The organism is Mangrovibrevibacter kandeliae (assembly GCF_024519155.1).
Lineage (GTDB): Bacteria > Pseudomonadota > Alphaproteobacteria > Rhizobiales > Rhizobiaceae > Mangrovibrevibacter > Mangrovibrevibacter kandeliae.
On record NZ_JANIFJ010000007.1, the window covers coordinates 1 to 55740 of the forward strand.

55 protein-coding genes and 1 tRNA gene (1 of these 56 only partly in view) are annotated in these 55740 nt (G+C 68.4%); 39 read left to right on the plus strand and 17 right to left on the minus strand.

Annotation, left to right across the window (positions count from 1 at the left end):
• The coding region (locus tag NPA30_RS16435; RefSeq protein ID WP_256803863.1) for a methyl-accepting chemotaxis protein at positions 1–1024 on the minus strand (1024 nt) is incomplete at its 3' end.
• A gap of 332 nt (positions 1025–1356) precedes the next feature.
• On the opposite strand from NPA30_RS16435, the gene NPA30_RS16440 reads away from it, so the two are divergent.
• The 8 genes from NPA30_RS16440 to NPA30_RS16475 all read left to right on the plus strand — a co-directional run bounded on the left by NPA30_RS16440 (position 1357) and on the right by NPA30_RS16475 (position 15297).
• Positions 1357–2205 carry a fumarylacetoacetate hydrolase family protein gene (locus tag NPA30_RS16440; protein ID WP_256803864.1) on the plus strand — a complete coding sequence of 283 codons (849 nt, stop codon included), beginning with the start codon at positions 1357–1359 and terminating at the stop codon, positions 2203–2205.
• 255 nt (positions 2206–2460) lie between these two features.
• A complete protein-coding gene (locus NPA30_RS16445) occupies positions 2461–4512 on the plus strand; it encodes an alpha-1,4-glucan--maltose-1-phosphate maltosyltransferase (protein ID WP_256803865.1) in 2052 nt (683 codons plus the stop codon).
• A gap of 1 nt (position 4513) precedes the next feature.
• On the plus strand, positions 4514–7843 hold the full coding sequence (gene treS, locus NPA30_RS16450) for a maltose alpha-D-glucosyltransferase (RefSeq protein WP_256803866.1): 3330 nt from the start codon (positions 4514–4516) through the stop codon (positions 7841–7843).
• Positions 7840–10062, plus strand: a complete 2223-nt coding sequence (gene glgB, locus NPA30_RS16455; RefSeq protein ID WP_256803867.1) for a 1,4-alpha-glucan branching protein GlgB — start codon at positions 7840–7842, stop codon at positions 10060–10062. Before treS ends, glgB begins: the two co-directional genes overlap by 4 nt.
• A gap of 144 nt (positions 10063–10206) precedes the next feature.
• On the plus strand, positions 10207–11220 hold the full coding sequence (locus NPA30_RS16460) for an ABC transporter substrate-binding protein (RefSeq protein ID WP_256803868.1): 1014 nt from the start codon (positions 10207–10209) through the stop codon (positions 11218–11220).
• 169 nt (positions 11221–11389) lie between these two features.
• Positions 11390–12457 carry a tetratricopeptide repeat protein gene (locus NPA30_RS16465; RefSeq protein ID WP_256803869.1) on the plus strand — a complete coding sequence of 356 codons (1068 nt, stop codon included), beginning with the start codon at positions 11390–11392 and terminating at the stop codon, positions 12455–12457.
• 102 nt (positions 12458–12559) lie between these two features.
• Positions 12560–14002, plus strand: coding sequence for a ribosome biogenesis GTPase Der (gene der / locus NPA30_RS16470; RefSeq protein ID WP_256803870.1), 1443 nt, complete (start codon positions 12560–12562; stop codon positions 14000–14002).
• A 92-nt stretch (positions 14003–14094) separates the two neighbouring features.
• Positions 14095–15297, plus strand: a complete 1203-nt coding sequence (locus tag NPA30_RS16475) for a cell wall hydrolase (RefSeq protein WP_256803871.1) — start codon at positions 14095–14097, stop codon at positions 15295–15297.
• A gap of 135 nt (positions 15298–15432) precedes the next feature.
• Here NPA30_RS16475 and NPA30_RS16480 read toward each other — a convergent pair whose 3' ends face one another.
• Positions 15433–15957, minus strand: coding sequence for an ankyrin repeat domain-containing protein (locus NPA30_RS16480; RefSeq protein WP_256803872.1), 525 nt, complete (start codon positions 15955–15957; stop codon positions 15433–15435).
• Positions 15958–16104: 147 nt separating this feature from the next.
• On the opposite strand from NPA30_RS16480, the gene NPA30_RS16485 reads away from it, so the two are divergent.
• The 6 genes from NPA30_RS16485 to NPA30_RS16510 all read left to right on the plus strand — a co-directional run bounded on the left by NPA30_RS16485 (position 16105) and on the right by NPA30_RS16510 (position 19823).
• Positions 16105–17025, plus strand: a complete 921-nt coding sequence (locus NPA30_RS16485; protein ID WP_256803873.1) for a DMT family transporter — start codon at positions 16105–16107, stop codon at positions 17023–17025.
• 80 nt (positions 17026–17105) lie between these two features.
• Complete coding sequence (locus tag NPA30_RS16490; RefSeq protein WP_256803874.1) at positions 17106–17471, plus strand: AtpZ/AtpI family protein; 366 nt, start codon at positions 17106–17108, stop codon at positions 17469–17471.
• Positions 17472–17586: 115 nt separating this feature from the next.
• Positions 17587–18336 (plus strand): F0F1 ATP synthase subunit A, encoded by a 750-nt coding sequence (locus NPA30_RS16495; RefSeq protein WP_256803875.1) that lies wholly within the window; start codon positions 17587–17589, stop codon positions 18334–18336.
• 68 nt (positions 18337–18404) lie between these two features.
• On the plus strand, positions 18405–18632 hold the full coding sequence (locus NPA30_RS16500; protein ID WP_256803877.1) for a F0F1 ATP synthase subunit C: 228 nt from the start codon (positions 18405–18407) through the stop codon (positions 18630–18632).
• Positions 18633–18718: 86 nt separating this feature from the next.
• Positions 18719–19330: a F0F1 ATP synthase subunit B gene (locus NPA30_RS16505; protein ID WP_256803878.1), complete on the plus strand. Its 612-nt coding sequence runs from the start codon at positions 18719–18721 to the stop codon at positions 19328–19330.
• A 13-nt stretch (positions 19331–19343) separates the two neighbouring features.
• Entirely contained in the window at positions 19344–19823 is a 480-nt protein-coding gene (locus NPA30_RS16510) for a F0F1 ATP synthase subunit B (RefSeq protein WP_256803879.1), read from the plus strand.
• 386 nt (positions 19824–20209) lie between these two features.
• Here the strand turns inward: NPA30_RS16510 and NPA30_RS16515 are convergent, their stop codons facing one another.
• Positions 20210–20860, minus strand: a complete 651-nt coding sequence (locus NPA30_RS16515; RefSeq protein ID WP_256803880.1) for a ribonuclease HII — start codon at positions 20858–20860, stop codon at positions 20210–20212.
• Between the two features lie 268 nt (positions 20861–21128).
• Positions 21129–22286 carry a PA0069 family radical SAM protein gene (locus NPA30_RS16520; protein WP_256803881.1) on the minus strand — a complete coding sequence of 386 codons (1158 nt, stop codon included), beginning with the start codon at positions 22284–22286 and terminating at the stop codon, positions 21129–21131.
• 87 nt (positions 22287–22373) lie between these two features.
• On the opposite strand from NPA30_RS16520, the gene NPA30_RS16525 reads away from it, so the two are divergent.
• A complete protein-coding gene (locus tag NPA30_RS16525; protein ID WP_256803882.1) occupies positions 22374–22928 on the plus strand; it encodes a glycosyl transferase family 2 in 555 nt (184 codons plus the stop codon).
• Positions 22929–23042: 114 nt separating this feature from the next.
• On the opposite strand, the gene moaB is transcribed toward NPA30_RS16525, so the two are convergent.
• The 4 genes from moaB to NPA30_RS16545 form a co-directional block, all read right to left on the minus strand.
• On the minus strand, positions 23043–23585 hold the full coding sequence (moaB, locus tag NPA30_RS16530; protein WP_256803883.1) for a molybdenum cofactor biosynthesis protein B: 543 nt from the start codon (positions 23583–23585) through the stop codon (positions 23043–23045).
• Positions 23582–24493: a 4-(cytidine 5'-diphospho)-2-C-methyl-D-erythritol kinase gene (locus NPA30_RS16535; RefSeq protein WP_256803884.1), complete on the minus strand. Its 912-nt coding sequence runs from the start codon at positions 24491–24493 to the stop codon at positions 23582–23584. Before NPA30_RS16535 ends, moaB begins: the two co-directional genes overlap by 4 nt.
• Positions 24494–24498: 5 nt before the next feature.
• A complete protein-coding gene (locus NPA30_RS16540) occupies positions 24499–26349 on the minus strand; it encodes a tetratricopeptide repeat protein (RefSeq protein WP_256803885.1) in 1851 nt (616 codons plus the stop codon).
• 156 nt (positions 26350–26505) lie between these two features.
• Positions 26506–27519, minus strand: a complete 1014-nt coding sequence (locus NPA30_RS16545) for a polyprenyl synthetase family protein (protein WP_256803886.1) — start codon at positions 27517–27519, stop codon at positions 26506–26508.
• A 191-nt stretch (positions 27520–27710) separates the two neighbouring features.
• Between NPA30_RS16545 and NPA30_RS16550 the strand changes: the two genes are divergently transcribed.
• The 7 genes from NPA30_RS16550 (at position 27711) to NPA30_RS16580 (ending at position 33100) form a co-directional block, all read left to right on the plus strand.
• A complete protein-coding gene (locus tag NPA30_RS16550) occupies positions 27711–27929 on the plus strand; it encodes a putative signal transducing protein (protein ID WP_256803887.1) in 219 nt (72 codons plus the stop codon).
• Positions 27916–28764 (plus strand): methyltransferase, encoded by an 849-nt coding sequence (locus NPA30_RS16555; RefSeq protein ID WP_256803888.1) that lies wholly within the window; start codon positions 27916–27918, stop codon positions 28762–28764. The genes NPA30_RS16550 and NPA30_RS16555 overlap by 14 nt, the downstream gene beginning before the upstream one ends.
• A gap of 308 nt (positions 28765–29072) precedes the next feature.
• Complete coding sequence (locus NPA30_RS16560) at positions 29073–29990, plus strand: S49 family peptidase (protein WP_372338844.1); 918 nt, start codon at positions 29073–29075, stop codon at positions 29988–29990.
• A gap of 133 nt (positions 29991–30123) precedes the next feature.
• Complete coding sequence (locus NPA30_RS16565; protein WP_256803890.1) at positions 30124–30330, plus strand: hypothetical protein; 207 nt, start codon at positions 30124–30126, stop codon at positions 30328–30330.
• 186 nt (positions 30331–30516) lie between these two features.
• Positions 30517–31686 carry a zinc-dependent alcohol dehydrogenase gene (locus NPA30_RS16570; protein ID WP_256803891.1) on the plus strand — a complete coding sequence of 390 codons (1170 nt, stop codon included), beginning with the start codon at positions 30517–30519 and terminating at the stop codon, positions 31684–31686.
• 93 nt (positions 31687–31779) lie between these two features.
• The gene (locus NPA30_RS16575; RefSeq protein ID WP_256803892.1) at positions 31780–32304 is read left to right on the plus strand and encodes a DUF2867 domain-containing protein; all 525 of its coding nucleotides are present in this window, start codon (positions 31780–31782) and stop codon (positions 32302–32304) included.
• Positions 32305–32413: 109 nt separating this feature from the next.
• Positions 32414–33100, plus strand: a complete 687-nt coding sequence (locus NPA30_RS16580; protein ID WP_256803893.1) for a DUF998 domain-containing protein — start codon at positions 32414–32416, stop codon at positions 33098–33100.
• A gap of 100 nt (positions 33101–33200) precedes the next feature.
• Here the strand turns inward: NPA30_RS16580 and NPA30_RS16585 are convergent, their stop codons facing one another.
• Positions 33201–33977 carry an alpha/beta fold hydrolase gene (locus tag NPA30_RS16585; RefSeq protein ID WP_256803894.1) on the minus strand — a complete coding sequence of 259 codons (777 nt, stop codon included), beginning with the start codon at positions 33975–33977 and terminating at the stop codon, positions 33201–33203.
• A 393-nt stretch (positions 33978–34370) separates the two neighbouring features.
• On the opposite strand from NPA30_RS16585, the gene NPA30_RS16590 reads away from it, so the two are divergent.
• The gene (locus tag NPA30_RS16590; protein WP_256803895.1) at positions 34371–35360 is read left to right on the plus strand and encodes a glycine--tRNA ligase subunit alpha; all 990 of its coding nucleotides are present in this window, start codon (positions 34371–34373) and stop codon (positions 35358–35360) included.
• Between the two features lie 190 nt (positions 35361–35550).
• Positions 35551–36060 carry a hypothetical protein gene (locus NPA30_RS16595; RefSeq protein WP_256803896.1) on the plus strand — a complete coding sequence of 170 codons (510 nt, stop codon included), beginning with the start codon at positions 35551–35553 and terminating at the stop codon, positions 36058–36060.
• A 139-nt stretch (positions 36061–36199) separates the two neighbouring features.
• Here NPA30_RS16595 and NPA30_RS16600 read toward each other — a convergent pair whose 3' ends face one another.
• Together NPA30_RS16600 and NPA30_RS16605 are read right to left on the minus strand one after the other, a co-directional pair.
• The gene (locus NPA30_RS16600) at positions 36200–37783 is read right to left on the minus strand and encodes a DHA2 family efflux MFS transporter permease subunit (RefSeq protein WP_256803897.1); all 1584 of its coding nucleotides are present in this window, start codon (positions 37781–37783) and stop codon (positions 36200–36202) included.
• A gap of 2 nt (positions 37784–37785) precedes the next feature.
• Complete coding sequence (locus NPA30_RS16605; protein WP_256803898.1) at positions 37786–39018, minus strand: HlyD family secretion protein; 1233 nt, start codon at positions 39016–39018, stop codon at positions 37786–37788.
• 214 nt (positions 39019–39232) lie between these two features.
• Here NPA30_RS16605 and trhA point away from each other — a divergent pair, with 214 nt between their 5' ends.
• From trhA to NPA30_RS16620, 3 genes are all read left to right on the plus strand, one after another.
• Complete coding sequence (trhA, locus tag NPA30_RS16610) at positions 39233–39856, plus strand: PAQR family membrane homeostasis protein TrhA (protein ID WP_256803899.1); 624 nt, start codon at positions 39233–39235, stop codon at positions 39854–39856.
• 91 nt (positions 39857–39947) lie between these two features.
• A complete protein-coding gene (locus tag NPA30_RS16615) occupies positions 39948–40457 on the plus strand; it encodes a hypothetical protein (RefSeq protein WP_256803900.1) in 510 nt (169 codons plus the stop codon).
• Positions 40458–40644: 187 nt separating this feature from the next.
• Positions 40645–42795 (plus strand): putative bifunctional diguanylate cyclase/phosphodiesterase, encoded by a 2151-nt coding sequence (locus NPA30_RS16620; protein ID WP_256803901.1) that lies wholly within the window; start codon positions 40645–40647, stop codon positions 42793–42795.
• Between the two features lie 30 nt (positions 42796–42825).
• On the opposite strand, the gene NPA30_RS16625 is transcribed toward NPA30_RS16620, so the two are convergent.
• Positions 42826–43005, minus strand: a complete 180-nt coding sequence (locus NPA30_RS16625) for a hypothetical protein (protein ID WP_256803902.1) — start codon at positions 43003–43005, stop codon at positions 42826–42828.
• Between the two features lie 192 nt (positions 43006–43197).
• On the opposite strand from NPA30_RS16625, the gene NPA30_RS16630 reads away from it, so the two are divergent.
• The 4 genes from NPA30_RS16630 (at position 43198) to NPA30_RS16645 (ending at position 46903) form a co-directional block, all read left to right on the plus strand.
• Positions 43198–43743: a DUF1003 domain-containing protein gene (locus NPA30_RS16630; protein WP_372338849.1), complete on the plus strand. Its 546-nt coding sequence runs from the start codon at positions 43198–43200 to the stop codon at positions 43741–43743.
• Positions 43744–43819: 76 nt separating this feature from the next.
• Positions 43820–44311, plus strand: coding sequence for a CreA family protein (locus NPA30_RS16635; RefSeq protein ID WP_256803903.1), 492 nt, complete (start codon positions 43820–43822; stop codon positions 44309–44311).
• Between the two features lie 128 nt (positions 44312–44439).
• Positions 44440–45735, plus strand: coding sequence for a D-alanyl-D-alanine carboxypeptidase family protein (locus tag NPA30_RS16640; RefSeq protein WP_256803904.1), 1296 nt, complete (start codon positions 44440–44442; stop codon positions 45733–45735).
• 4 nt (positions 45736–45739) lie between these two features.
• Positions 45740–46903, plus strand: a complete 1164-nt coding sequence (locus tag NPA30_RS16645; protein ID WP_372338845.1) for a CobW family GTP-binding protein — start codon at positions 45740–45742, stop codon at positions 46901–46903.
• Here NPA30_RS16645 and NPA30_RS16650 read toward each other — a convergent pair.
• Positions 46892–47134 carry a sulfurtransferase TusA family protein gene (locus NPA30_RS16650; RefSeq protein ID WP_256803905.1) on the minus strand — a complete coding sequence of 81 codons (243 nt, stop codon included), beginning with the start codon at positions 47132–47134 and terminating at the stop codon, positions 46892–46894. The genes NPA30_RS16645 and NPA30_RS16650 overlap by 12 nt on opposite strands.
• Positions 47135–47233: 99 nt before the next feature.
• On the opposite strand from NPA30_RS16650, the gene NPA30_RS16655 reads away from it, so the two are divergent.
• Both NPA30_RS16655 and NPA30_RS16660 read left to right on the plus strand, forming a co-directional pair.
• Positions 47234–47782, plus strand: a complete 549-nt coding sequence (locus NPA30_RS16655) for a DUF924 family protein (RefSeq protein WP_256803906.1) — start codon at positions 47234–47236, stop codon at positions 47780–47782.
• Between the two features lie 133 nt (positions 47783–47915).
• Positions 47916–49196, plus strand: coding sequence for a GNAT family N-acetyltransferase (locus tag NPA30_RS16660; protein WP_256803907.1), 1281 nt, complete (start codon positions 47916–47918; stop codon positions 49194–49196).
• A gap of 75 nt (positions 49197–49271) precedes the next feature.
• On the opposite strand, the gene NPA30_RS16665 is transcribed toward NPA30_RS16660, so the two are convergent.
• Positions 49272–49356 (minus strand) — tRNA-Leu (locus NPA30_RS16665).
• A gap of 225 nt (positions 49357–49581) precedes the next feature.
• Between NPA30_RS16665 and NPA30_RS16670 the strand changes: the two genes are divergently transcribed.
• Positions 49582–50109, plus strand: a complete 528-nt coding sequence (locus tag NPA30_RS16670) for a disulfide bond formation protein B (protein WP_256803908.1) — start codon at positions 49582–49584, stop codon at positions 50107–50109.
• A gap of 105 nt (positions 50110–50214) precedes the next feature.
• Here the strand turns inward: NPA30_RS16670 and NPA30_RS16675 are convergent, their stop codons facing one another.
• Positions 50215–50775, minus strand: a complete 561-nt coding sequence (locus NPA30_RS16675; protein WP_256803909.1) for an HNH endonuclease — start codon at positions 50773–50775, stop codon at positions 50215–50217.
• A 153-nt stretch (positions 50776–50928) separates the two neighbouring features.
• Positions 50929–51627: a DNA-3-methyladenine glycosylase family protein gene (locus NPA30_RS16680; protein WP_256803910.1), complete on the minus strand. Its 699-nt coding sequence runs from the start codon at positions 51625–51627 to the stop codon at positions 50929–50931.
• 48 nt (positions 51628–51675) lie between these two features.
• Between NPA30_RS16680 and gluQRS the strand changes: the two genes are divergently transcribed.
• Positions 51676–52575, plus strand: a complete 900-nt coding sequence (gene gluQRS / locus NPA30_RS16685; protein WP_256803911.1) for a tRNA glutamyl-Q(34) synthetase GluQRS — start codon at positions 51676–51678, stop codon at positions 52573–52575.
• 6 nt (positions 52576–52581) lie between these two features.
• On the opposite strand, the gene NPA30_RS16690 is transcribed toward gluQRS, so the two are convergent.
• Complete coding sequence (locus NPA30_RS16690; RefSeq protein WP_256803912.1) at positions 52582–53538, minus strand: AEC family transporter; 957 nt, start codon at positions 53536–53538, stop codon at positions 52582–52584.
• A 191-nt stretch (positions 53539–53729) separates the two neighbouring features.
• Between NPA30_RS16690 and NPA30_RS16695 the strand changes: the two genes are divergently transcribed.
• From NPA30_RS16695 to NPA30_RS16710, 4 genes are all read left to right on the plus strand, one after another.
• Positions 53730–54623 (plus strand): DMT family transporter, encoded by an 894-nt coding sequence (locus tag NPA30_RS16695; protein ID WP_256803913.1) that lies wholly within the window; start codon positions 53730–53732, stop codon positions 54621–54623.
• Between the two features lie 73 nt (positions 54624–54696).
• Positions 54697–54885 carry a twin transmembrane helix small protein gene (locus tag NPA30_RS16700; RefSeq protein WP_256803914.1) on the plus strand — a complete coding sequence of 63 codons (189 nt, stop codon included), beginning with the start codon at positions 54697–54699 and terminating at the stop codon, positions 54883–54885.
• 7 nt (positions 54886–54892) lie between these two features.
• Positions 54893–55465, plus strand: a complete 573-nt coding sequence (locus tag NPA30_RS16705) for a cob(I)yrinic acid a,c-diamide adenosyltransferase (RefSeq protein ID WP_256803915.1) — start codon at positions 54893–54895, stop codon at positions 55463–55465.
• Positions 55466–55578: 113 nt separating this feature from the next.
• On the plus strand, positions 55579–55740 hold the beginning of the coding sequence (locus NPA30_RS16710) for an electron transfer flavoprotein subunit beta/FixA family protein (RefSeq protein ID WP_256803916.1). The gene runs 588 nt beyond the window's last position; the window shows 162 of its 750 coding nt (coding positions 1–162); the start codon lies at positions 55579–55581; its stop codon lies beyond the right edge, outside the window.

Here is a 55740-nt window from a genome sequence, read left to right on the forward strand (position 1 = left end):
ACTCTTCGGCCACCGGCCGCTCCATGCGCACCGTCAGGTCACCCTCCGCCAGCCGCTCGAAGCCGGCCTCGATGTCGTGTACGAACCCCTTCAGCTCCTCGGCCTTGGCCTGCTCGGCCGCCATCTGGCGCTCTCGCTCGGCGACCTGCGCCTCGCGCGCCGCCTTGGCTTCGGCCTCGATACGCGTCTTCTCCGCACCGGCGCGCTTGAAGGAGGCGAAGGCACGGGCGAGGTCGCCCATCTCGTCCTTGCGGTCGATGCCCGCCAGGTCCGGCACGTCCTCGCCGTCCGCCAGACGGTCGAGCGAATCGATGGCATGTCCGAGCGGCGTGAGCAGGCTGCGGCGGATGAACAGCGCGATGCCGACGCCGAGGAGCATCGTGACGCCGGCTATCACCATGGCGATCGTCTTGGCGGTTGCGTTGCTGCCATTGAGCGCGCTCTCCCCGGCCTGGGCCTCGGCGTCGATCCGCGTCAGAAGATCGCTCATGCTGGACTTGGTGGCCTCGACCGCCGCGCCCAGCGCCTCGGCCTGGCCGTCGAACTCGCCCATGATCCTGTTGCCGCCTTCGGGGCCATCCGCGACATAGGCGCGGGCCATCTTCTGTCCGACGTCGTAAAAGCCGGGAAAGGCGGCCGTCAGACCATCGAGCGTGCCGATAATCTGGTCGGCCTTGAGGTCGCTGGCGAGCCCGCGGGCGGCGGCGACATTGCGGGCGAAGGCCGCGGCATTCTCCTTGGCGAGGTCGAAGCCGTCGTTCAGACCGTCGAGTCCACGCGTCGCCGAGACGTCGGTCAGGAATTGCTGCACCTGAACCAGGTTCAGCTCGATCTCCTTGGTAAGCTGTGCGAGATCGAGGGCCTTCCGGCTGGTCGCGAGCCAAAGCTTGGACTGGTCCGCCAGCTCGTCGCTGCCGCCGACCAGCATGCGGTCGACCACGATCTGGCCACCGACGACGAACGCGATGAGGACGACGAGCGCGGTCATGACGGCGCGCTTCAGCCGGTTCGAACGGATCTTCATGACGGAAACTCCGGGCGCGGGACGTGCAGGGACGGCCGTGGCAGCTGCGGGATCGAGATCCCGTTTTCAGGGCGATCCTTACCCAGGCAATCATTAAGTCGCACCTAAGGCTCAGAGGGCATCTCTCAGGGTCGATGAGGGGGAAGCGAAGGTGGTGCTCCTCGCGGGCGGATGCTAGCTTTTGCCGACCCTCTCCACCGCCAGCCGCACCGGCCTCCTCGGCGGCCGTTGCGAAGGACGACGACGTCACGCCGACGGGACTTGCGGCATTGTCTCGCTATGTATCGGCCGATGCGCCGGGTGAGGTGCGGGCAGGTTCGAAGGAGAAGGCGATGCGGCTGGTACGGTACGGCGAGGCAGGCAAGGAGAAGCCGGGGCTGATCGACGAGGAGTTCCACCTTCGCGACCTCTCGGGCGAGATCGACGACATCGCCGGCGAGACCCTGTCGCGGGCCGGGCTCGACAAGCTGCGCCAGCTCAATCCGAAGAGCCTGCCCAAGGCCGATCCCTCCCACCGGATCGGCCCCTGCATCGGCGGCGTCGGCACCTTCGTTGCCGTCGGGCTGAACTATGCCGACCACGCGAAGGAGTCGGGCATGGACATCCCCACGGAGCCGATCCTGTTCTCCAAGGCGGTCTCCTCGATTTCCGGCCCGCTCGACGACATCCTGTTGCCGCGCGGCTCGCAGAAGCTCGATTGGGAGGTGGAGTTCGCGATCGTCATCGGCGAGGAGGCGCTGTACGTTTCGGAGGAGGCGGCGCTGGATCACGTCGCAGGCTTCTGCCTCTGCAACGACGTATCGGAGCGCGCCTTCCAGGCCGAGCGCGGCGGCCAGTGGATCAAGGGCAAGAGCTTCCCCGGCTTCGGCCCGCTTGGGCCTTGGCTGGTGACGCCGGAGGAGTTCGAGGACGTGCAGGCGGTCGACCTCTGGCTCGACGTCAACGGCGAGCGGATGCAGACCGGCTCGACGTCCACGATGATCTTCGGGGTGAAGACCCTCGTCTCCTACATCTCGCAGTTCATGCGGCTGATGCCGGGTGACGTGATCACGACCGGTACCCCGCCTGGTGTCGGCATGGGCATGACGCCGCAGCGCTTCCTCAAGGCCGGCGACATCGTCACCCTCGGCGGCACCCATCTCGGCGAGCAGCGGCAGGTGGTCCAGGCCGTGGAGGGCTGAGGCGCCGCGACCTCTTCGAGACGTCCGTTGCGGGCGGCGCCAACGGCGCTGCGGGAGACTTTGGCGCGTGTCCGCTGGGCTGCGCCACGCGTGCGGCGCCAAAAAACTCGGTGCCTGCGGCTGGACGTCCCGCGGGCCGCCCCTATCCCTTAGACGGCGGCCGGGCATCCCGCACTTTCCGGTGAACAAGCCCGAGACGCCGCGCGTTCGTGTGCGAGAAGACGGTTTATCCCAGACGTTACGGAAGGTCCCTCGATGTCCAGCGCTGCCGAAGCGATCTCCAAGCCCAAGCGCGCCGCACGCAGGCGGCCTGACGAGGATGCGGAGTCGCTGCTGCGCGAACTCGCCGAGAGCCGCCTTGCCATCGAAGGCGTGACGCCCGAGATCGACGGCGGCCGCTTCGCGGTGAAGCGGGTCGAAAACGAGCCGCTGGAGATCGAGGCGGACGTCTTCGCCGACGGTCACGACAAGATCGCCGCGGCGGTGATCTATGGCCCGGCGGACGGGGAGTGGGCGGAGGTGCCGCTGCGCTTCGTCGCCAACGATCGCTGGCGCGTTACCATCAGCTTCCCGCAGCCCGGGCCCTACCGCTTCTCGATCCTCGCCTGGCGCGACCTCTATGCGACGTGGCGGGACGAGGCGAAGAAGAAGCGGGACGCCGGCATCGACATCACGCTCGAACTGGCCGAGGCGCGCGAGCTCGTGACCAAGGCGATGGAGTCGGGGCGCGGCTCGAAGCCGGCCCAGCGCCAGCTGAAGGCGCTGCTGGCGCAGCTCGAGAAGTTCGAGGCGAGCGGCGACCGCGACAGTCAGTACGAGCTGATGCAGCTCGACGAGACGGTCACGCTGCTCGAAGAGGCGGGCCAGCGCACCAATCTCACGCGCTATGCGATCGACGTGCCCGTCTGGGTCGACCGCACCGCGGCGGCGTTCAGCGCCTGGTACGAACTGATGCCGCGCTCGCAGTCGGGCGACCCGAACCGTCACGGCACCTTCGACGACGTCATCGGCCGCCTGCCCGACATCAAGGAGATGGGCTTCGACGTCCTCTACTTCCCGCCGATCCATCCGATCGGCCGGACCAATCGCAAGGGCAAGAACAATTCGCTGCGGGCCGAACCGGGTGACGTCGGCAGCCCCTATGCGATCGGCGCCGCGGAAGGCGGGCACCTGGCCATCCACCCCGAGCTCGGCAGCTTCGACGACTTCGCCCGCCTGGTTGAGGCGGCGCGCGCACACGGCCTCGAGATCGCGCTCGACATCGCGCTCAACGCCTCGCCCGACCACCCCTGGATCCGCGAGCATCCGGAGTGGTTCGACTGGCGGCCGGACGGCACGATCAAGTACGCCGAGAACCCGCCGAAGAAGTACGAGGACATCGTCAACTTCCACTTCTACCGCAAGGCGATCCCGTCGATCTGGTACGCGATGCGCGACATGTTCCTGCACTGGGTGCAGCACGGCGTGCGCATGTTCCGGATCGACAACCCGCACACCAAGCCGTTTCCGTTCTGGGAGTGGGTGATCGGGGAGGTGCGCAGGGTGGAACCCGGCGCGATCTTCCTTGCCGAGGCCTTCACTCGTCCGAAGGTGATGAAGCGCCTCGCCAAGATCGGCTACAGCCAGTCCTATTCCTACTTCACCTGGCGCAACGAGAAGTGGGAGCTGGAGGAGTACCTGACGGAGCTGACGCAGGACGCGTGCGCCGAGTACATGCGGCCGAACTTCTTCGTCAACACGCCGGACATCAACCCGGTCTTCCTGCAGACCTCCGGCCGTCCAGGGTTCCGACTGCGCCTTGCGCTCGCCGCGACGCTCGGCGGCAACTACGGCGTCTATTCCGGCTTCGAGCTGTGCGAGTACGAGCCGGTGAAGCCGGGCAAGGAGGAGTACCTCAACTCCGAGAAGTACGAGATCCGCGCCTTCGACTGGAAGCGGCCGGGCAACATCCGCGACGACATCGCCTTCTTCAACCGGCTGCGCCGCACCGAGCCGGCGCTGCAGGAGTTCCGCAATCTCCAGTTCTACAACTTCTGGAACGAGAACGTCCTGTTCTACGGCAAGCGCACCGCCGACCTCTCGTCCTTCCTGCTCTTCATCGTCTCGCTCGATCCGCACAACCCGCAGAGCGGCAGCTTCGAGGTGCCGTTGTGGGAGTTCGGTCTGCCGGACAGCGGTCTCGTGGATGTCGAGGACATGATGACCGGCGCCCGCTTCGAGTGGCGCGGCAAGATCCAGCACTGGTACCTCAATCCGAGCGAATGCCCCTTCGCCGTCCTGCGCATCTCCCGTTCAAGCCGAGTGTAACATGACCGAGCATGTCCTTCTGACGCCGACCGATGTGACAGCCGGTCCCGATCCCGACGCGACCGACTGGTACAAGGACGCGATCATCTACCAGCTGCACGTGAAGACGTTTGCCGATTCCAACGCGGACGGCATCGGCGACTTCGGCGGACTGCTCGAGAAGCTCGACTACATCCAGGGGCTCGGCGTCACCGCCATCTGGCTCTTGCCCTTCTATCCCTCGCCGCTGCGCGACGATGGCTACGACATCGCCGACTACCGCGCGATCAATCCCTCCTACGGCACGATGGAGGACTTCGACCGGCTCGTGGAGGAGGCGCACAAGCGCGGGATGCGGGTCATCACCGAGCTCGTCATCAACCACACCTCCGACCAGCATCCGTGGTTTCAGGCAGCGCGCAACGCGCCGGCCGGTTCGCCCGAGCGCGACTTCTACGTCTGGTCGGACACGGACGAGCGCTACGACGAGACGCGCATCATCTTCCTCGACACGGAGGTGTCGAACTGGACCTGGGACCCGGTCGCCAAGCAATATTTCTGGCACCGCTTCTACTCGCACCAGCCGGACCTCAACTTCGACAATCCAAAGGTGATGGAGGAGGTGCTCTCGGTGATGCACTTCTGGCTCGACAAGGGTGTCGACGGGCTGCGGCTCGACGCGATTCCCTATCTCGTCGAGCGCGACGGCACCAACAACGAGAACCTGCCGGAGACCCACGACGTCCTGAAGGCGATCCGCGCCGACCTCGACAAGCACTATCCCGACCGGATGCTGCTGGCCGAGGCGAACCAGTGGCCGGAGGACACGCGTCCGTATTTCGGCGACGGCGACGAATGCCACATGGCGTTCCACTTTCCGCTGATGCCGCGCATGTACATGGCGCTGGCCCAGGAGGACCGGCACCCGATCACCGACATCATGCGGCAGACGCCGGAGATCCCGGACAACTGCCAGTGGGCGATCTTTCTGCGCAACCACGACGAGCTGACGCTCGAGATGGTGACGGAGGAGGAGCGCGACTATCTCTGGTCGACCTACGCCTCCGAGACCCGCGCCCGCATCAATCTCGGCATCCGCCGCCGCCTGTCGCCGCTGATGGGCAACGACCGGCGCAAGGTCGAGCTTCTCAACGCGCTCCTGATGTCGATGCCGGGCACGCCCGTCGTCTACTACGGCGACGAGATCGGCATGGGCGACAACATCTATCTCGGCGACCGCGACGGCGTGCGCACGCCGATGCAGTGGTCGGCCGACCGCAACGGCGGCTTTTCCCGCGCCGATCCGCAGCGGCTCTATCTGCCGGTGATCCAGGATGCGCTCTACGGCTACCAGGCACTGAATGTCGAGGCGCAGTCGAACAACCCGGCCTCGCCGCTGAACTGGACGCGCCGCCTGATCCAGGTGCGGCGCACCCGCGAGGCCTTCGGCCGCGGCGCCATCAAGTTCCTTTACCCGTCGAACCGGAAAATCCTGGCCTATCTGCGCGAGCACAAGAGCGAACGCATCCTGTGCGTCGCCAACCTGTCGAGCTCGGCCCAGGCCGTCGAGATCGACCTCTCCGAGTTCCAGGGCTGCATGCCCGTGGAGATGCTCGGCCAGTCGGCGTTCCCGCCGATCGGCGCGGGGCCCTACATCCTGTCGTTGCCGGCTTTCGGCTTCTTCTGGTTCGAGCTGACGTCTGCCGGGTCGGTCGGCCTCACCAGCGTGCCGCAGCCACTGCCTGACTTCCGTACTCTCGTCACCAACGGTGACCTGCGCGAGGCTCTGACCGGCCGCAACCGCTTCGATCTTCGGGATTCGCTGCCCGAGTTCGTGAGCCGCCAGCGCTGGTTCGCGGCCAAGAGCGAGAAGCCGAAGAGCGTCGACTTCACCGTCTACGGGGCGCCCCCGGCATCGCGCCACCACCTGATCGCCGAGGTCACTGTCGATCTGCCGGCCGGTGCGCAGCGCTACTTCCTGCCGCTCGGCGTGAAGTGGGGCGAGAAGCACCTCAGCCGCGACGCGCCGGCGCTTCCCTACACGCTCGCCAAGATCCGCAAGGGCCCGCGACTTGGTGCGGTGCTGGACGGCGGCCGCGATCCGGACTTCGCCAAGGCGATGGTCGAGATGGTCGCGGCGGGCGAGGCCGTCGAGGTGCCCGGCGGCCGGCTGGAGGTCGAGCGCTCCGCCGCCGAGGCCGAAGCGGTCGACGCGGCAGCCGTGGTGGCGGTCGACGACATCGCGCCGCTCGGCGGCGAGCAGTCGAACACCTCGATTGCGATCGGCACGGTCGGCATCCTGAAGTTCTACCGGCAGCTGCGCGACGGCATCCAGCCGGAGCTCGAGGTCACGCGCTTCCTCACCGAGAAGACCGACTTTACTGCGGCGCCGGCGCTGCTCGGCAGCGTCGAGCTCGCCCGCGAGGACGGCACGCGGACGGCAATCGCCGCGCTCTTCCAGCGGGTCGAGAACCAGGGCGATGCCTGGGGCGTCATCACCGATGCACTGGTGCGCTATCTACGCGACCACGCCTATACGACACAGCCCTTTGCCGACGTCGATGGCGAGGTCGGCGCACTGTCCGAGCCGAAGATCCAGATCCAGATCGAGGCCGGTCGCACCATTGGTACGCGCACCGGCGAGATGCATGCGGCGCTCGCCACCGTCACCGGAGACGCCGATTTCGATCCGGAGCCGATCGACGCCGGGGCCCTCGGCGGCTTCATCGCCGAGGCGAAGAAGGAGGCCGAAGACGCGCTGTCCGTCTTGAGGCAGCTGCGATCGGGCAGCGGCGGCGATGCGAACGTGGAGGAGATCGACCGTCTCCTCGCCAACCAAAGCGCGCTCCTGACCTGGTTCGACGGCTTTGCGCAGATCGCGGTCGGCAGCCGGCGCACCCGCATCCACGGCGACTACCATCTCGGCCAGGTGCTGGTGGCCAAGAATGACGTGGTCATCCTCGACTTCGAGGGCGAGCCGGGACGGCCGCTGGAGGAACGCCGCAGGAAGTCCTCGCCGCTGCGCGACGTGGCCGGCATGCTGCGCTCCTACGACTATGCCGCCTTCGCGGCGCGCGACAAGGCGGGTCCCGCCGACGACGCGACCAAGGAGCGGCAGCGCGAGATGGCCGAGACGTGGCGGGACGAGACCGTCGCGGAATTCCTGGGGGCGTGGAGCGAGGCGTCCGGCATCGATCTCTCCGAGCCGGGAACGAACCAACTGCTCGACCTCTTCCTTCTGCAAAAGGCCTTTTACGAGCTCCGCTACGAGGCGGCGTTCCGCCCCGCCTGGCTATCAATCCCCCTGCGCGGGATCATCTCCCTCCTCGAGAAGCGACAGGTTCTGAAATGAACATCGACACCCGACCGACCGCCGGTCCCGCGATCGATCATCGCCCGCATCCCGAGGCCGCCGAATCCATCGGCCGCGGCACGCATGGCAACCCCTTCGACATTCTCGGGCCGCATCCCGTCTCCGGCGGCACGATCGTGCGCGTCTTCCGACCCGGCGCCCAGAAGGCGGCCGTCGTCGATCCCTCGGGGACGGTGCTCGGCGAACTCGAGCCCTTCGGCCCGGAGGGCTTTCATTCCGGCTTCGTGCCCGGGCTGGCGGCGGATGCGCCATACCGGCTTCGCTACACGCATTTCGCCGACAGCTGGGAGGAAGAGGACACCTACCGCTTCCCGCCGTTGATGACCGACCTCGACGCCTTCTATTTCTACGAGGGCACGCATTACCGGCTCTACGAGAAGCTCGGCGCGCATCCGACCGAGATCCTGGGCGTCAAGGGCGTTGCCTTTGCCGTCTGGGCACCGTCGGCCCAGCGCGTCTCGGTGGTCGGCAACTTCAACTCGTGGGACGGACGGCGCCACGTGATGCGCCGCCGCTACGAGTTCGGCGGCTGGGACATCTTCATCCCGGGCATCGGCAAGGGCGAGATCTACAAGTTCGAACTCACCGGACCGAATGGTGAACTCCTGCCCCTGAAGCAGGACCCGGTGGGCTTCATGCAGGAGATGGCTCCGTCGACGGCCTCCATCGTCACCGGTCTCGTCGAGCACGACTGGAACGATCACGACTTCCGCGCGCAGCCGGAGGACTGGCAAAGCCGGGACAAGCCGATCTCGATCTACGAGGTCCATCTCGGTTCCTGGCGGCGCGGCGACGGCAACACCTTCCTCGACTACGACCAGATCGCCGGGCAACTGGTGCCCTACGTGAAGGAGATGGGTTTCACCCATGTCGAGTTCATGCCGGTGTCGGAGCATCCGTTCTACGGCTCCTGGGGTTACCAGCCGATCGGACTCTACGCGCCGACCTCCCGCTTCGGCTCGCCCGAGGGCTTCGCGCGGCTCGTCGACCAGCTGCATCAGGCCGGCATCGGCGTGCTTCTCGACTGGGTGCCGGGCCATTTCCCGACCGACATCCACGGGCTTGGCCGCTTCGACGGCACGGCGCTCTACGAGCACCTCGACCCGCGCAAGGGCTTCCACAAGGACTGGAACACCCTGATCTTCAACTACGGGCGAACCGAGGTGAAGAATTACCTCGTCGCCAACGGCCTCTACTGGCTCGACCGCTTCCACATCGACGGGCTGCGCGTCGATGCCGTCGCCTCGATGCTGTACCTCGACTACTCGCGCAATGCCGGCGAGTGGGAGCCGAACATCTATGGCGGGCGCGAGAACCTTGAGGCGATGGCCTTCCTGAAGGAGACCAACGAGCGCGTCGGCGAGTATTATCCCTTGGCCACCACGCATGCCGAGGAGTCGACCGCCTTCCCGGACGTTTCCCGCCCGACCTATGCCGGCGGCCTCGGCTTCCACTTCAAGTGGAACATGGGCTGGATGCACGACACCCTGCACTACATGCAGGAAGACCCGATCAACCGGCGCTACCACCAGCATCACATGACCTTCGGGATGGTCTACGCCTATTCCGAAAACTTCGTGCTGCCGCTCAGCCACGACGAGGTCGTGTACGGCAAGGGCTCGCTGCTCGGGAAGATGCCGGGCGACCGCTGGCAGAAATTCGCCAACCTCAGAGCCTATTTCGGCTTCATGTGGACCCACCCGGGCAAGAAGCTCCTGTTCATGGGCGGCGAGTTCGCGCAGGAGCGTGAATGGGCGCACGACTTTTCGCTCGACTGGCACCTCCTCGATGATCCGTCGCACGAGGGGATGCGCCGGATGGTGCGCGACCTCAACGCGCTCTATCGCTCGACGCCCTCGCTTTACGAGCTCGACTGCGACCCCGCCGGGTTTGAATGGATCGACGCCTCCGACACCGCGCAGAGCGTCCTGTCCTACATCCGCAAGGATAAGGCCGGCCGGCCGGTGCTCGTCGTCTGCAACTTCACGCCGGTGCCGCGCCACGACTACCGGGTCGGCGTGCCGGAAGGCGGGCGCTGGCGCGAGGTCTTCAACACGGATGCCGAGAGCTATGGCGGCTCGGGCGTCGGCAACATGGGCGGCAAGGACGCCGAGCATTGGCCGGTGCATGGCCGCTCGCACTCCATCGGCCTGACCCTGCCGCCGCTCGCGACGATCGTGCTGACGCCGGAAGGTTGAGCGCGGCCGCGGCGACCCGATCCCAGTGATCAACAATACGTGCCCGGCTACCAGCCGGGCTCGCCATGTCCGGCAGAGGCCGCTAGGTCTCAACCGGGAGCGGGTTCGCCCGCGACATCGTCATGACCATATCCGGGGGAGATCATGAACCGCCTTATCACGACGACTGCCGTAGCGGTCGCCCTCTTCGGCCTCACAGCCGCCGCACAGGCGCAGGACGCCGGATCGCAGGAGTGCGGTCGCATCCGCATCGCCAGCATGAACTGGGCCTCGGCTGAGGTGATGGCTGCGATCGACCAGTTCATTTTGAAGAACGGCTATGGTTGCGATGCCGAGATCGTCAGCGGCGACACGATGCCGACCTTCACCTCGATGACCGAGAAGGGCGAACCCGACGTCGCGCCCGAGGTCTTCGTCAACCAGTTCCGCGAGCAGGTCGACCAGGCGGTCGCCGACAAGCGCATCGAGTATGGCGCCAAGGTGCTGCGCGACGGCAGCGAGGAAGGGTTCTGGATCCCACAATACATCGCCGACGGACACCCCGACATCGTCAAGCTGTCGGATGCGTTCGAGCATCCCGAGCTGTTCCCGGCGCCGGAGGATCCGTCGAAGGGCGCGGTCTACAACTGCCCGTCGGGCTGGGGCTGCCAGATCATGGTCGGCAACTTCTTCAAGGCCTATGACGGCGAGGACCAGGGCTTCACGCTGGTCGACACCGGGTCGGCCGCTGGCCTCGACGGGTCGATCGCCAAGGCCTACGAGAGCAAGACCGGCTGGCTCGGCTACTACTGGTCGCCGACGGCGATCATCGGGCGCTACCCGATGAAGAAGCTGCAGTTCGACGTCGCGTTCGACGCGGCCGAGTGGAAGAGCTGCACCACGCAGCCGGACTGCGCGGACCCCAAGCGCAACGCGTGGACCCCTGCCGAGGTCTACACGCTGATCACCCCGCGGCTCGAGAAGGAGTCCGGCCCGGCGGTCGAGTACCTGAAGACCCGCTCCTGGGGCAACGACGTCGTCAACAAGGTGCTGGCCTGGAAGGACGAGAACCAGGCGACGGGCGAGGACACCGCGCTCCACTTCCTGGAGACGCGCGACGACGTCTGGACCGACTGGGTGCCGGCCGAGGTTGCCGACAAGGTGAAGGCAGCGCTCTGACGCGCGCCCGCGTCTCTGCTTGTGTGAGGGCCGTCCGTTTCGGGCGGCCCTCTTCGTTTGTGCGCGCGGCGAATCGCGCCGCCGCCCTTCCACCGCCGCCAAAAATCGGTAGAAAGCCGCTTTCGATGACACGTTGCTCGTTCGGTGGGCGGCGCTGACGAGGAACGGCATGAGCGACGACAGCTTCTTCCGCGAGGTCCACGAGGATCTCCGGCGCGACAAGGTGCAGGCCGTCTGGCGGCGCTACGGGGGGCTGTTGATCGGCGGCGCGGTCCTGGTGGTGCTGATCGCCGCCGGTCTGGTGTGGTGGGAAGCGCACCGCACCAGTCAGCTGAACACCGCCGGCGACGCCTATCTCTCTGCGCTTGACCTCGCCGACCAGGGCAAGACCGACGAAGCCGTCACCGCGCTCCAGGCGATCGCGGAGGATGCGCCCGGCGCCTATCCGGTGCTGGCGAAGCTGCGGATCGCGGGCGTGCGCGAGGCGGCCGGAGACACCAGTGCCGCAGTCGAGGCTTATGACGCGGTGGCCGCCGACGGCGACGCGCCGCAGCCATTGCGCGACGTGGCCGCGATCCGCGCCGGCTACATCCTCGTCGATACGGGCAGCCTCGACGACGTGCGGAGCCGTGTCGAGCGCCTGTCGAGCGACGCCGAACCGCTGCGCTTCGCCGCTCGCGAGGCGATCGGCCTCGCCTCCTGGAAGGCGGGCGACGTGGACAATGCCCGCACCCTGTTCCAGGAACTGCGCGACGACCAGGGGGCGCCTTCGGGAATATCAGGGCGCGCCGCCGTAATGCTCGACGTCATCGCGGCGGGCGACAAGGATGCGGTGCCCGCCGAGCCGGCTGCCGGCGGCGACGGCGCCGCTGCGCCCGCGCCTGACGCCGACGCTGCGCCGGATGCCGCGCCGTCGGTCGATGCGCTGCCCGGAATCGCGCTGCCCACCACGCTGCCGGACGAGACAACGTCGCCGTCCGCAGCGCCGGAGGCCGCCGTACCGCCCGCTGCGGCTCCGGATGCGCAGACATCTGCGCCTGCCGCGACCGCGCCCGAGGTGGCATCGCCCGCCACGTCGAATGCGGCGGGACCGGAGACTCCCGCGCCTGCCACCGATGCCCCGACGCCGCCGGCAGCCGATACGCCCGCTGCGCAGCCGGCGCCTGCTCCGGATGCCGCCTCCGTGCCGGCGCCTGACGCGCCCGCCGCGACGACGTCGCCGTCGTCGGGCGGCTGAGCCCGACACCGTTCATCTGACGGCACGGCGGCAGGTGACGCGCTGCCGCCGCGATGTCATACCCGGCCTTGCGGCTGCCCTGTGACGGCCGACGGAGAACCTATGGTCACGATCGCCATCATCGGCCGCCCGAATGTCGGCAAGTCGACGCTGTTCAACCGGCTCGTCGGCAAGCGCCTGGCGCTCGTCGACGACCGGCCCGGCGTGACGCGCGACCGCCGCTCGGGCGAGGCCTCGCTCATCGACCTCGAATTCGAGATCGTCGACACGGCCGGTCTGGAAGAGGCGGGCGCGGCGACGCTCGAAGGTCGCATGCGCGCGCAGACCGAAGCCGCGATCGAGACGGCCGATCTCTCGCTGTTCCTGGTCGATGCCAAGACCGGCGTGACGACGCAGGACGCGAGCTTCGCCGAGCTCCTGCGGCGCAAGAACAAGCCGGTGGTGCTGGTCGCCAACAAGGCCGAAGCGCGCGGTTCGGACGCTGGCTTCTACGACGCCTTCGCGCTCGGCCTCGGCGAGCCCGTGGCGATCTCGGCCGAGCATGGCGAGGGCATGGGCGACCTGCGCGACGCGCTGGTCGAAAGCCTCGGCCTCGCCGCGTTCCGCGACGAGCACGAAGCGATTGAGCCGGACGAGGTCGCCGTCACCTCGGTCGACCTGCCGCCGGACGACGAGGCGGACGAGGAGGCCGAGCTCGACCTCTACGATGCGACCAAGCCGCTGCGGATTGCCATCGTCGGTCGCCCGAATGCCGGCAAGTCGACACTGATCAACCGCTTTCTGGGCGAGGACCGTCTGCTGACCGGACCGGAAGCCGGCATCACGCGCGACTCCATCTCGGTGGAGTGGGAATGGCGCGGCCGTCGCGTCAAGATGTTCGACACCGCCGGCCTCAGGCGCAAGGCGCGCGTACAGGAGAAGCTCGAGAAGCTGTCGGTCGCCGACGCGCTGCGGGCGATCAAGTTCGCCGAGGTGGTCGTCATCGTGCTCGACGTCACGATCCCCTTCGAGCGGCAGGACCTGCAGATCGCGGACCTGATCGTGCGCGAGGGACGGGCGCCGGTGATTGCCTTCAACAAGTGGGATCTCGTGGAGGATCGGCAGGCGATGCTCGCCGATCTGCGCGAGCAGACCGAACGACTGCTGCCGCAGGCCCGCGGCATTCGCGCCGTGCCGATCTCCGGCGAAAGCGGCGAGGGGCTGGACCGGCTGATGCAGGCGGTCGCCGAGACCCACGAGATCTGGAACAAGCGCATCTCGACCGCCAAGCTGAACCGCTGGCTTGAGCGCGTCGTGAGCCATCACCCGCCGCCGGCGGTCGCGGGCCGGCGCGTCAACATCAAGTACATGACGCAGGTGAAGAGCCGGCCGCCGACCTTCATGATCTCGACCTCGCGGCCGGAAGCGATCAACGCCTCCTACACGCGCTACCTCGTCAACGGGCTGCGCGAGACCTTCGGTCTGCTCGGCGTGCCCATTCGACTCGGCCTGCGCAAGCCGGACAATCCCTTCGCCAAGCGGCGGAGCCGAGCGCCATCGTCCTGATTGCGAAGCAAGTTTTCCACCATCCGTTAACCAACGGACAAGGTTAATGATCCATTCTCGGTCCGGTCGAGGGGTTCGAGCGGATCGGGGTGATGGCGGAAGCGAGGGGGCGGCGCGTGTCGATGCGCCGCGACGGACGGAAGACCAGGACCGGCATGAAGGCGCTGGCGGTGCTCGTCGGCGGGCTGCTGCTGGTGCCGGCGTTCACGACGTCGGCGGCCTACCAGGACATGACGAGCCTGCTCAACGGCGACGGCGCGGCCGCCCGCTGGCAGACCTTCTTCATTCCATCGCCGGCGGGCGCGATCGAGGAGGCGAAGGTCGCCTTCGCCAGCGAGCGTGTCTCCGAGCGACTGCCGAGCGGCGTTGGCCTGCAGGTGCGCGACGGCGAGAAGTTCACCGTCGCGACGAGCCGGCCGGTGGTCGTTTCCCCGGACGAGGCTCGCGTGACACGCGCCGACAAGGGCCGGCGCGTCATCGCCGTGACGCCGGCCGCACCGCCGCGCGCCTTCACCGCAGGCTCGATCCTGCAGCGCCAGAGCGCGCTGCGGCCGAGCCTCGGCCAGGGCGACGAGGAGATCGCGTCGGGCTTCACCAGCCACAGGGGCAAGGTCCTGCCGGTCGAACTCGCGATGAACTTCCAGAGCCGCATCGGGGCGATCGTGCCGACCACATCGGCGCCGCCCTCGGTTCTCGTCGCAGCCGCCTCGCACACCGGCGCTGCCGGCGAAACCACGGCCCTCGGCTATGCCGAAGAGACCGGCCCGAACGGCGCCGCCTCGCTGTTCGGCAAGATCCTGAAGAACGACCCGTCGACGCCTTTCGTGCCGCCGGTCGGCGACGAGGACCACGCCTGGGCGGCGACCCCGCTGCCGGCCACGGCCTACGCGGACAAGGAACAGGCCTGCCTCGCGCGCGGCATCTACTTCGAGGCCCGCGGCGAATCCGAGCTCGGTCAGGCGGCGGTGGCACAGGTGATCCTCAACCGGGTGCGCAACCCGGCCTATCCGAAGACGATCTGCGGCGTGGTCTACCAGAACAAGAACTGGCGCAACCGCTGCCAGTTCTCCTTCGCCTGCGACGGTCGCAAGGATCGGATCCGCGACGCCGACGCCTGGAAGGAGGCCGAATCCGTCGCCGATCAGGTGACGAAGGGCGAGATCTGGATCCCGGAGGTCGGATCGGCGACCCATTACCACGCGACCTACGTCAAGCCGCGCTGGGCGAACGCGATGGAGAAGGTCGACAAGATCGGCCGGCACATCTTCTACCGCACCTTCGGCGGCGGCTGGTAAGGGCGCTCGCCGGCCCGAAACTCCACTGTCGGCGGTTCCGGGTCTTCCCTGAGTCGGGACAGCCGCCCGGTGAGGCCTCCGGGCGGCCCGGCGTACCTTCATGCGACGGCTGCGAGATGCGGGAGGCCGCCGCGATCAGCCGCCGGTCGCCTGCCGCAGGCGTGCGGCCGCCTCGCCGGCGCCCATCTTGTCGGCCGCTTCGGCCGCCGAGAAGCCGGCGGCATCGCAAAGGGCCGGATCGGCGCCGCGGTCGAGCAGCAGTTCGACCATCTCCAGCCGGTTGAACATCGCCGCCGTCATCAGCGCGGTGCGCCCGTCGCCGCCGTGTCCGTCGATCGCCGCACCGTGCTCGAGCAACGCCTCGACGCAGCCGCGATCGCCCTTGAAGGCGGCGGCGACGAGCGGGGTCTGGCCGCGATCGTTGGCCCGCTCCGGGTCGGCGCCGTGCGCGAGCAGCGCGCGCACCGTGGCCGGGTGCCCGTGATAGCTCGCCAGCATCAGCAGCGTGTCGCCCTTGTCGTTGCACATGTTCGCCGGCAGCCCGGCGCCGAGCAGCGCCTCGATCTCCTCGGCATCGCCCGAGCGGGCACGGTCGAAGATCTGGCCGGCGAAGGCGATGGTCTCCGCGTCGAGAGGAGGATGCGTCGGGTCGCTGGACATGAGGCTGGCTCCGATGGGTCGACTGCGAGCCCCGCAGATACCGCGCGGCTCGGTGCCGGAAAGGTGTGGCGCCTGACCGCTCGCCAGCGGGCGCGGCGACGGCTATGGCTCGCCGGATCGTTTCAACGCACTCGAAAGCTGTTCCGCATGGCGTCCGGCGCCGTTTCCGCATCCCGCACCACCGGCCTCGTGACCGCGGGCATCCTGTTGATGCTGCTCGCCGATTTCCTGTTCGCCCTGAACGACGCGATGGGCAAGTGGCTGGTCGCCAGCTTCTCGGTCGGCCAGCTCCTGCTGGTGCGCTCGGTCGGCGCGTTCGTCGTGCTGTCGCCGATGCTGGCGCGCCAGCCGGCTGCCGCGCTGCTTCGTCCGGCCCAGCCGGGCCTGCAGCTGCTGCGCGTCGTGCTGGCCACGGCCGACACGGCACTATTCTACGCTGCCGTCGTCTACCTGCCGCTCGCCGACGTGATGACGTTCTACATGGCCGGCCCGATCTGGGTCGCCGCGATGTCGCATTTCTGTCTCGGCGAGCGCGTCGGCTGGCGGCGCTGGTTGGCGATCGCGGTCGGCTTCGTCGGCGTCCTCGTGATCCTGCGGCCGTCCTCGGCCTCGCTGTCGCCAGCCTCGCTGTTCGCACTGCTCGGCAGCCTGTCCTTCTCGGCTGCGCTGGTGCTGAACCGCGTGTTGCGCGACACCTCCGACGCTGTGCTGGTCGGCTGGCAGACGACGGGCGCGCTCCTGACCGGCGCCGTCTGGTGCCTGTGGACCTGGCGCACGCCGGATGCCCTCGGGCTCGGCTCGCTGCTCCTCCTCGGCGTCGTCGCCTGCTGCGGCCACCTGCTGATCGCCCGCTCGCTGAAGCTCGCCCCCGCCTCGACTCTGGCGCCGCTGCAATACACGCTGCTTCTGTGGGGCGTCGTCTTCGGCTACGCCTTCTTCGGCGACGTGCCGGGCGTTCGGATGCTGGTCGGCTCGGCGATCATCGTCGTCGCGGGGCTCTTCATCTTCCATCGGCAGGCGGTGGTGGCCGAGGTGCCGGAGGAGGCGGTCAAGGTGCCGCTGGTCTGAGAGCTGCCGAAGGACGGGCTTTGACCGCCTGACACGCCGGTTTATCTCGGGGGACAGCAGGGGAGCGAGGGGGAATGACGATGAGCGAGGATGACGCCCGGCGCGGCAAGACGCCGACAGTCGGATCCGGTGGCGAGGCGTCGGACGCGGAATGGACCGCACGGCGGGCCGATCTTGCCGAGCGGATCGCCGCCCAGCGCGCCAGGGTCGACGGGTCCGCAGCACCGGAGCGCAAACAGGGCGGCCTGCAAGGCCTCGGGGAGGGCCTGCGGCTGGCGAGCGAGTTCGTCGCCGGCGTCCTGGTCGGCGCCGGGATCGGTTATCTCATCGACCTTGCCCTCGGCTCGACGCCGATCGCGCTCGTGATCTTCCTGATGCTGGGGTTTGCCGCCGGCGTCCTCAACATCCTGCGCTCGGTCGGCAAGACGCCGCCCGCGAAGGGCTGAGTTTTTCGCTCGTCCACAAGCCCCATTGATCGAAGGCGGGGTGTTGCGAAGCGTCGCATGGAACGCTATGGCAAGGCGGCTTTGAGCCGCGCTTGACGTAAAAGGACACTTGAGTTTGGCGAACGATCCGATCCATCAGTTCCAGATCCATCGCCTGATCCCGATCGAGATCGGCGGTCTGGACCTCTCGTTCACCAATTCCTCGCTGTTCATGGCGCTGACCGCGGCGGTGGGCGCCGGGTTCCTCTTCTCGGCCACCCAGGGGCGCGGTCTGGTGCCCGGGCGCCTGCAGTCGACGGCCGAGCTCTCCTACGAGTTCGTCGCCAACATGCTGCGCGACTCCGCCGGTTCGCAGGGAATGCAGTTCTTCCCCTTCGTGTTCTCGATCTTCATGTTCGTGCTAGTCGGCAACCTGTTCGGGATGTTCCCGTACTTCTTCACCATCACCAGCCACATCATCGTCACCTTCGCGCTGGCGATGACGGTGATTGGCGTGGTCGTCGGCTACGGCATCTACAAGCACGGCCTCTCGTGGTTCCAGGTCTTCGTGCCATCGGGCGTGCCAGGGGTGATCCTGCCCTTCGTGGTGCTGATCGAGGTGATCTCGTTCCTGTCCCGGCCGGTCTCGCTGTCGGTTCGTCTCTTCGCCAACATGCTGGCGGGCCACATCACGCTGAAGGTCTTTGCCGGCTTCGTGGTGTCGCTGAGCGCGCTGGGCGCGCTCGGCATCGGCGGCGCCGTGCTGCCGCTGCTGATGACCGTGGCCCTGACGGCGCTCGAGTTCCTCGTCGCCTTCCTGCAGGCCTACGTCTTCGCAGTGCTGACCTGCATGTACCTCAACGACGCGGTGCACCCGCACCACTGAGTTTTCCAAAGTTTCGCGGCCGTTCGGCCGCGGACTCCACCCGCACGATCCAACCAAAGGAGTTTTTCATGGACGCGGATGCTGCACGTTACCTCGGCGCCGGGCTCGCCTGCTTCGGCATGGGCTTCACCGCCCTCGGCCTCGGCAACATGTTCGCCCAGTACCTCGCCGGCGCGCTGCGCAACCCGAGCGCGGCGGACGGCCAGTTCGGCCGCCTGATCTTCGGCTTCGCCGTGACCGAAGCGCTCGGCATCTTCTCGCTGCTGATCGCGCTGCTGCTCCTCTTCGTCGGCTGATTGTCCGACGCTTCTGAGGATCGTGTCTCAGGGCTCATCCGGCCATCGGGCCGGGTGAGCCACCGTTTTGCCGGAGACTTTCAAGAATGTTCGTGACACAAGCCTTCGCGCAGGAGGCCGACGCGCCCCCGACCAGTCACGCCCTGCCGCCCTCGGACACCGAGGCCGCGCAGCACGGCGAGACGGTTCAGGCCGAAGGCGGCCACGAGGGCGGATTCCCGCCGATGAACCCGCAGTATTTCGCCTCGCAGGTCCTGTGGCTGGCGATCATCTTCACGCTGTTCTACCTCGTCCTGAAGCGCGTGCTGGTGCCGCGGCTCGCCGGGATCATCGAGAACCGTCGTGACCGGATTGCGCACGATCTCGAGGCGGCCGAGCGCATGCGGCTCGATGCCGACGAGGCGCAGGCCGCCTACGAGCAGGAGCTGGCCGAGGCGCGCCAGCGCTCGCAGGCAATCGGGCAGGAGGCACGCGACGCCGCCCGCGCCGATGCCGAAGCCGAGCGCAAGCGGGTCGAGGGTGAACTCGACGCCAAGCTCGAGACGGCGCAGGCTCGTATCGCCGAAATCAAGCAGACCGCGCTCGCCGACGTCGGCACCATCGCCGAGGACGTCGCCGAAAGCATTCTCACCGATGTCGCTGGCCTGACCGTGTCGCGCGAGGACGTCGCCGGCTCCGTGCGCGCCGCGAAGAGCTGAAGGAGCACACGGCATGGATGAGACATTCTGGGCGCTCGTCGCGCTCATCATCTTCATCGGCATCGTCATCTACTACAAGGTGCCCGGCATCATCGCCTCGAATCTCGACCAGCGGGCAGAGCGCATCCGCAACGAGATCGAGGAAGCGCGCGAGCTGAAGGAGGAGGCCAAGCAGCAGCTGGCCGAATACCAGCGCCGCCGCCGCGAGGCCGAGAGCGAGGCGCGCGAGATCGTCGCCGCGGCACAGCGCGAGGCCTCGCTGATCGTCGAGGACGCGCGGCAGAAGAGCCACGACTACGTCGAGCGCCGCACCGCGATGGCCGAGGCGAAGATCGCCCAGGCCGAAAGCGAGGCGGTCGCCGAGGTTCGCAGCGCAGCGGTCAACCTCGCTGTCGACGCGGCCACGCGCATCATCACCGAGCGCAACGCCAGGGGCGAGAACCCCGGCTACGTCGATCGCTCGATCGCGGAGGTCCGCAGTCGCCTGCAGTAGGCCGGCGAGGCAGCGCCGGAAGAGTTGAACGGGTCGCGCGAGCGGCCCGTTTTCGTTTGCGTGACTTCCGGCCGCCGATTGCTCTGCAGAGGATGAGCGCAGCCGCCGTCTCCCCTGTGTTACGCTTCCGCATGTGAGGGCTCAGGGTTCGTCATCCCGGCCTCGAGCCGGGATCCATGCCTTACCGGGTCGGTGCACCGTCCGGCGAGAGATCATCACGAGGCGTCGCTTCTCTGACGTTGGACCAGCATCCACGGCTGGGCATGGCCTGCGGCCAGGCGTCAACGCCGGTCTGACGCGGCGGAGAAGGCGGCGCAGTCGTCGTTGCGTAGCGCCATGGCGGGGCCGTCGCGGCGAACGGACATCCCGGCAGCCGAACGCGAAGCCTACTCGGCCGCGTCGAGAAGGTCCGGGCGGAGCGGGCGGAAGCTCATGCGGTGGAGCGGGGAGGGGCCGAGCTGGGTGATCGCCGCGCGATGCTCGGCGGTCGCGTAGCCCATGTGGCGGCTGAAGCCGTAGCCCGGATGGACCGCGCAGGCGCGGGTCATCATCCGATCCCTCACCACCTTTGCGACGATGGAGGCCGCAGCGATCGAGAGGCATCGTGCGTCGCCCTCGATCACCGCCGTTCCCTTGGCGGCGAAGGCCGGCGGCACGTCCTTGCCATCGACGAGGGCATGGCAGGGCGCCTGCCCGAGCGCCTGCAGGGCGCGCCGCATGGCGACGAGCGTCGCGCCGCGGATGTTGAAGCGGTCGATTTCGGCGGCGCTCGCCGATGCGAAGGCGACGGTGGCGCAGCTGAGGATCGCCTCGAACAGGCGCTCGCGGTCCTCTGCCAGGAGCTTCTTGGAATCGTTCAGCCCGTCCGGGATGCACTCGGGATCGAGGATCACGGCCGCCGCGACGACCGGTCCCGCCAGAGGACCACGTCCGGCCTCGTCGACACCCGCGACGAAGCGCGCCCCGCGGGCGAAGCGCTCCTCCTCGAGCCGGAAATCGGGACGTTGAAGGGTGATCACCGTCGCGGTGCGCCCCACGGCCGGACGACCTGCGGACCGGCGGGCAGACGCGACGGGGGCGGGAGAATCGGAGGAACGGCGAGCCATTGCGGCGAGACTCGCGCATTCTCCGATTCTCCACAAGCCTCGCCCGCCCAGAGGAGACACGGGTGAGACTTTTCTCGTGCCGCCGCACGCCCGCCTGCCGGAGGCCGTGACGCGAGGCCCGCTCCGTCGCCGTGAGGGGCCGTCGGGTGCACGTGGCCCAGCCGATCGCCGAACGAAGGCGGGCCTGGCCGGCTGACCCTCAGAGCAGCGACAATTGAACGCCAGCGCCCTTCGGCGCGGTAAAGAGATCGGTCCGCGGCTGGGTGCGCTTCTCGTTCAGCCCGAGCCGCTTGGCCGTCATCTCGAAGCGTCGCCGGATCTGGAAGGCGTAGGGTCCGTTGCCTTTCATCCGCTTGCCCCATTCGGCGTCGTAGTCCTTGCCGTCGCGCATCGAGCGAAGCAGCGAGAGCACGTGCCGATAGCGGTCCGGATAGTGCCGCAGCAGCCAGTCCTTGAAGATCGAGCTCACCTCCAGCGGCAGGCGCAGCAGGACGTAACCCGCCTCCTTGACGCCGGCCGCGACGGCCGCCTCGAGGATGCGCTCGATCTCGTGGTCGTTCAGCCCTGGGATGACAGGCGCGGTCATCACCATGGTCGGTATGCCCGCGTCCGAGAGTGCTTTCAGCGCCTCCAGCCGCTTCGGCGGGGTGGCGGCGCGCGGCTCCATCGCCCGGGCGAGCGTGCGATCGAGCGTCGTCACCGACAGCGCCACCTTGGCGAGGCCCTTTGCCGCCATGCGCTGCAGGATGTCGATGTCGCGCGTCACCAGCGCCGACTTGGTGACGATCCCGACCGGATGGTTCGCCGCCTCCAGCACCTCGAGGATCTCGCGCATGATCTCCATGCGCTTCTCGATCGGCTGGTACGGATCGGTGTTGGTGCCGATGGCGATCGACCGCGGCTCATAGCCCGGCTTCGCCAGCTCGGCCTCCAGCAGCTCGGCGGCGTTCGGCTTGGCAAAGAGCTTCGATTCGAAATCGAGCCCCGGCGACAGCCCCATATAGGCGTGGCTCGGCCGGGCGAAGCAGTAGACGCAGCCGTGCTCGCAGCCGCGATAGGGATTGATCGACCGGTCGAAGGAGATATCCGGCGAGCTGTTGCGCGTGATGATCGTCTTCGGCCGCTCCACCTGCACCTCGGTCTTGAACGGCGGCAGGTCCTCGATCGTGTTCCAGCCGTCATCCACGGCACGGCGTGCGAACGGCTCGTAGCGGCCGGTCGGGTTGACGCCGGCCCCGCGCCCGCGGCGCCGGTCGAAGCCGACGCGCACGCCGGACTCGGCGACGACGTGCTGGGCGATGTCGATCCCGTTGGGCGCCGAGAAGGCGGCGCGGTCAGCGAGCTGTATGTCCTGCATAGGACGACCCTCCAGGGTTGGGGCCTTCGATATGAACGAAGTCCTAACGCGGGCGGAAGAACAATACAAGAACAAAGCAAGGGCATCATGGTTCCGCTGGCGCTTGGATCGGCAGGCGGCTATCCACAGGAAATGTTGAGCGTCTTCATCGAAACCCGGGCACATTCCGCCGAACTCGCCCTAACCCTCGCTTCACTCGTGCCCGGCGCCGTGGAGGGCGTGATCCGCGAGGTCGTGGTGGTCGAACGTGAACCGGACGAGGCGACGCGCAAGGTGGCAGACCATGCCGGCTGCCGGCTGATCGCGGCGAGGCAACTGGCGGCCGCGCTCCGGTCAGCGAAGGGCGAGTGGCTGCTGTGGCTGGAGCCCGGCGCCCGGCTGAGCGAGGGCTGGACGGAACCGGTGGTCGCGCACCTCGCCGGAGGCCCGGCGGTGGCCGCCCGGTTCCATCCGCTGCGTCCGGCCGGGGCCGGCTGGTCGTGGCGCCTGCGGCGGGGGCGTTCGGCGCTGCGCGACGGCCTGCTGCTGCCGCGGGCCGAGGTGTCGACGCTTCAGTCTGGGGACGAGAGCCTCGACGCCATCGCCAGGCGAAGGAAGGCGATCCGCCTGCCCGTGTCGATCCGGCCGAGCGCCGGCCCCTGACACTGCACGCCGAAAGCGGCTTCTCCTGTCATGCCGGCATGCGGGGGATCGCCGGCGGGCGCCGCCCTGGCAGACCGAGTTCGAACGCGGTCCGTTCGCGAGTCGTCCGCGGCCTCAGGCCGAGCGGCCGCCGCGACGCAGGTGCTCGTCGAGCCGCGGCATGATCTCGACGAAGTTGCAGGGCCGGTGGCGGTAGTCGAGCTGGTCCTTCAGGATGCCATCCCAAGCGTCGCGGCAGGCGCCGGGTGAGCCGGGCAGGGCGAAGACGAAGGTGGCCTCGACGACGCCCGCGGTGGCGCGAGACTGGATCGTGGAGACGCCGATCTTGTCGTAGGAAATCCGGTGGAACACCGCCGAGAAGCCGTCCATGCGCTTCTGAAACAGTGGCTCCAGGGCCTCCGGGGTGACGTCGCGGCCGGTGAAGCCGGTTCCGCCCGTCGTCAGCACCACGTCGATCGCCGGATCCGCACACCATGCGGTGACGACCTCGCGGATCGCGTCGACGTCGTCCGGGACGATCCGGCGGTTGGCGAGCGCGTGGCCGGCCTCCACGAGCCGGTCCGCCAGGAGCGCGCCGGACTTGTCGTCGGCGAAGGACCGGGTGTCCGACACCGTGAGAACGGCGATCGAGAGGGATACGAAGTCGCGCTCGCTCATGCTGCAGTCTCCTGTGGGCGCATGTGGGTCGGCAGCATCCACCAGTCATCACGGCCGGCTTGAATGTCGGCGGCGGCACTGCGGGCATCGTCCGGTGTGGAATAGAGGCCGTAGACCGTCGCGCCCGATCCCGACATGCGCGCGACGAGCGCGCCGGTTCGATCGATTGCGGTCTGGACTTCGGCGATGGCCGGCGCAAGGCCACGCGCCGGCACCTCGAGGTCGTTGCGTGTGGTGCGCAGCCACCCGGCAAGCGCGTCGGCGCTCGCGAAGCCTTCCGGCGGCAGCGGCGGCAACAAAGGATTGTCGGTGCACTGCAGTGCGCGGAAGACATCGGGAGTCGCCACCGCAACCCCGGGATTGACGAGCAGGAGCCCGCAGGCCGGCAACCGGATCAGCGGCTCGCCGATCTCGCCGATGCCGGTGATCCGTGCCGCACATCCGTCGAGGCACATCGGCACGTCCGCCCCGAGCTTCAGCGCCTCTCGCCGCAGGGCGGACCGCAGCTCCGGCGCGGCGTCGGCCACGAGGGTCAGGAGCGCGGCGGCGTCGGCCGAGCCGCCGCCGATGCCGCTCGCGACCGGCAGGCGCTTGTCAAGCGTGATCGCCAGCGGTCCGACCTCGAGGCCCGAAGCCGCCGCGACCTCCCGGGCAGCGCCCAGCGCCTTCAGGACGAGATTGTCGCCGGTGCCGCCGAGCTGAGCGGCAAAGGGACCAGAGGTCTCGAAACGGTCCTCGCCGGCGGGCTCGACCATCAAACCGTCGCCGTCGGCCGCGAACACGACCACGCTGTCAAGGTCGTGGTACCCGTTCGGCCGCCGCCCGGTCACGTGCAGCGCGAGGTTCACCTTGGCCGGCGCCAGGACCCCGCCATAGGCGAGCCGCAGCCGCTCGCGGGTCTGCGGCATTCGTGTCAGTCGGCCTTCTGCGCCGGCGCCTCGGCCGGCTTCACCGCCGCGCTGTCCTGCGGCTGGGCCGCGCCGGGGTCGGCCGCTGCCTTCTGCGGCCCGTTCGACTGGGCCGGCGGCAGGCCGTTGGCAAGCTTGTCGTTGATCGTCTTCACGAGGTCTTCATCCGGCTTCGGATCGCCGACCAGCGACCGCTGCCACTGGAACTTCGCCTCACGCTCGCGGCCGACGCGCCAGTAGGCGTCGCCGAGATGATCATTGATGGTCGGATCCACCGGGTTGATCAGGACGGCCCGCTCGAGCTGCTCCACGGCCTGATCGTAGCGGCCGAGCCGGTAGTAGGCCCAGCCGAGCGAGTCGATGATGTAGCCGTCGTTGGGCCGGAGCTCGACGGCGGTCTTGATCATCTGGAGCCCCTCGTCGAGGTTCCGGTTCATGTCGACCCAGGAGTAGCCGAGATAGTTCAGGACCTGCGGCTGGTTCGGATAGAGCTCGAGGGCCTTCTTGAAGTTCGGCTCGGCCTCGTCCCACTGCTTCAGCCGCTCATGCGCGATGCCGCGCTGATAGTAGAGGTTCCAAGTGCCGGCATCGTCGGGCGCCGAGAACTTGGCGGCATCGTCGAGCACCTTGGCGGCCTCGCCGTAGTTCTTGTCGGCCGAGAGAACGTCGGCGAAGGCGAGATGGGCCTGCAGGTCCTGCGGGTAGCGCTCGACGGCGGCGCGCAGGTGCTCGGTGGCCTCCTGCTTGCGCTCGGCATACCAGAGGTCGAGCCCCGTCTGCAGGTCGGCGGTGCGGCGCAGCGGGGAATCCTGCGGGATCTCGTCGTAGTAGGAGATCGCCAGATCCAGCCGCTGGGCCTTTTCGGCGACGCCGGCCAAGGCGTTGAGAAGCATGTCGTCGGCCGGTGCGATCGCACGCGCCAGCTGGAAATAAAGCAGCGCGACCTGCTGGCCTTCGCCGCGATTGATCGCCTGACCGAGCACGTAGAGCACCTCGGCGGCGCCGCGGCCGACGCTGGCGATCGCCGGCTCGATCGTCTCGCCCTTCTCGATGCGCTCCTTCAGCCGCACGAGCGGGTCGTAGGTGGCGGCGATGTCCAGCCCCTTGTCCACGGCGGCGATCGCAGCGTCCTTGTTCCCGGCCCGTGCCTCCAGCCGGGCCAGTGCTTCGACCGCGCCGAGATAGGCGTCGGTCGAGGTCTGCGCCTGCGAGGCGTCGTCGACGAGGGCGCTCAGCTCCTTGCGAGCGAGGTCGTCGCGGCCGGTGAGAATGCCGATCAGGCCGGCCTGGTAGTGGTTGAAGGTCGGATACCACTGCGCATTGTCGAGCTTGCCGATCCGCTCCAGCGCCGCGTCCACATGACCCGCGCCGACCTCGGCCCAGGCCATCAGGTGACCGAGGAGGAGCGCGTCGAGATCGCTCGGATTGGGCAGGTCGAACTGCTCCACGGCCGCGTCGAACGCACCGCGCCGCAGGTCGTCGACACCGAGCGCGATACGCGCCACCTTGCCGACGTCGGGGTCGTCGCGCAGCTTGGCCGCGAGATCGACGCCGTTCTTGAAGCGGCCATCGGCGAGGTAAGCGAACAGCGCGTCCTGCTGCAGGTCCTCCGACTCCGGGTCGTAGCGCAGCGCGGCGTCGAAGTAGCCGGTGGCGACGCCGAGATCGCCGCTGATCTGCGCCGCCTTGGCGGCGAGATAGGCGCCGGACACGCTGGAGACGTAGGGAACGGTGCGCTGCGTCGGATTGTCGCCGGTCGCCTCGCCGGCGGCGAAGGCGCTGTTGGCGAGGAAGGTCGAGGCGGCGAGGGCGCCGATCAGCGCCAGCCGGGTTTTGCGCGAAGTCTGCACCGTCATTCCCTTTCACGTCCTGTCGCTTCGGCTCCGAGACCAGATCGGGCCGTCGAGCCGGCGGCGACGGCCGGCGGCCTCACGGCAGCCGGGAGTGTCCCTGTTCCTGCATGCCAGCGTGACCGTTTTGCGGCTCTGCAAAAGGCGCCCGCAGATGCGGCATCAACTGATCCGCTCGATACAGAAGTCCACCACGCTGAGCAGAGCCTCGCGCGCCGCCCCGCCGGGAAGCGTTTCGCCGGCGGCGCGGGCGAGACTGCCGTAATGATGCGCCCGCGCGATGGTTTCGGCCAGAGCCTCGCGGCGGCGGATCAACGCCATCGCCTCCGCCAGCGCGTCCTCGCCGTTCTCTCCGTCCTCGAGCGCCCGGCGCCAGAAGGCGCGCTCGCGATCGTCGCCGCGTTCGAAGGCGACGATGACGGGCAGCGTCACCTTGCCCTCGCGGAAGTCGTCGCCGGTGTTCTTGCCGAGCGTCGCGGCCGAACCGCCATAGTCGAGGGCGTCGTCGACGAGCTGGAAGGCAAGGCCAAGGTTGCGGCCGTAGTCGCGCATGGCCGTGCGCGCATCCTCCCCGGCGCCGGCGATCACCGGCCCCACCTCGGCCGCCGCCGAGAAGAGAGCCGCCGTCTTGGCGTCGATGACGGCAAGGTAGTCGGCCTCGCTGGTGGTCATGCGCTTGGCCGCCGCGAGTTGCCAGACCTCGCCCTCGGCGATCACCGCCGATGCGGCGGAGAGGATCGCGAGCGCGGTCAGCGAGCCGACCTCCACCATCATCTTGAAGGCCTGGCCCAGCAGGAAGTCGCCGACGAGGACACTCGCCTGGTTGCCCCAGATCATCCGGGCCGTCTGCTTGCCGCGCCGCATGTCGCTCTCGTCCACGACGTCGTCGTGCAGGAGCGTCGCGGTGTGCATGAACTCGACGCTCGCCGCGAGCTTCACGTGCCCCTCGCCGCGATAGCCGTGCGCCAGGGCCGAGGCGATCGTCAGCATCGGCCGCAGCCGCTTGCCACCCGACGAGATGAGGTGCTCGGCGATCTCGGGGATCAGCTCGACGTTCGAGCCGGCCATTGCCAGGATCATCTCGTTCACGCGCCCCATGTCGTCGGCGGTGACGTTGAGGATCGGCTCGATCGAGCCCTTCGGTCTGGCGGTCCGGACGGCGCTTGCAACGGTCACGGGGATCACTCCGTTTGTCGCGCGAGGTCTACCGGCGCGCCGGGCGAGCGGCAAGCGCCGATTGGCCGAGCGCGCGTCCGTTGACGATTTGCAGCGATGGCGTTCCAACGCTGGGTTCGCCATGCCGCAAGCCCGCGCTATGGTTACCGGCCGCGCTACCCCATGCCGACGACGAGGAGAGAGACCCGCACATGCAGGAATTGATGCGGTCCAACGACATGGTCCTGATCTCCTTCGTCGATGCGCTCCTGAAGGACGCCGACATCCCGCACTTCGTCGCGGACACGCATATGAGCATCCTCGACGGCTCGCTCGGCGTGCTGCCGCGCCGCGTGATGGTCGACGGGGAGCATCTCGAGCAGGCGCGGCGCATCATGCGCGACGCCGAGCTTGGCCATGAGCTCACCTGAGACGCCGGATGTCGCGCCGCCGCGGCCGGCCGCGGCGGTCGAGGCGGCCGAGCCCGGCCCCGGATCGGCGACCTCCGTCGACGCCTTCTACGGCGGCGCGTTCCATGTCGTGCAGCCGCGCGGCCACGGCCAGCGCGCCGGCCTGGACGCGCTGCTGCTGGCGGCGATGCTCCCGGGCGAAGGCTCGGGACGCGTCGCCGACCTCGGCGCGGGCACGGGTGCCGCGGGCCTCGGCCTCGCGATCCGGGTGCCGGCGGCGCAGGTGACGCTGGTCGAACGCAACCGGCAGATGCTGGAACTGCTGCGCGCGACGCTGGGCCTGCCGCAGAACGTCGGTCTTCGGTCCCGGCTGGCGGTCATGGAGGCCGATCTCCTCGCCCGCCGCCCCGTGCGCGAGGCAGCCGGGCTTGCCGATGGGAGCTTTTCGGCCGTGATCACCAACCCGCCCTTCCACCCGCCCGGCGGGCGGGTCTCGCCCGACCGGCTGCGCGCCGAGGCCCGCGCCGTTCCCGATGCCGGCTTTCTGGGGGACTGGCTGCGGACGGCCGCGGCGCTTCTCGCCTCGGGCGGGCGGCTCGCGATGATCGCCCGGCCGGACAATCTCGCCGAACTCGTTGCCGCGGCGGACAGGCGCATCGGCGGTCTGACGCTCGTTCCCGTCCATGCCCGGCCCGAACGTCCGGCAATCCGCATCCTCCTCGGGGGGCGCAAGGGCTCGCGCGCGCCTCTGCGGATCCACACCGGGCTCGTGCTGCACGAGGCGGACGGCGCGCCGAGCGCTCTCGGCACGGCGGTCTCCTCAGGCAGAGCCGATCTCGGCGTCCTCTTCGACTGACGCTGCCCTGCTTGGAGCGCCAGCGGAAGCCGCCTCATCCTGAGGTGGCCCACAGGGCCCTCGAAGGGTGAGGTGGCCCTGAAGGGCAGACGAGGGTTCGAGGGTGTCGGCACCCGTCCGTCACCCTCGCCCTTGGAGGCTCGCCGCGCTCGCACCTCAGGATGAGGGTGACGGGGCGCGCAGCTCAGGCTGAGGGTGACGGAGGCGCACCCTGAAGCCTCGGCGACGTTGGAACGCGCCGCCGCAAGGCGTGATTTCGCGGCCCCACGCGTTGGTGCCGGCTTTGCGACGGGGCCGGCGATGCCCATATGCCCGCCCAACCACCAATTATCCGGTCGAAAGCCGCCGCCTTGCCGAACCCTCTCCGCAGATTGCTTCCGCGCCGTTTCCGCAGCGACGACGTGACCATCCCGGTCGTCCGCCTCTCCGGCACGATCATGGCCGGCGGCGGCGCCCTCCGGTCCGGCCTGTCGCTCGCCGGCGTCGCCCCCCTGCTCGACAGGGCCTTCGCGGCGAAGGCAGCGCCGGCGGTGGCGATCGCGATCAACTCCCCGGGCGGCTCGCCGGTGCAGTCGCGCCTGATCTATCAGCGCATCCGCGACCTCGCGGCCGAGAAGAACAAGCGGGTCATCGTCTTCACCGAGGACGTCGCAGCCTCCGGCGGCTACATGATCGCCTGCGCTGGCGACGAGATCGTCGCCGATCCGTCTTCGATCGTCGGCTCGATCGGCGTCGTGTCGGGTTCGTTCGGCTTCGTCGAGGCGATGCAGAAGCTCGGCATCGAGCGGCGCGTCTACACCGCCGGCCAGAACAAGGCGACGCTCGATCCCTTCCGGCCGGAAAAGGCCGAGGAGGTCGAGCACCTGAAGCGTCTGCAGCGCGAGGTGCACCAGACCTTCATCGACATCGTGAAGGCCCGGCGCGGCTTGCGTCTGGCGGACGATCCGGACCTCTTCACCGGCCTCTTCTGGTCGGGCTTGCGCGGCCTCGAACTCGGCCTCGTGGACGCCCTCGGCGACCTGCACGGCGTCCTGAAGGCGCGGTTCGGCGAGAAGGCGAAGCCGCAGCTCATCCAGCCGAAGCGGGGCCTCCTCGGCCGGCGCCTGCCGGTCGGCGCGACGCTCGGCGGCGCAGGCCTCGACCTTGCGGCCGTCGGCGCCGGTGCGGCCGGAGAGCTCGCCGCCCTCGCGGCCGAGCGGGCGCTGTGGAGCCGCTACGGGCTGTGACCGAACTGTCGTACAGGAGCGACGAGGATGAAGGGGAGGCTCCGGCGCTGCGGCGATCTTCGGCTGTGAGGCGTCCCGGCACCGCGACGCCACCTGCCTTTACTTCGCCAAGACCCGGACCGATAGTCGCCGGATGATCCCTGTGATGGTCGACGTCATGCCGCAGCTCTTCTTCTTCGGTCTCCTCGGCGCCGCTGCCTATCTCGGCTTCTCGAAGCTGAAGGAGGAGGCGGTGCGCGTCTCCGAGCGCAACCGCCGCTCGGCCGAAGAGGTGAAAACCGGGGCGCACGGCACGCTCGTCCGTGGCGCCGACGGGGTGTACCGCGTCCAGCGGGACTGAGGGCCGCGCCACGGACGTTCGGCGGCTCACCTTCGTGCCTCGACGGCCCTTGCCGGCCCTGCACGCATCGGAGGCGGACCAGTAGCCGCCTGTCGATTGCGGCGGGCCGGCGCAGGGAACGGCGCCTGATGGTCAGGGTTACCGGTGCAACACGCGCATACAGCGCGGCGGTACCGGAGCATCCCGATGAAGGCCATCACCTGGCACGGCAAGCACGACATGCGCTGCGAGACAGTGCCCGATCCGAAGATCGAGGACGGCCGCGACGCGATCATCAAGGTGACGAGCTGCGCGATCTGCGGCTCGGACCTGCACTTCTACGACGGCTTCATGCCCGGCATGGAGTCGGGCGACATCGTCGGCCACGAGTTCATGGGCGAGGTGATGGAGGTCGGCCGCGACAATTCGAAGCTGAAGGTCGGCGATCGCATCGTCGTGCCCTTCACCATCGTCTGCGGCGACTGCGATCAGTGCCGGCGCGGCAACTTCTCGGTCTGCGAGCGCACGAACCCGAATGCCGACATGGCCGCCAAGATGTTCGGCCACACCACCGCGGGCCTCTACGGCTACACCCACCTCACCGGCGGCTTTTCCGGCGGGCAGGCCGAGTATGTGCGCGTGCCCTATGCCGATGTCGGCCCGATCAAGATCCCGGACGGCCTCAGCGACGACGATGTCCTGTTCCTCGGCGACATCCTGCCGACCGGGTGGCAGGGCGCGGCGAACTGCGACATCAAGCCGACCGACACGGTCGCGATCTGGGGCGCCGGGCCTGTCGGCCTGTTCGCGCTGCAGAGCGCCAGGATCATGGGCGCGAAACAGGTGGTGGTGATCGACGAGGTGCCCGAGCGCCTGGCTGCCGCCGAGCGCATGGGCGCCATCACCATCAACTTCCAGAAGGAAAGCACGGTCGAGCGGCTGAACGAGCTGACCGACAACAAGGGGCCGGACGCCTGCATCGACTGCGTCGGCATGGAGGCCCATTCGGGCTACGAGATCGAGCATCTCTACGACCGCGCCAAGCAGGCGGTGATGGCCGAGACCGACCGGCCGCACGTGCTGCGCGAGATGATCTATGTCTGCCGCCCGGCGGGCACGATCTCGGTGCCCGGCGTCTATGGCGGCCTCGTCGACAAGATCCCCTTCGGCGCGGCGATGAACAAGTCGCTGAGCTTCAAGATGGGTCAGACGCACGTCAACAAGTGGGCCGACGACCTCTTGCGACGGGTGCAGGAGGGCCAGTTCGACACCAGCTCCTTCATCACCCATCGCGGGTCGCTGGAGGATGGCCCGGACCTCTACAAGACGTTCCGCGACAAGGCGGACGGCTGCATGAAGGTGGTGCTGCGGCCCTAAGGCGCCGCGCCGGACTGGGCCGGGCACGCCCCGGCCCTGCTGCGGGTGCGCTCGCGGTTTGCAGGGTGCGGTTCGCGGGTGTAGCCGTGCTGAATGGACTTCGAAGCCCCCGTCAGCGAGCAGTCTCCTCCCGAGCAGAGCCGGCTGGCCGACTGGTATCCCGGCGCAGACCTCGTCGACGCGTTTGCGGTGCAGCTGCCACGAGGCTACGGCAGCGACATCCACGCGATCGGGCAGGCGGTTCTCGGGCATCCCCCGCCATGGTTTCAAGCCCTGCTGTCGATCCGCGACCTCGTCGTTCGCCCGTTCGGGCTGCGCACATCCGTGGCGATGCGCAAAGCGGCTGGTGATCGCATCGACTTCTTCCCGATCCTCTCGGTCGATGACCAGGAGATGATCCTCGGCGAAGACGACAGACATCTCGATGTCCGAATCTCGCTGTTGCTGCTGCAAGGGACGAACGGCCGGGATCGCCTCGTCGCGACGACGGCCGTTCGGTGCCACAATCGTCTCGGAAGACTCTACCTTGCCGCGATCACGCCGTTTCACCGTGTCGTGGTCCGCTCGTGCCTTCGCCGTGCTGCCATGACCGGGTTCGCTTCGGCTCGTACGGGGTAGGTGCCACGCGCCCGATGGTGTTGGTTTTGCACGCGCCGGACCCCTGAACGTCTGGACATGAGGCCGGGCCAGGCAAACTTCTCAAGACTTGCGATTTGTCGGACATGCCATGACCAGTCAAGCGAGGACGCGGGACGGCGGCAATGCCGCGGGAACCGTCACGCCTTCGAGCCACCCGCACCTCTTCTACGCGCTCGGTGTCGTCGGCATCGCCGGCTGCGTCATCGTGGTGCTCGCCAACATCGTCGGCGTGATCGTCCAGCCGAGGGATGGCCTCGTCGCCGACACGATCAGCGACCTCGCTGCGGGCCGCTATGCCGTCATCATGGACATCGGCCTCTACGCTTTTGCCGCCGGCATCCTCGCCGCCGCGGCGGGCCTGCGCCGGCTGCGCTGGGGCGGCTGGGAGTGGACGGCCGGCTCCTGGCTGCTCACGCTGATGTCCATCCTCCTCGTCGTCATCGGCGCGCACAACGAATATGGCGACAACGATCCGGGCGGGTTCGTCATCCACATGCCGCTGGTGGTGACGATGGCGCTCGTCTTTACCGCCTCGGCACTTCTCACCGCCGCCGGCTTCCACGAGCGCCGCCGCCACTGGTTCTGGTTCAATGTCGCCTGCGCCGTTCTCTGGGTTATCGGCGCCGCAGTGTTCTGGTTCACCCCGACCGGTTTCGATGGCCTCACCGAGCGCCTCGTCGGCATGGTGCTGGTGGTCTGGCTGTTCGCGCTGTCGAAGCTGTTGATCGACGTGTCGAAGGGCGCGCGGACGCGCCTGCCGGTGCTGGGGGAGTAGCGTCTGCTTTCGACCCATTGTCGCCGTTCGGAATGCTTCTGTCCCCGCCCGAAACCTGTCGTTCGTTCAACTCTCACACCGGCGGCATTGCGGTGAGACATCATTGAGTCGCGGCAAGAATGACGGCGACAGTCTCTTCCGGCATGTCCCACATGGGAAAGTGGCCGCTGGACTCGAACCAATGCAGATCGGCGGAAGGAAAAGCGGCTTTTGCCCGCGCCGCCTGCCTTGACAGACATAAACGATCATGCCGGCCCCACCCAATCACGATCCGACCGGTGGCATCGGCGGCAGGACCGGTCTGCTCGGGACCGCTCGCAAGGTCACGGACCAGTGAGTCGAATGTCGATGTATTGCTAAAACTTGCCAATTCCGTCGCAACTACCTCCGGATCGAGCGCCCAAGGATGCGCGGATAGTTGTGCTAGCAGTGCAGTGCGTGACGCCGCATTCTTGCTCAGCATTGGCAGGCCGGGCCGGATTGCCCGGAGCAATTGCCCGGAAACTCCTATGGTGATCTTGAAGAAGGTTCGTTCCCAACCCCGCCAGAAGCCGCCCGGATCGAGCGCAACCACGTTGCCGACATTGCCGCGTCGAGCGAGTTCGAGCACGATCCGCGCGCCCATCGAGCTGCCGACAACGTCAATCCCTGCCAGTCCGTTGTCCGCAATATAGCCCTCGACGCTGCTGACAAGACCGTCGAAAGTCCCGCTGTCGTGCTCCGCAGGGTTGGCCCCATGCCCCGGAAGGTCAATCGCGATCACCGTTCGATTGACGCTAAGTGCATCCAGGATCGTGCTCCACGATTGCCAACTTCCGCCGAGGCCGTGGACTAGTAGCAGCTTGCGGCCCGTGCCCCGTTCAATCTGGTTAAGCATGTTGCTTCTCTTGTGGCCTTAGATTGCTGAACGATCGCTATCCGCATTCGGGGCAAGTGACCACCACGTCTCCGCGCGGCCGTCACCTTGCTGCAGGTGTTGCGACAGCCGGCTTCCCGCACAAGCCAGGTAAGACCGTTAATGTTCCTGGTCCGCTTCCGGGCACGGTCAGCCTGAGCGTCTTCAACGGGGCGCGCGCTGCCGCCAAAGCTCGGTGACTAGGTGAAAGGCAGCTTCGCCGTGTAGCCGCTCGAAACCTGCCAGTCCGCAATCCACCCATGCCAGTCGTTGCACGGTCATGCCCCCGCAGCCTTGACCATCCGCGTCGCCGCGTGGCACCTCGCGGGAGATCCTCCCCCGCCGCGCCGCGGGCCCACTTCGGACGCTGCCCTGATGTCAGACCTGCCGCCCCACATGGACCCGCGCCGCTCCTTCCAGGCGCTGATCCTGACGCTGCACCGCTACTGGGCGGACTATGGCTGCGTCGTCCTGCAGCCCTACGACATGGAGGTCGGCGCCGGCACCTTCCATCCGGCGACGACGCTGCGTGCACTCGGGCCGAAGAGCTGGAACGCGGCCTATGTGCAGCCCTCGCGCCGGCCGAAGGACGGGCGCTACGGCGAGAATCCCAACCGGCTGCAGCACTACTACCAGTACCAGGTGATCCTGAAGCCGAACCCGCCCAACCTGCAGGAGCTCTATCTCGGCTCGCTCGCGGCGATCGGTCTCGACCCGCTGCTGCATGACGTGCGCTTCGTCGAGGACGACTGGGAGAGCCCGACGCTGGGCGCCTGGGGCCTCGGCTGGGAGTGCTGGTGCGACGGCATGGAGGTGTCGCAGTTCACCTACTTCCAGCAGGTCTGCGGCATCGAATGCGCGCCGGTGGCGGGCGAGCTGACCTACGGGCTCGAGCGCCTGGCGATGTACATCCAGAACGTCGACAACGTCTACGACCTCAACTTCAACGGCCGCGAGGGCGACGAGAAGGTCACCTATGGCGAGGTTTTCCTGCAGGCCGAGCAGGAGTATTCGCGGTACAATTTCGAGTTCGCCAACACCCAGATGCTGCTGCGCCACTTCGAGGACGCGGAGGGCGAGTGCCAGGCGCTGCTGGCGGCGGGTGCGCCGGTCGATCCGTCGAGGCCCGCTTCGCTGGCACCTCAGGATGAGGGGGCGGGGAGGGGCGCTCCGCACCTGCATCGCTGCGTCTTCCCGGCCTACGATCAGGCGATCAAGGCGAGCCACGTCTTCAACCTCCTCGACGCGCGCGGCGTGATCTCGGTGACCGAGCGCCAGAGCTACATCCTGCGCGTGCGCACGCTGGCGAAGGCCTGCGGCGAGGCCTTCCTCCTGACGGACGCCGGTGGAGCGGGCGGGCGATAGTCTCGCGTCGCCTCCAGCGTCGCCGAACGGCGAGCCGGCGCAGCCGCGCGGCGTCTTCGAATATCGCCATATGGTTTCAGCGCGGGGACACGCGCGCCATAGCCCAGATGTAGAGGTGGTCTGCGAGCTTCAGGACGACGGCCTGAGGATCAGGAGAGGTGGACGCACGTCGACCGTGACGTGGTCATCGATGCGGTTCGTTCATCTTCACGCGACGAGCGGGGTCGGTACGACCGGGTTTCCCGTCTACAGCGCGCGCATCAGAACGCGGTTTCGAGCATTCGAGATCGCCTCCACCAGTCAGTCGGCAGGCAAAGCTGTAGACCACGCGCCCGACTATGTGCGCTTCATGTCGCGCCTTGTCGTCGTCGCCGCGGCGCGCAATCCGAACATTCGCCTGCGCCGCGGCGGAGACCCGTTGTTGGAACAGGTGATCCCGATGACGCTGGCCCTGATCACGGCGCCGTTCCTCGTCCTTCCGATCATCCTGTTGAAGCTGCCGCTCGCGCTCTCGGTGATCCTGAAGAAGAAGCTTTCGGGGAAGCTTCTGAACTCGCTGATGATCGGCGCCTATACGGTCATTCTGAACCTCCTCCCCTGGTCGAGCGGTCGAAGGTTCGACGCCGCCGATCTGCCAGTCGATGAGCTTCCGCTCCGCTATCGGGAGGTCCAGACGCCGGAGACGAATGCTGAGCCATGACCGACGTCGGCGCCGAGGCGGATGACGCGTTCTTGCTCGGTTGAACGTCGGCGCACGGCGCGCCAATCGTGGAGAGTGGTGCCGCAGCTTTATGAAGCCGCGCTCTGCGTTGCCGACCGTGGCTCCGAACGATTTCGCCTCAATGCGCCGGCGGCGCCTCCGACTTGCCGCCGGCGACGCGCAGCACCAGCACCAGCGGCAGGACGCCGACGACGCACCACATCAGGACGCGGAACACCTCGTCATAGCTCAGCATCGCCGCCTGGCGCTGCACCTGCGAGTAGATCGTCGCCAGCGCCGCCTGCCGGTCGCCGCCCTGCGCCGCGGTCAGGCGGGCAACGTTCTCTGCATAGAGCGGGTTGAGGCCGCTGAGGCTCTCGGTGAGGCGCGACTGGTGGAACTGCTCGCGTCGCGCGAGGAGCGTCTGGCACAGCGAGATGCCGAAGGCGCCGCCGAGATTGCGGAAGAAGTTCAGCATCGCCGAGGCCTTGTCCGCCTCGCCGGGCTTCAGTCCGACATAGGCGACGGTGGAGATCGGGATGAACATGAAGGGCAGCCCGAGCGAAATGTAGAAGCGGCCCCAGGCGGCGTCGGCGAAGGTCGAGTTCGTGCTGAAGCTCGAGAAGTGCCAGAAGGCGAGCGCCTGCAGCGCGAAGGCGGGGAACAGCAGGAGCCGCGTGTCGACCTTGCCGACCACCTGGCCGGAGATTGGCATGCAGACGATGGCGATCGCCCCGCCATAGGTGAGGGCCAAGCCGGCGCTGTAGGCGTTGTAGGAGAACACCTGCTGCAGCATCTGCGGCACCAGCTGGATGGTCCCGAAGACGAGCAGTCCGAGCATCAGCATCATCAGGGTGGTGATGGCGAAGTTGCGGTTGCCGAGGAGCGGCAGCGGGACGATCGGGTCCTCGTGGTTCAGCTCCCAGACGACCATGCCGCCGAGCCCGGCGACCGCCAGGATGCCCATCGCGACGATCAGCGGGCTGGAGAACCAGTCCTCGGTCTGCCCCCGATCGAGCATGATGAGGAGCCCGGCGAGACCGATCGCGGTGAGCAGGAAGCCGACCCAGTCGACCTTCAGGCCGCGGGCGCGAAGCTTGCGGGTGTCCTCCTTCACCGCCTCCGGTTCGCCGACGACGAAGGCGCTGGCGAAGAAGGCGGCGATGCCGACCGGCACGTTGATCAGGAAGATCCAGTGCCAGGAGATCGTGTCGGTGATGTAGCCGCCGATCGTCGGGCCGATGATCGGGGCGACGACCACCACCATGCCGAAGGCGGCGAAGGCGGGACCGCGCTTCTCCGGCGGGAACGAGTCGGCAATCATCGACTGCTCGACCGGCGCCAGCCCGCCGCCACCCATGCCCTGGAAGACGCGGGCGAGGATGAGGAGGCCAAGATTCGGCGCGAAGGCGCAGGCGAGCGAGGACATCGTGAACAGCGCGATCGAGATCAGGAAGTAGCGCTTGCGGCCGATCGCGCGGGTGAGAAAGCCCGAGATCGGAATGATGATGGCGTTGGCGACGAGATAGCTCGTCACCAGCCAGGTGCCCTGATCGGTCGAGACGCCGAGATTGCCGGAGATGTTGTCGAGCGCGACATTGGCGATCGAGGTGTCGAGAATCTCCATGAAGGTCGCCACGGAGATCACGGCGGTCATCAGCCACGGGCCGCCGACGCCGGCGGCCGAGCGCGGCAGCGCATCGGAAGAGCTTGAGCCTGCCATGGTCAGTCGATGTCGACGGTCGGGACCACCGACATTCCGGGTCCGATCGGGTAGTCGGCGAGCGACGGGCTTTCGATCGAGATCCGCACCGGCACGCGCTGCACCACCTTGACGAAGTTGCCGGTGGCATTCTGAGGCGGCAGGATCTGGAACGCCTGGCCGGCGCCGTGCTGGATGGAGACGACCTTGCCCTTGAAGTCGACGTCGGGGAACGCGTCCACGGAGATGTCCACCGACTGACCGATCCGGATGTCGGCGAGCTGGGTCTCCTTGAAGTTGGCCGTGACGTAGAGATCCTCCGGCACGATCGCCATGATCTCGGAGCCCGGCTGCACGTAGCTGCCGAGATTGACGTTCTGCTGCACGACCTGGCCCGCGATCGGCGCGGTGAGCGTCAGCTGGTCGACCGTCACCTGGCTCGCCGCGACGTCGGCTTCGGCGGCCTGCACCTGCGCCTGTGCTGCGGCCCTGCCGGCTTGTGCCGCGGACACACCGGCCTTCGCGTTGGCGACGCTCTTCTGGGCTGCGTCGAGATTGGCTTCGGCCTGCTGGGCCTGCGCCTGCGCGTCGTCGAGCTGCTGCTGCGAGATCGCCGCGCTGCCGGCGCGCTTGGCGAGCTCCTGCAGCCGGTCAGCCTGGGTGCGGGCATTGTTGGCGGTCGCCTGAGCGCCCGTCAGGTTGCTCTCCTCGCGGGCGACGGCAGTCTTGGCCTGCTCGATCTGCGCCTCGGCCTGCCCGACGGCGGCCTGTGCCTGCCCCAGCTGCGCCTGCTTCAGCGCGAGCTCGGCCTGCGGGCCTGCCGGATCGATCTTCGCTAGTACGTCGCCGGGGCGCACATGCGTGTTCTCCTCCACGGTGACGTCGACGAGCTTGCCCGCCACCTCCGGCGAGACTCGCACGATCTCCCCATCGACATAGGCATCATCGGTCGATTCGTAGTGGGCCGCGTACAGGAACCAGTAGGCGGCCACCCCGCCGGCAACGAGGAGGGCGACGAGCACCAGGAAGCCGATCAGCCAGAAGCGACGCTTCTTCGACTTCCGGGCAGCGTCTGCCTCATCCTTCGCCGAGTCGCGATCGTTCGGCTGCGCGGGCTCGCCGTCCGCCGCCTGCCCATCCTGCGGGGACATGTCGTCGGAGGGGCCGCGCGACGGCGGCTGCGAGCCGGGAGCGTCGTCGTCGTGCCGGCCGGTGACGGACGCGGCGTCGGTATCCCGTTGCTCGGCGCGATCCATGCTCGTCTCTCGATGTCGCTGATGCTGGTGATGCTTCGGCGGCAAACCGTTCCACCCGCCTGCGGTTCCGCATGGCGCACGTAGACGGCCCGTTCACCGCTCACTTCGCTGTTAACGTCATCTTCACTTTTCACTCGACAGCGAGGCTCGCGCTTGGTTGGCTTCAGCCGGCGCGACGCGATGCGCGCCCGGCGGAACGCAAGGAAGCCACCTCATGCGAACGCGCTACGACAGAGCCGAACTCTGGGCCGACGGCATCGTCCATGCCGGCGGATTGACCTTTGTCACCCTGGGCTCCGTCGCGCTCCTGGCGACGCTTGCGGGGCACGTGTCGACCCCGATCCTGCTGGCGACCATCGTCTACCTGCTCACTCTGGCGGCCTCCACGATCGCCTCGGCCGCCTACAACATCTGGCCGGAGCGGCCGTTCAAATGGGCGCTGCGGCGCTTCGACCACGCGGCAATCTATCTCCTGATCGCCGGGACCTACACGCCGTTCCTGGCCTATGCGGGCATGCCGACCTTGTTGGTGCTGGTGTGGAGCGTCGCGCTCGTCGGGGTGGCGCTGAAGCTTCTGCGGCCCGGACGCTACGAGCGGCTCCTGCTGCTCGCTTATCTCGGTCTCGGCTGGTGCGGCATCGCGGCCTACGGCTCGCTGCAGGATCTGCTGCCGGTTCCGGTCCTGGGGCTGCTTCTCCTCGGCGGCATCGTCTACTCCTCCGGCGTCGTCTTTCACCTGTGGCAGCGCCTGCGCTTCCACAACGCGATCTGGCACGCCTTCGTGCTCGTGGCGGCGGTGACGCACTTCGTCGCCGTCTGGACCCTGGCCGGGGCGTGACTCCAGGCGATCACACGGGCGTGTCGGCAGGGGGCTGAACGCGCCCCGGCATGGCGCGTTCACCTCCCGATCCGACCGTGAGGAGGGCGTCATGTCCACGAGCGCTGAGAAGACCGATCCGCAGCTGTGGGAGCAGGTCAAGACGAGGGTGACCAAGGGCAGCAAGGGCGGCAAAGCCGGCCAGTGGTCGGCCCGCAAGGCACAGATGGCGGTGCAGGAGTACAAGAAAGAGGGCGGCGGCTACGAAGGCGGCAAGTCGGAAGATAACAGCCTTCGCGAGTGGACGGAGGAGGATTGGGGCACCCGATCCGGCAAGCCGAGCGGCGAGACCGGCGAGCGCTATCTGCCCAAGAAGGCGCGCAAGCATCTCAGCGACAGCGAGTACGCGCGCACGACCGCCAAGAAGCGCCGCGACACGCGCAAGGGCAAACAGTATTCGACACAGCCGCAGGACGTCGCGGAGAAGACGGCGCACGACCGCCAGTCAGGCCATGGTGAAGGTCGCACGAAGGCCGAGTTGTACGCCGAAGCGAAGCGCAGGAAGATCGCCGGTCGCTCGAAGATGTCGAAGGCCCAGCTCGAGAAGGCGCTCGCCGCCTGACCGGCGAGGCCGGCATTGAATTGGAGACCGACCTTCGGTTGGCCTGAAAGACGGCCGCCTCGACCTTCATCCGGCTACAGAACGGACGGCAGGAGATTAACCGCGCCTGAACCTTACGGTTGCAGTGTGAGTTACCATGCTCGCAAGCTCCTCATCCCGCATTCGCACTCCGTGGCAAGGCCTATCGTTGTCGGCCGCCATCTTGCTGGTGGTGGGGATCGCTCTCGCCGCGATCCAGATCCCGGCGATGGTCTTCGAACTCTGGGTCGAGCGCGAGAACATCGCGGCGGCAGCAGAGCAGCAGGCCGACGCGGCGCTCGACATGCTGGAGGCCGTACACATCCAGTCCATGCTGAACCGGGGAAGGGTCAGCGACAACGACCCGGCGATCGACACCTTGAACGGCAGCATGGACCAGTTTTCCCGGGCCAATGCCGACGTGCGGCTGTGGGTCTTCATGGCCCCGAGGGTCGTCGACTACCAGCGCAGTCAGTTCCGCGCCGAGATCGAGCCGCCGCAGGACGAGGTCGACCGGGCGGTGCTGGCCGACAGGCGGCGGCAGGTGGTGTTCGACGGCGATAGCCTGCGGGTGTCGCGTCCGGTCATCCTCGGTGAAGGGCGTGCCGCCCATCCCAAGTGTGCCGCCTGCCACTCCAGCCTGATGCAGGTGAAGCAGGGCGAGCTGATCGGCGGTTACAGCGCCGCCGTCGATCTCAGTCATGAGTGGGCGGTGTGGCGGACCTACCTGTTCGAGCGCGTCCTCGTCGGCATCCTGATCCTGGGAGCGACCCTGGCGCTGATCTACGTCATGCTGCACCGCACGGCGTTGCGACCGCTGCAGCGTCTGACCTGCGCGACCGACGACATCTCGCGCGGCAGGCTGGACACGCCGATCGAGGGCGCAGAGCGACGCGACGAGATCGGCTCGCTCGCCCGCTCGCTGGAGGTGTTCCGCCACGCGCTGATCGTGCGGGAGCGCCTGGAGCAGGAGAAGGAGGCCGCCACGTCGCAGGCCCGGTTCCTGACCTCGCACGACGCACTGACGGGCTTGCCCAACCGAGGGCTCTTCGTGCGGACCGTCGAGCGCGAGATCGAGGCGACCGGCTCCGGCACAGGCTCGCTGACGGTGCTGTGCATCGATGTCGATCACTTCAAGCGGGTCAACGACACCCTCGGCTTTCGGTTCGGCGACGAGCTGTTGAAGCGGATCGCGCAGATGATCAGTGCAGCGGTGCCCGAGGGAACCCTCGTCGCGCGCCTCGGTGCCGACGAGTTCGGCGTCCTCCTGCGGCGGGGCGGCGACGACGGCGCCCTCACCGATCTGTGCCGCGCCCTGGTGGCCGTGTCGGATCGGTCCATCTGGATCGACGCGGAGGAGGTGCACTTCGGCATCAGCATCGGCGGGGCCACCGCCTTCGCCGACAGCCGGGAGACGGAGGAACTGATCCAGTTCGCCAGTCTGGCCGCGCACCGTGCCATCCAGGATGGCGGGCGGCTTTACCGGCACTTCACGCCGGATCTGAACGCCGCGATGCGCGATCGCCATACGCTGGAGCAGGACCTGCGCGCGGCTCTTGATGCCGGCCAGCTCGAGCTCCACTACCAGCCGGTCGTCGACTGCACGACCGAAAAGCTCGTCGCCGTCGAAGCGTTGATGCGCTGGCACCACCCGAGCCGTGGCTGGGTGGGCCCGACGATCTTCATTCCGATCGCCGAAGCGACGGGCCTGATCGTACCGCTCGGCCGCTGGCTGCTGTGGACGGCCTGCAGCCAGGCGCGGTTCTGGCCGGAGCTGTCGGTCGCCATCAACCTCTCTCCCATTCAGTTTCGCCAGCCGGACGTCGTGGAGACCGTCCGCGCGTGCTTGGCCGAAACCGGGATCGAGCCGAGCCGGCTCGAGCTGGAGATCACCGAGGGGGTGCTGCTGGAGCGGACCGAGGAAGCCATGGCGACGGTCCGGGCGCTGCGGGCGCTCGGCGTGCGCATCGCGATGGACGATTTCGGCACGGGCTATTCGAGCCTCGGCTACCTGCGCAACTTCCCGTTCGACACGCTGAAGATCGACCGCAGCTTCGTCGCCGCGCTCGGAGACGACCCGAGCGCCGAAGCGATCATCGGCGCCATCATCGCGCTGGCCCGCAGCCTCAACATGAAGACGACCGCCGAGGGTGTCGAAACGGCAGCCCAGCGCGATTTCCTGCAGGCGGCGGGCTGCGACCACGCCCAGGGCTTCTACTACGCACGGCCGCAGCCGCCGCTGTCGATCACTCAGAAGATCGCGTCCGGGACCCTGCGCGAGCCGGACAGGGGGCGGGTGCCCGACAGCCTCACGGCCTGAAACGGGTGTCGGGCCGGACGAGACCCCACCTCAGCCGGCCCCGCCGTCGGTGCTGCGTTCGTCCGGGTCCGGCAGTGTGCCGGCACCGGGCGTCGCGTCGGGATTGGTCAGTTCGGGCTTGGCATGCGGACCTGCCGGCGGGGCCTTCGTCCGCGTCTGGCCGCTCTTGCCGTCTTCTGGAGCCTGATCGCGCTTTCGCTCGGTGGACATGCGTGCCTCCTCTGCTGCGAGATCAACGTCGCGTGATCGCGCCGGTTGCGCGGCCGCGTCAACTTGCGCCGCATCCCGGCGCGGCGTCGCGGAACCGGAGAGCGGCCGACGAGCGTTTGGGGACGGCGCTAGGCCGAGGCCGCTATGTCCGTGAACCGATCCCATGACCACGCTGCACCGCTTGAGGACCCGATCGCATCGGACCGACTGACCGTCGGTCCGCCGTCGCCGAGCGGGCTGACGCCGACGCTGGAGCGCAACATCCAGAGCCTGATGGCGCGCCGGCGGACCGAGGAGGCGCGGGCGAGCCTGCAGCAGCGGGTCGCCGAGCGCATCACCCGCTTCACCGGCAGCATGCCCTTCGTCTACATCCACCTCGTCTTCTTCGGCGTCTGGATCGTCGCGAACCTTGGCTGGGTCCCCGGCGTGCAGCCTTGGGACGGCTCGCTCGTGATGCTCGCCATGATGGCCTCGGTGGAGGCGATCTTCCTGTCGACCTTCGTGCTGATCAGCCAGAACCGCATGGCACGCGCAGCCGACAAGCGGGCCGATCTCGACCTCCAGATCTCGCTCCTGACCGAGCACGAGGTGACGAAGCTGGTGGAGGTGGTGTCGGCCATCGCCCGCAAGCTGGAGGTGCGCTCGGCAGCGGACGGCGAACTCGACGAGCTGAAGCAGAACGTCGCACCGGAGGCGGTGCTCGACAAGATCGAGGAAACCGAACCCGAGGATGCCTGACGGCCGATCCCGCCGCGCGCATTGAAAGCCGCGGTGGAGGCGCCATCTGAGGTGGCACCGTTCGAAGGGAGGCCGGATGCGCCAAAGACTTCTGGGATACGTCGCCGGTATGCTGGCACTCTTTGCGGCCGGTTCGCCGCATGCGGAGGAAGTCGGCGAGGTGTCGACCGACTGGCTCGGCAACGACATCAAGGTCGAGGCGATCAGCGATCCGAAGATCGCAGGGGTCACGTGCCACGTGACCTATTTCGAGCGCGGGCTGATCGACCGCGTGCAGCAGGGCAACTGGTTCGAGGACCCCTCGAACTCGTCGATCGCCTGTCGGCAGACGGGCCCGATCACCATCGGGGACATCGATCTCGACGAGGATGGCGAGGAGATCTTCTCGGCCCGTCGCTCGCTGATCTTCAAGACGCTGGTGGTGAACCGCATCTACGACAAGGGCAACGACACGCTCATTTACCTCGCCCATTCCCGCGAGGTGCAGAAGGGCAGCGCCAAGATGTCGATCTCGACCGTGCCGCTCTTCGCCGCGAACGCCACCTGGTCCGAAGGCAAGCCCAAGTGACCCGTTGAGCGGGATCTGCCGAACAGGGGTGCCGCTTGTGCGGCGCAGTCGTGCGCGCTTGCCATGAGCGCGACACAGGGCGCAGATAGGGGCGCCTTCGCAACATCACCAGGAACGGCGTGAGGACGATGACAGGGACGAACGCGCTTCGGCCGGCTTATGCTTTTCTCTTGCTGTTGACGGCGGGGCTGCTCGCCTCTGCTTCCGCCCGGGCCGAAACCTCGGTCGCGGTCGACGTCGCCACCGGCAAGGTGTTGTCGCAGAACGACCCGAGCGCCCGCTGGTATCCGGCCTCGACGACCAAGCTGATGACCGCCTATCTCGCGATGCAGGCGATCGAGAGCGGCAAGTTCAAGCCCGATGCGCCGGTGGTGATGACGCGCCGCGCCGCGCAGGAACTGCCGAGCAAGATGGGCTACCCGCCAGGCTCGGTCATGCGGCTCGATTATGCCCTGCGCATGATGCTCGTGAAATCGGCCAACGACATCGCCGTCGCCATCGGCCAGACGATCGCCGACGGGTCGCTGGAAGGCTTCGTCCAGATGATGAACGACGAGGCCGGGCGGCTCGGGATGAAGGACAGCCACTTCATCAATCCGAACGGAATGCCCGGCGACGGCCAGTATTCCAGTGCCAAGGACCTTGCGATCCTCGCCATCGCGCTGAAGCGCGACTTCCCGACCTATAGCGACTTCTTCTCGACGGAGGCCTTCATCTCCGGCAAGGCGGTGATCAAGAACTACAACCCGATGCTCGGCCGCTACGACGGTGCCGACGGGATGAAGACGGGTTACATCTGCGCCGGCGGTTACAATCTCGTCGCGTCGGCCACCCGGAACGGACGCAGCGTCGTCGCCGTCGTGCTCGGCGCCATCGGGCCGATCTCACGGGCCCGTACGGCCGCGGAGCTTCTGGAGAATGGCTTCAAGGCGCAGCCCGCGGCCGACGCGCCGACCGTCTACCAGCTGCCGGTGTCGAGCGGCCCGGCCGCCGACGTCAGCGATCAGATCTGCTCGGCCGAGGGCCGTAAGGCACGCGCGGCCGAGAGTGCCGACAGCTCCGAGGACACCGACGAGCAGGCCTTCGGCTCGCCCTATCTGCACGACATCGGCCGGCCGCGCGTCGCCATCAAGCTCGGCCTCGGCGGGGCGGCAGGCACCGACACGATCGAGGCTGGTATCACGCTGATCGCGGCCTATGGTATTCCGGTGCCGATCCCGCGCCCGGCACAGCCGGACGATGCCATGCATGCCGCGGAGGCGGCCGCGGCCGCCGCGTCGGCTGCGGCGACCGCCAAGGCCGCCATCGCAGAGAAGTCTGCGCCGCCCGCATCGGAGGCCGCGCCGGTGCGCAGTGCCGCTGATCTCGGCGTGACCCGGCGCGGCATCCCGATCCCGCGCTTTGCCGAACGCGCGACGAACTGAGCCGATGCAGACCCCGCTGCCCCCGGTGCGCGTCACCGTCCTGACCGGTTTCCTCGGGGCCGGGAAGACGACGCTGCTCAACCGACTCCTGAAGGATCCGGCGGTGACCGACACGGCCGTCATCGTCAACGAGTTCGGTGAGGTCGGGCTCGATCACCTGCTGGTCGAGCAGTCCGGAGAAGGAATCATCGAACTCTCCGACGGCTGTCTGTGCTGCACGGTACGCGGCGACCTCGTCGACACACTGGCCGATCTCGTCGACCGGATGCAGACCGGCCAGCTGCAGCCGTTGCGGCGTGTGGTGATCGAAACCACCGGACTGGCCGACCCGACGCCGATCCTCGCCTCGCTGATGGGGCATCCAGCGCTCGTCCAGGCCTACGCGCTCGACGGCGTGGTCACCGTGGTCGACGGGCTGGCGGGGCTCGCCAATCTCGCCGGGCACGAGGAGGCGCGGCGACAGGTCGCCGTCGCCGATCGGATCGTGCTGACCAAGGCCGATCTTCCCGGCAGCGCCGATCGCGACACGATCGTTGCCGCGCTGCGGCGCTGGAACCCGCGCGCGCCGCTGCTCGATGCCGGAGCTGGAGAGGCCGTGCCGGCCGCGCTGTTCGACTGCGGGCTGTTCGATCCCGCCACCAAGCGTCCCGAGGTGATGCGCTGGCTGGAGGGCGTGCACGCCGTCCCCGAAGTGCACCCGCACAGCCACGAGCATGATGCGGCGGCCCCCCGCGCCCATGCCGACCACGGCCATGACCACGACCACCACCATGACCATGGAGCGCATCGACATGACGGCATCTCGTCGTTCTCGGTTACCGAGACCCAGCCGCTGTCGCGCGCCGCGGTCGACGACTTTCTCGACCTTCTGCGCGCCACGCAAGGCGAGCGCCTGCTGCGCATGAAGGCGATCGTCCACGTCGCCGAAACGCCGGATCGCCCGCTGGTGCTGCATGGCGTCCGGCACTATCTGCACCCGCCCGTGCGCCTCAACGGATGGCCGGAGGGCGTGCGGCGGGAATCGCGGCTGGTGCTGATCGGTCAGGACCTCGACGAGGCCTATGTGCGTGACCTCTTCGCCGCCTTCGCGGGCCGGCCGCAGACCGACCGGGCCGACCGCGCCGCCTTGGTCGACAATCCGCTCGCGATTCCCGGCCTACGCGGCTGAGCCCCTGATGCCGCGCCGGATCGTGAAGGCGATGCCGCCGCTCGTCGACGGCAGCGTCTCCACGAGGACGTGGCCGTCCTCCCGGCACAGATGCGGAATGTCGATGCCGGCGAGTGGATCGTCCGCCAGCACCCGCAGCATCGCCCCCGCGGGCATCGCGGCAAGACGCTTTTGCGTGCGCAGCACCGGAAGCGGGCACTTCAGGCCGCGCAGATCGAGTTCCTCGGCCACATCCCCCTCCGCATTCGCACGCCGCGGCGCTTGCCGCGCCCTGCGACCGGCGACATAGTCCCCGCCGCGCGCGTGGCAAAGATGGGGCCGAAGAAACCGATGAGCGAACGTCCGATCGATCCGCAGAGCGTCATCGACTTCTGGCGGGAGGCCGGGTCGGATCGCTGGTTCGAGAAGGACGAGGCCTTCGACCGGACCATCGCGGACCGCTTCGGCGATCTTTACGAGCGCGCCGCCGCAGGGCGACTGGATCAATGGGCGGACGAGCCGAACGGTGCGCTCGCGCTGGTGATTCTGCTCGACCAGTTTCCGCGCAACATGTTCCGCGGCACGCCGGGCGCCTTTGCAAGCGACGGCAAGGCGCTCGCGATCGCCAAGGCGGCGCTCGCCCGGGGCGATCACGAGGTGGTGGGCGAGGACATCAACCAGTTCCTCGCGCTGCCGCTGATGCACTCCGAGAGCCTTCAGGACCAGGAGGCATGCGTCGCGTGGATGCAAAGGATCGGCGAGGCCAACGTGCCGTTCGCCGAGGAGCACCGCGACATCGTCGCCCGCTTCGGCCGCTTCCCGCATCGCAACGCGATCCTCGGTCGCACGAGCACCGAGGACGAACGCCGCTTCCTGGCGGACGGCGGCTTCGGCGGCTGATCGCGAAAATTCGACCGACCATCCCAAGCGAACGTTAATCGATCGGCGATAAGTTCAGCGAACAGTGTACGGCTCTGCGCGAGGCAAGCCGACGCTGCGCATCTCGAAGCACGCATGAGGCGGGAGCGAGACGTTGAACGCAGTCGCAATGGTGGACGAGGCACTCGCGGTCCCGAGCCGCGCGCCGGGGGGCCTCTTGCCGCAGCCGCTGCCCGTGCCGGCGCCGGCGCTGGAACACAGCGTCGCGCATGCCGCCGGCACCCGCCGCTTCTCGATCTATGCGCCGCTCGCGGCGTTCGACCTCATCGCCGAGCTGGACTTCCTGGCGCGCCGCGCGGTCGAGCCGAACGTCTTCTTCGCGCCGCAGTTTCTCGTCCCGGCAATGCCGCGCCTCGACGACCGCTCGGTCCGCCTGATGGTGGTGCGCGACGAGACGGACGTGCGGAGCCGGCTGCGCCTTCTGATGCCCTACTCGGTCGAGCGCGCCGGTCTGATGCGGGGGCCGGCGACGATCCGCGCCTGGACGCACCCCTTCGGGCCGCTGGGCACGCTGCTGCTTGATGAGGACGATCCGCAGAGCACCGTCGCCAGCCTTTTCGAGGCGCTGGCGCGCCCCTCGCTCGGGCTGCCCGACGTGCTCGTTCTGCCGGATCTGCGCATCGGGGAGCGCATGGCGCAGACCGTCTTCGAGGTCGCCGATCGCCTCGGCCTGTCGCTCGAGATCGTCAACCGCTCCGATCGCGCGGCTTACGTGCGGGATGCGGATCCGCAGAGCTACGTGGCACGAGCCGTTACCGGCAAACGCCGCCGGGAGTTTCGGCGCCAGGAGCGGCTTCTCGCCGGGCAAGGCGCGGTCGGCTTCTCGGTCGCGCGCACGCCTGGCCATGTGCGGCATGCGCTCGAGGACTTTCTGGCGCTGGAGGCGAGCGGCTGGAAGGGGCGTGCGCGCAGCGCCATGCTCCTCGACCGCTACCGCTCGGCGTTCGCGCGCGAGGCGGTCGATCGACTCGCGGCCGAGGACCGTGTCCGGATCTTCACCCTCACACTCGCCGGCACGCCGATCGCCAGCCTCGTCGGCTTCCAGATGGGCGGAGAGTTCTTCGCCTGGAAGACCGCCTATGACGAGGCGCAGGCCCCGTCCTCCCCGGGGCTGCAACTGATGACGCGGGTCACGGAGCATCTTGCCGCCGACCCCGGCGTCAAGCGGGCCGATTCCTGCGCCGTTCCGGATCACTTCCTGATGAACCGCGTCTGGAAGCAGCGCATCGACATCGCGACGCTGGTGGTCGGCCTGCGCCCCGCCGGTGCCCGGCGGGTCGAGGCGGCGGCGCGCGGGGTCGAGGCGTTGCAGCGCTCGCGCAACGTCACCCGGCTCTTGCGCGAACGGGTGAGCCGGATCGTCGGCCGAAGCTGAGGCTGACACGGACCACGGCGCGGCGCCGGGTCCAGAATCGAGCGTCGATGCGGCGCAGCCTGAAACGCAGTGGATTGGTGCCCCTAGCCGGGATCGAACCAGCACTCCTTGCGGAACTCGATTTTGAGTCGAGCGCGTCTACCAATTCCGCCATAGGGGCGAACGGCGGGAAAGCCGATCGCGCGGGACTATAGCCGCAAGCCGCACCGGGTCAATCGGCACGGGATCGGCGAGGCGCAAAACCGAAGATGCCGCGGCTTTCGCGACGCGGTCGCAGCCCGCCCGCCTCCAGCAAATCGCCGGGGATGCAGTTTGCCGCTGTTGCGGGGCGACGGCGGGGCGCGTACAGGCTGCGACGGTGATGCGTCGAAGGATTATCCGCTGCATGGTCGCCACGTTTTCCCAACCGGTCGGCCGCCGTCAGACGCTCGGCTCCGCCGTCCTCCTCGTCGGCACGCTCGCCACTGTCGGCACGGCCCTCTTGTTCGAGCACATCGGCGGCTACCTGCCCTGTCATCTCTGCCTGATCGAGCGCTGGCCCTACTACATCGCGGCGCCGCTGGCGCTCGTGACGCTCGTGGCGGCCGCCGGCCGGGCGAGCGCCCCGACCGTGCGCGGGCTCCTCGTGCTCATCGCGCTGGCGATGCTCGTCGGCCTGGGGCTCGCGATCTACCACTCCGGCGTCGAGTGGCACGCCTGGGCGGGCCCGTCCGGCTGCACCGGCGGCGGCACCGCCAATCTCGGCGGCGACCTCCTGTCGACGATCGACGCCGTGCAACCGCCGGCCTGCGACGAGGCGGCGGCCCGCTTTCTGGGTTTGTCCTTTGCGGGCTGGAACGCGGTGGCCTCGCTGGTCCTGGCGGCAGTCGCCCTCTGGAGCGCGGCCGTCCGCGGCAGCCGGTCCTTCGGATGACGGCGTAGCGGCGGGTTGCCGGTCGCCGGACGAAGCTCCAGAAGACGCCCGCGCGCGGTCACGACGACGGGCGGAGCGCGGTGGCAAGAGCCTGCGTGTCCCGCCTCACTCCGGATCGAGTTCGGTGTCCCAGTAGAGATAGTCGAGCCAGCTCTCGTGGAGGTAGTTCGGCGGAAACAGCCGGCCGTTGTTGTGCAGGTCGTGCACCGTCGGCTGGAAGGGATACTGGTGGGGCATCATGCCGGCTGCCTTCGGCATCAGCCCGCCCTTCTTGAGGTTGCAGGGCGAGCAGGCGGTGACGACGTTGTCCCAGGTGGTCAGGCCGCCGCGCGACCGGGGGATCACGTGATCGAAGGTCAGCTCGTTCGGCGAGCCGCAATACTGGCACTGGAAGCGGTCGCGCAGGAAGACGTTGAAGCGGGTGAAGGCAGGGTAGCGGGCGGGTTTGACGTAGGATTTCAGGCAGACGACCGAGGGCAGGGCCATGGAGAAGGTGGGACTTCGCACCTTGGTGTCGTACTCGGCCAAGATGGTCACCCGGTCGAGGAACACGGCCTTGATGGCGTCCTGCCAGGACCACAGCGACAGCGGGTAGTAGCTCAGGGGCCGGTAGTCGGCGTTCAGCACGAGCGCCGGAGACAGGTCCGGGTTGACCGCGATCGTCAAGGATACACTCCTTCACTCCCACGACTTGCGTCGGTTGCCGGCAATATCGTGTCTCATCGTGTCGCCTTTGTGAAGCCTGGAATACGAGCGGATTCAGGGACTTTGCACAGGCGATCGAACCGGGCGCCGGGATGCTGCGGCCGGAGCTGCGAATCACTCCGTGCCGGGCGGCGAGGCGGCGGCCGCCGCGGCTTCTCCGACGGGCGGATCCGGTTCGTTGGCGAGGACGGCGTCGCGGCGCGTCACGGCGGCATAATAGGCCCAGATCAGCCGTGCGGCGACCGAACGGTGCGGCGACCATTCACGAGCGATCTCAGCGACATGACGGGCCGTCGGCCGCGCCGGATGGCCGACCGCGTGGCCGACGCCGACCTGCAGCGCGAGATCGCCTGACGGGAAGATGTCGGGATGGCCGGCGGCGAACAGGAGGAAGCACTCGGCCGTCCAGATCCCGATGCCGGGCACCGCCACCATCGCGGCAATCGCCGTGTCCGGTGCCGCTGCGTCGATCTGACCGAGGGGAAGCGCGCCCGACTGGACCGCAGCCGCCGCCGCGACAAGGGTGCGCTGCTTGCCTCTGGACATGCCGACCTGACGCCAGAGCGCGTCGTCCGCAGCGAGAATCGCCTCGGGCGAGCCGGGATCGAGGGCGGTGCGGAAGCGGCCGAAGATGGCATCGGCGCTCGCCCGCGACACCTGCTGGCCGGTAACGATGCGGGCAAGCCCGGCAAGGCCCGGCTCGATCCGGCGCAGCGGCACCGGTCCCGCCCGCTCGATCACCGGGCGCAGGCGCGGATCGGTGCTCGCGAGCGCGGCGAGACCCGCCTCGATGTCGGCCTGGCTTCGAATCACGGCGTCTTCCCCTTGCCATCCCGGGTCCTGATGCGAGATCGGGTGCGCATGTCCGACGCGCAACCCGTTTTCCGCTTTGCCCCCAGCCCGAACGGCGAACTGCATCTCGGCCACGCCTATTCGGCGCTGGCCAATCAGGCGATGGCGCGGGCGACAGGCGGGCGACTGCTTCTGCGGATCGAGGACATCGACCGGGCGCGATCGACGGTCAACTTCGAGCGGCAGATCGAGGCCGACCTCGCCTGGCTCGGCTTCGCCTGGGAGACGCCTGTCCGCCGCCAGTCCGAGCATTTCGACGACTACCGCGCTGCCCTCGATGCGTTGACCGAAGCCGATCTTGCCTATCCGGCCTTCATGACGCGCGGCGAAATCCGCGGCTTCGTCGAGCGCCGGGAGACTGAGGAGGGGCGCCCATGGCCACGGGACCCGGACGGCGCGCCGCTCTATCCGGGGCTCGACCGCGACCTGTCCGATGGGGAGCGGCAGGCCCGCATGGCAGCCGGCGAGCCCTTCGCCTGGCGTCTCGACATGCGGAGAGCGACCGCGATGGCCGGTGCACTCGGCTGGCACGAAACCGGCGCCGGCCCGGACGGCGAGGCGGGCGAGATATCCGACGATCCCGGCCGTTGGGGCGACGTCGTGCTCGCCCGCAAGGACACACCGACGAGCTATCATCTCGCGGTCACGGTCGACGACGCGCTGCAGGGGGTGACGCACGTCGTGCGCGGCCGCGACCTCTTCTTTGCGACGTCGGTGCACCGGCTGCTGCAGGTGCTGCTCGGCCTGCCGGCGCCGATCTACCACCACCACGACCTGATCTTCGGCGAGGATGGGCGCAAGCTGTCGAAGAGCGCCCGCGACCTCTCGCTCAAGGCGTTGCGCGAGGCGGGGCTGACGCCGGCGGACGTGCGCCGGATGGTGGGACTGCAGGACGTCGCCGCTCCTTGAGCGGGCTCAGCCGAGGATCGCCAGCCAGCCGCTGAGCGTCAGCACCGCGCCGAGGGTGGAGACGAGGATCGCCGCGGCGGCGAGCTTTTCACCCGAGCGGAAATAGACCGCCAGCACATACGCGTTGACGCCGGCCGGGCAGGCGGCGGTGACGACGGCCGCCTTCAGCCAGAGCGGCGGCAGGAGGTTGCGGCCGAACAGGTAGACCAGCGCCGGCATCAGCAGCAGCGAGAGGAACGAGGTGATCGCCGGCGCGAGGAGGTCGCCGCGCACCGAGAAGCGGTTCAGCGACATGCCGATCGAGAACAGCGCGATCGGCCCGGCCGTGCGCGCGAGGAGTTCGGTGATCTGGTCGATCGGCCCCGGCAGGGCGAGCCCCGTCAGATGCCAGAGGAAGCCGGAGGCGAGGCCGATGACGAGCGCGTTGCCGGCGAGCCCCTTGCCGACCCGCAGGAGCACCTGCCCGAGCCGGGCGGCATGGATGTCGATCCCCTGGTCGCGGGCGTCGCGTGCCGCCGCTCGCTCGATCAGAAGCGAAGAGGTCAGCATCATCACCGGCATGTGGATCGAGATCACCATGAACAGGGGATGCAGGCCGAGTTCGCCATAGGCGCGATCGACGGCGGGAATCGCGATGAACGCCGTGTTGGCGAAGCTCGCGGATATGCCGGCGATGACGCCGCTGCGCCGGTCCGCGCTCGTCAGCTTGCGCACGAGGACGGTCGAGAGCGTCCAGGTGACGGCGACCGCGCCGAAATAGACCAGCCAGAGCAGCAGCGGGTTGCCGTCGTTGAAGTCCGCGCTGGCGACGGTGCGGAAGAGGAGCACCGGCACGCCGACCATGAACACGAAGCTGCCCAGCGACTCGCCGGTCGCCTCGCTGAGCAGCCCGATGCGCGCGAAGAGGTAGCCGATGGCGATGAGGCCGAAGATCGGAATGACGACGTTGAGGATGAGCTGCATGGCACCGACAGACTTGCGGGTCAGCGGTAGCCCTCGCGCGCCCGCGGCGCAACATTCGCGCAGACGCGGCGCGATCCGCCTGCCCCGACGCTTCCGCATCGAGCCTGCGGCTGCTACCACGCTCGCCCGCGGCCGGTTGCGGTGCCGCGTGACCGCCGGCTCGGCGCGTGTCCCGGAGTGCCAGTCCCACCGTGCGTCCGTTCATCCCCGCGATCTTCGTCCTCCTGTGGTCGACCGGCTTCATCGGCGCACGCTATGCGATGCCGCATGCCGAGCCGATGACGTTTCTGGCGATGCGCTACGGCCTCGCGCTGCTCCTTCTCCTGCCCCTGGCCGTGCGGGCGAAGCGGCCGCCGCTGGCGGCGGCGGGCCATGCGATGCTCGCCGGTGCGCTGATCCACGGGATCTATCTCGGCGGCGTGTTCTACGCGGTGCGGCATGGCCTGCCGGCCGGCATCGCGGCTCTGATCGTCGGGCTGCAGCCGCTCCTCACCGCGCTGCTCGCCGCCGGCTTTCTCGGCGAAGCGGTCGGGCGGCGGCAGTGGGTGGGCCTGGCGCTCGGCCTTCTCGGCGTGGCGCTGGTGATCGCGCCAAAGCTCGAGGGCGCCGGCTCCTACAGCCCGCTGATGCTGATCCCGGTGGTGCTGGCGGTCGTCGCGATCTCGACCGGCACGATCTGGCAGAAGCGCTTCGTCGGCGGCGTCGATCTCACCGTCGGCACGGCCCTTCAATATATCGGCGCGCTGATACCGACGCTGCCCGCCGCGGTCCTGTTCGAGACGATGCGGGTCGAGTGGGCGGGCGAGCTCGTCTTCGCGCTGGTCTGGCTCACGCTCGTCCTCTCGATCGGCGCGGTGTTCCTCCTGCTCTTCATGATCCGCGAGGGTGCGGTCTCGTCGGTTGCCTCGCTGATGTATCTGGTGCCCGGCGTCACCGCGGTCATGGCCTTCCTCCTCTTCGGCGAGACGCTGACGCCGGTGCAGATCGCCGGCATGGCGCTCGCCGGCATCGGCGTCGCCGCGGCGACGCGCAAGAGCCGTCGGCGGACGGCGCTGCCGGCGGCGGAAGTGCCGGCCCGGACCTGAGGCCGCGGCCCGCTCGCTCGCAGACCGGCCGAGGGTGGCCTATATGCCGTGGACCCTTACAGAAACGGATGCCATGTCGGGCTTTCTCACCTTCCTCGCCGTCATCTTCATGGGGCTCGTCGCCGTCGTCCTGGTGATGGGTCTCGTCAACCTGATGCGGGGCGGGCCGGCCAACCGCTCGCAGAAGCTGATGCAGGCGCGCGTGATGCTGCAGGCGATCGCCGTGCTGATCATCGTCGGCGCCCTCTGGTTCGCGCGCTGAGGCGGTCATGGTCCGACTCAACAAGATCTACACGCGCACCGGCGATGCCGGCACCAGCGGGCTCGCCACCGGCGAGCGGCGCTCGAAGGCGGACCTGCGCTTCGAAACGATCGGCACGGTGGACGAGCTGAACGCCGTCCTCGGCCTCGTGCGGCTGCACGCCGCCCCCGACCTCGACGCCGTTCTCGCCCGCATCCAGAACGAGCTCTTCGACCTCGGCGCCGAGCTGGCGACGCCGGAGGGGGACGAGCCGCTGCCCTTCGAACGGCTGACCGTGACGGATGCGCAGGTCGAGCGGCTGGAGGGCGAGATCGACGCGATGAACACGGCGCTCGAGCCGCTGCGCTCCTTCGTCCTGCCGGCCGGAAGCCCGGCCGCCACGCAGCTGCACCACGCCCGCACCGTCGCCCGTCGGGCCGAGCGACTGATGGTCGGCCTTGCCGCGCGGCCGGGCGAGGCCGTCGGCGGCGCTGCGTTGCGTTATGTGAACCGCCTGTCAGACCTTCTCTTCGTCGCTGCGCGCGTCGCCAACGACCACGGCCGCGCCGACGTGCTCTGGGTGCCGGGCGGCAGCCGCTGAGGCGGGGGGACAGCGTTGCCGTTGACGCCTCGCGGCGAGCTTTCTAGGGTCCGCCAACTTTTCGCAGGCCGCTCGATCCCGGCCTGCCGCACCAGCAGGGAGCCGATCCAGGCATGAAGGTCCTCGTCGCGGTCAAGCGGGTGGTCGACTACAACGTCAAGATCCGGGTGAAGCCGGACGGCACGGGCGTCGATCTCGCCAACGTCAAGATGTCGATGAACCCGTTCGACGAGATCGCGGTCGAGGAGGCGGTGCGACTGAAGGAGGCCGGCACG

Coding starts and splice junctions, on each gene's coding strand:
- NPA30_RS16440 (WP_256803864.1), top strand. CDS start 1,357: ATGCGGCTGGTACGGTACGGCGAGGCAGGCAAGGAGAAGCCGGGGCTG.
- NPA30_RS16445 (WP_256803865.1), top strand. CDS start 2,461: ATGTCCAGCGCTGCCGAAGCGATCTCCAAGCCCAAGCGCGCCGCACGC.
- treS (WP_256803866.1), top strand. CDS start 4,514: ATGACCGAGCATGTCCTTCTGACGCCGACCGATGTGACAGCCGGTCCC.
- glgB (WP_256803867.1), top strand. CDS start 7,840: ATGAACATCGACACCCGACCGACCGCCGGTCCCGCGATCGATCATCGC.
- NPA30_RS16460 (WP_256803868.1), top strand. CDS start 10,207: ATGAACCGCCTTATCACGACGACTGCCGTAGCGGTCGCCCTCTTCGGC.
- NPA30_RS16465 (WP_256803869.1), top strand. CDS start 11,390: ATGAGCGACGACAGCTTCTTCCGCGAGGTCCACGAGGATCTCCGGCGC.
- der (WP_256803870.1), top strand. CDS start 12,560: ATGGTCACGATCGCCATCATCGGCCGCCCGAATGTCGGCAAGTCGACG.
- NPA30_RS16475 (WP_256803871.1), top strand. CDS start 14,095: ATGGCGGAAGCGAGGGGGCGGCGCGTGTCGATGCGCCGCGACGGACGG.
- NPA30_RS16480 (WP_256803872.1), bottom strand. CDS start 15,957: ATGTCCAGCGACCCGACGCATCCTCCTCTCGACGCGGAGACCATCGCC.
- NPA30_RS16485 (WP_256803873.1), top strand. CDS start 16,105: ATGGCGTCCGGCGCCGTTTCCGCATCCCGCACCACCGGCCTCGTGACC.
- NPA30_RS16490 (WP_256803874.1), top strand. CDS start 17,106: ATGAGCGAGGATGACGCCCGGCGCGGCAAGACGCCGACAGTCGGATCC.
- NPA30_RS16500 (WP_256803877.1), top strand. CDS start 18,405: ATGGACGCGGATGCTGCACGTTACCTCGGCGCCGGGCTCGCCTGCTTC.
- NPA30_RS16505 (WP_256803878.1), top strand. CDS start 18,719: ATGTTCGTGACACAAGCCTTCGCGCAGGAGGCCGACGCGCCCCCGACC.
- NPA30_RS16510 (WP_256803879.1), top strand. CDS start 19,344: ATGGATGAGACATTCTGGGCGCTCGTCGCGCTCATCATCTTCATCGGC.
- NPA30_RS16520 (WP_256803881.1), bottom strand. CDS start 22,286: ATGCAGGACATACAGCTCGCTGACCGCGCCGCCTTCTCGGCGCCCAAC.
- NPA30_RS16525 (WP_256803882.1), top strand. CDS start 22,374: ATGGTTCCGCTGGCGCTTGGATCGGCAGGCGGCTATCCACAGGAAATG.
- moaB (WP_256803883.1), bottom strand. CDS start 23,585: ATGAGCGAGCGCGACTTCGTATCCCTCTCGATCGCCGTTCTCACGGTG.
- NPA30_RS16535 (WP_256803884.1), bottom strand. CDS start 24,493: ATGCCGCAGACCCGCGAGCGGCTGCGGCTCGCCTATGGCGGGGTCCTG.
- NPA30_RS16540 (WP_256803885.1), bottom strand. CDS start 26,349: ATGACGGTGCAGACTTCGCGCAAAACCCGGCTGGCGCTGATCGGCGCC.
- NPA30_RS16550 (WP_256803887.1), top strand. CDS start 27,711: ATGCAGGAATTGATGCGGTCCAACGACATGGTCCTGATCTCCTTCGTC.
- NPA30_RS16555 (WP_256803888.1), top strand. CDS start 27,916: ATGAGCTCACCTGAGACGCCGGATGTCGCGCCGCCGCGGCCGGCCGCG.
- NPA30_RS16560 (WP_372338844.1), top strand. CDS start 29,073: ATGCCCGCCCAACCACCAATTATCCGGTCGAAAGCCGCCGCCTTGCCG.
- NPA30_RS16565 (WP_256803890.1), top strand. CDS start 30,124: ATGATCCCTGTGATGGTCGACGTCATGCCGCAGCTCTTCTTCTTCGGT.
- NPA30_RS16570 (WP_256803891.1), top strand. CDS start 30,517: ATGAAGGCCATCACCTGGCACGGCAAGCACGACATGCGCTGCGAGACA.
- NPA30_RS16575 (WP_256803892.1), top strand. CDS start 31,780: ATGGACTTCGAAGCCCCCGTCAGCGAGCAGTCTCCTCCCGAGCAGAGC.
- NPA30_RS16580 (WP_256803893.1), top strand. CDS start 32,414: ATGACCAGTCAAGCGAGGACGCGGGACGGCGGCAATGCCGCGGGAACC.
- NPA30_RS16585 (WP_256803894.1), bottom strand. CDS start 33,977: ATGCTTAACCAGATTGAACGGGGCACGGGCCGCAAGCTGCTACTAGTC.
- NPA30_RS16590 (WP_256803895.1), top strand. CDS start 34,371: ATGTCAGACCTGCCGCCCCACATGGACCCGCGCCGCTCCTTCCAGGCG.
- NPA30_RS16595 (WP_256803896.1), top strand. CDS start 35,551: ATGCGGTTCGTTCATCTTCACGCGACGAGCGGGGTCGGTACGACCGGG.
- NPA30_RS16600 (WP_256803897.1), bottom strand. CDS start 37,783: ATGGCAGGCTCAAGCTCTTCCGATGCGCTGCCGCGCTCGGCCGCCGGC.
- NPA30_RS16605 (WP_256803898.1), bottom strand. CDS start 39,018: ATGGATCGCGCCGAGCAACGGGATACCGACGCCGCGTCCGTCACCGGC.
- trhA (WP_256803899.1), top strand. CDS start 39,233: ATGCGAACGCGCTACGACAGAGCCGAACTCTGGGCCGACGGCATCGTC.
- NPA30_RS16615 (WP_256803900.1), top strand. CDS start 39,948: ATGTCCACGAGCGCTGAGAAGACCGATCCGCAGCTGTGGGAGCAGGTC.
- NPA30_RS16625 (WP_256803902.1), bottom strand. CDS start 43,005: ATGTCCACCGAGCGAAAGCGCGATCAGGCTCCAGAAGACGGCAAGAGC.
- NPA30_RS16635 (WP_256803903.1), top strand. CDS start 43,820: ATGCGCCAAAGACTTCTGGGATACGTCGCCGGTATGCTGGCACTCTTT.
- NPA30_RS16640 (WP_256803904.1), top strand. CDS start 44,440: ATGACAGGGACGAACGCGCTTCGGCCGGCTTATGCTTTTCTCTTGCTG.
- NPA30_RS16645 (WP_372338845.1), top strand. CDS start 45,740: ATGCAGACCCCGCTGCCCCCGGTGCGCGTCACCGTCCTGACCGGTTTC.
- NPA30_RS16655 (WP_256803906.1), top strand. CDS start 47,234: ATGAGCGAACGTCCGATCGATCCGCAGAGCGTCATCGACTTCTGGCGG.
- NPA30_RS16670 (WP_256803908.1), top strand. CDS start 49,582: ATGGTCGCCACGTTTTCCCAACCGGTCGGCCGCCGTCAGACGCTCGGC.
- gluQRS (WP_256803911.1), top strand. CDS start 51,676: ATGTCCGACGCGCAACCCGTTTTCCGCTTTGCCCCCAGCCCGAACGGC.
- NPA30_RS16690 (WP_256803912.1), bottom strand. CDS start 53,538: ATGCAGCTCATCCTCAACGTCGTCATTCCGATCTTCGGCCTCATCGCC.
- NPA30_RS16700 (WP_256803914.1), top strand. CDS start 54,697: ATGTCGGGCTTTCTCACCTTCCTCGCCGTCATCTTCATGGGGCTCGTC.
- NPA30_RS16705 (WP_256803915.1), top strand. CDS start 54,893: ATGGTCCGACTCAACAAGATCTACACGCGCACCGGCGATGCCGGCACC.